Here is a 55,630-nt window from a genome sequence, read left to right on the forward strand (position 1 = left end):
CGGCGGCGACCGACGTGGCCCCGAGCCGTTCGTGTTCGGCGCGGGTGGCGGCGACGTCCGCGCAGGCCAGGTCCAGGTGGGCGGTGAGGGGCCGTTCGGCGCCGAGCCGCTGGAGCAGCACCCGCACGGGCAGTCCGGTCGGCGGCCTGAGCACATGGAACTCGGGGCGGGTGCCGGGCGCGGACTCCCAGCCGGCCAGCAGCCCGGTCCAGAAGCCCACCTCGGCGTCGTACGCCGAGGGCGGCACGTCGACGCACACCTGATCGAGCCGGCTGCCCCGCACGACGGGCGGCCGCACCGACTCCCCGTGCCACGGCACGGCACACAGCAGCTGACCGGCCGGCGAGCGCAGCACGGTCCACCCCTCGTGGCCGGCGGCCACCTCGGCCCCGGCCCGCACCGCCGACGCGGAGAACCCGTCCACGTCGTCGACGGCGAAGTCGAGATGCGCGCCCCCGGGCCCCTCCTGGACGCCCTGGACCTTCACGCACGCGTCCGTCCCCGTGGCCGGCAGGAGGGTGACGAACTCCCCCCGGCGCGTGGAGAGCCGGGTGTCCGTGACGGCGGTCCAGAACGACTCGGCCGACGGGAGCCGCTCGGCGGGGCGGTCGATGAAGGCGTAGGTCCAGTGGATCGTCATGGCGGCGATCGTAGGCCGCGGGGCCGGTCACGAGGGGGGAAGGTCCGGCCCGGAGACCGGAAGTCCAGACGGAGCCTTTGCCTGTCGTTCAACGGCAGTTGGGACGGGGTGGAACATGGAGATGCATGGACCACATCACGTTCCTCGTGGCGGTCGTCATCGTCACCGCGCTCGCCTTCGACTTCACCAACGGATTCCACGACACGGCGAACGCGATGGCCACCTCCATCGCCACCGGCGCGCTGCGCCCCAGAACAGCGGTCCTGATCAGCGGCGTCCTCAATGTCGTGGGCGCCTTCCTGTCCACCGAGGTGGCCAGGACGATCTCGGGCGGCATCGTGGACGACTCCCTGGTCACACCAGGGATGATCTTCGCGGGGCTGGTCGGGGCGATCCTGTGGAACCTCCTGACCTGGCTGCTCGGCCTGCCGTCGAGTTCGTCGCACGCGCTGTTCGGCGGGCTGATCGGGGCGGTGTGGGTCGGCGCGGGCACGCACGGCGTCAACTTCGCCATGGTGGTCGAGAAGGTGATCATCCCGGCGATCGCCTCCCCGTTGGTCGCCGGCGTCGCGGCCCTGGTGGCGACGTACCTCGCCTACCGGATCACCGCCCGTGCCCGCCGCGGCCCGGTCGAGCGGCGGTTCCGGGCCGGGCAGGTGGCCTCGGCCTCGCTGGTCTCGCTCGCGCACGGCACCAACGACGCGCAGAAGACCATGGGCGTGATCACGCTGACCCTCATCACGGCGGGCGCACTCAGCCCCGGCTCCGGGCCGCCTCTGTGGGTGATCGCCTCGGCCGGCCTCGCCATCGGCCTCGGCACCTATCTCGGCGGCTGGCGGATCATCCGGACGATGGGCAAGGGCCTGACGGAGATCCAGTCACCGCAGGGCTTCGCGGCGGAGACCGCCTCCACCGCCGTCATCCTCTCCTCGGCGCACCTCGGGTTCGCGCTGTCCACCACCCAGGTCTGCTCCGGCAGCATCCTGGGCGCCGGCCTCGGGCGCCGGCTCGCGGAGGTGCGCTGGGGGGTGGCCGGCCGGATGCTGGTCGCCTGGACGGTCACCCTGCCCGCCGCCGCGCTGGTCGGCGGCCTCGCGGCGAGCGCGGTCACGCACGGCGGCAACCTGGGCACCGCGCTGGTCGCACTGGTCGGCCTGGCCCTCGCCGGCGGCATCTTCGTCCTGTCGCGCCGCAATCCGGTGGACGCCCGCAACGTCAACGAGTCCCACGAGGTGACCCTTCGGGCCGCCTCGCACGACAAGGTCGGGACGGCCACCTGAAGCAAGGAGTTGAGCATCGATGCAGCTGCACTGGAGCGCGCTCGGCGAGGTCGCCGCGGTGAGCCTCGGCGCCACCGTGGCGGTGGTCGTCGTCTTCGCGCTCGGCGTCCTCGGACTCGACCGGGTGGCCGACGGGCGTGAGAAGGGACGCGGGACCCCGGTACTGGCCCTGACCCAGGCGGGGGTGTGCTTCCTCGCGTGCGCGGCCGTGGTGGCGTACGGGATCTATCTGCTCGTGCCCCACTTCCACTGAGGCACAGGACGGCGACGGGGCCCGGCCGTCGTGCGGCCGGGCCCCGTCGTTCGCTCTGACTGGCGGTGGTGCACCGACCGCCGGTCCGGTGCGAAGGTCAGGCCTTCTTGGTCTCCCAGAAGATCTTGTCGATCTGGGCGATGTAGTCGAGGGCCTTCTGGCCGGTGGCCGGGTCGGTCGACGCCTTGGCGGCCGAGAGGGCCTTCAGGGTGTCGTTGACCAGCTGGTGCAGCTCCGGGTACTTCTCGAAGTGCGGGGGCTTGAAGTAGTCGCTCCAGAGCACCGAGACGTGGTGCTTGGCAAGCTCGGCGCGCTGTTCCTTGATCGTGGTGGCACGAGCCTGGAAGTGCGGGTCGTCGTTGCCGGCCATCTTTTCCTGGACGGCCTTGACCGACTCCGCCTCGATGCGGGCCTGGGCCGGGTCGTACACACCGCAGGGCAGGTCGCAGTGCGCGCTGACCGTGACCTTGGGGGCAAACAGGCGGGAAAGCATGGAGCATTCCTTCCTCGTGATCGTCTTCTCAGGGGGGACATTACTCCCTGAGCGACTTGATTTCGCGGGTGCCCCCATGGGCTTAGGACAAAAGTCCGGGGTGAGACTGAGACTGGTGGAGGATCGAACCGGGGAGGTGCCGGGGATGCCGGAGCTGTCGCAGGAGACCGAGCGCGAAAGGGGCGTCCCGCCCTTCGGACTGGCCGAGGTGACCGGGCCGTCCATGGTGCCGACGCTGTACCACGGGGATCGGCTCCTGCTGCGCTACGCCGCCCGGGTCAGGCCCGGTGACGTCGTCGTGCTGCGCCACCCCTTCCAGCAGGACCTGCTCGTCGTCAAGCGGGCGGCGGAGCGCCGCGAGGGCGGCTGGTGGGTGCGCGGCGACAACGCGTACGCGGGCGGGGACAGCACCGACTACGGGGTCGTGCCCGACGAGCTGGTCCTCGGCCGGGTGCTGTTCCGGTACCGGCCGCGGGGGCCGGGTCAGCGCTCGCCGCTGGCGGCGCTGCGCTGGGCGCTCTCGGCGGCCAGGCCCGTGTTCTGCGACCGGTCGGCCTCCAGGCGTTTGCGCGCCCGGTAGGCGGCCACGTTGGCGCGGGTGGCGCAGCGGTCGGAGCAGTAGCGCCGGGAGCGGTTGGTGGACGTGTCGAGGTAGGCGTTGTGGCACGGCGACGCCTCGCACAGTCCCAGGCGGTCCACGCCGTGCTCGGTGAGATGGAAGGCGAGGCCCATCGCCGCGATCGCCGCATAGCCGGCGGTCGCGTTCGACGGGTGGTCCGCGAGGTGCATGTGCCACAGCGGGCGGCCGTCGTCGTCCCGGAAGTCGTGTCCGGAGATCTGGGGGCTGACCGGGAACTCCAGCAGCAGGGAGTTCAGCAGGTCCACGGCCAGGGTCTCGTCGCCGCCGTCGGCGGCCTCGAAGACCGCGCGCAGCCGGGCCCGGACCGAGCGGAAACGCGTCACGTCGGCGTCGGTGGCGCGACGGGCCGCGGACTGGTTGGCACCGAAGAGCTCCCGGACGGCCTCGACCGACGTCAGCGAGTCCTTGCCCCGGGCCGGCTCCTCGCTGTTGACGAGGCGTACGGCGTAGTCCGAGTAATAGGCCAGTTCCACTTGTAGTCCTTACGGAGGGGCTCTATGGTCAAGTCTGCGGTCGCGTAACAGCTGATCGTGCTTCCAGGGTATTACGTAGGCGGTTCAAGAAGGGGTTCCCATGACGACCGGCATCGGCACCGACTGGAACGCGTGGCAGGAGAGCTGGGACCGGCAGCAGGAGTGGTACATGCCGGACCGCGAGGAGCGCTTCCGGGTCATGCTCGACATGGTCGAGGCGTTCGCCGGCACCGCGCCGCGCGTGCTGGACCTCGCCTGCGGCACCGGAACCATCACCGCCCGCCTGCTGTCCCGCTTCCCCGAGGCGACCAGCACCGGCATCGACCTCGACCCGGCGCTGCTCACCATCGCCCGCGGCACGTTCGAGGGCGACGGGCGGGTCTCGTTCGTCGAGGCCGACCTCAAGGATCCGGACTGGCCCGCGCGGCTGCCGCACACGACGTACGACGCGGTCCTGACCGCCACCGCGCTGCACTGGTTCCACGCCGAGCCCCTTCGGGCGCTCTACGGCCGGATCGCCGGGGTCGTGCGGCACGGCGGGGTCCTCCTGAACGCCGACCACATGATCGACGAGGCGACACCCCGCATCAACGCCGCCGAGCGCGCCCTGCGCCAGGCGCGCAGGAACCGGGCACAGCAGGAGGGCGCCCTCGACTGGGCCGACTGGTGGCAGCTGGCCGCCGAGGACCCGGCCCTCGCCGAGCCCACCGCCCGCCGCTTCGAGATCTACGGCGAGCACGCGGACGGCGACATGCCGTCGGCGGCGTGGCACGCGCGCGTGCTGCGTGAGCAGGGGTTCGCCGAGGCGCGCCCGGTGTGGTGCTCGCCGTCGGACGCGCTGGTGCTCGCGGTGAAGTAGTCCCCGCGCACGCGAAAGGGGCGGTACGGGAAGTCCGTACCGCCCCTTGTCCCGCTGTGCCGGCCCGCCTACAGCACCTTCGAGAGGAAGGCCTGCGTCCGCTCGTGCTGCGGGTCGGTCAGGACGTCGCGCGGGTTGCCGGACTCGACCACCACGCCGCCGTCCATGAAGACCAGGCTGTCGCCGACCTCGCGGGCGAAGCCCATCTCGTGGGTGACCACGATCATCGTCATGCCGGACTCGGCGAGGTCGCGCATGACGTCGAGGACGTCACCGACCAGCTCCGGGTCGAGCGCCGAGGTCGGCTCGTCGAACAGCATCAGCTTCGGGTCCATGGCGAGGGCCCGGGCGATGGCGACACGCTGCTGCTGACCGCCGGAGAGCTGCGAGGGGTAGTTGCCGGCCTTGTCGGCGAGCCCCACGCGGTCCAGGAGCTCCAGGGCGCGCACCCGGGCCTCGGTCCGGCTGGTGCCCTTGACCTGGATCGGCGCCTCGATGATGTTCTCCACCGCCGTCATGTGCGGGAAGAGGTTGAAGCGCTGGAAGACCATGCCGATGTCACGCCGCTTGAGCGCGACCTCGCTGTCCTTCAGCTCGTAGAGCTTGTCGCCCTTCTGGCGGTAGCCGACGAGCTCGCCGTCGACGTACAGCCGGCCGGCGTTGATCTTCTCCAGGTGGTTGATGCACCGCAGGAAGGTCGACTTGCCGGAGCCGGAGGGGCCGATCAGGCAGAAGACCTCGCCGGTCTTCACCTCCAGGTCGATGCCCTTGAGGACCTCGACGTGGCCGAACGACTTGTGCACGCCCTCGGCCTTGACCATGGGGACGGCGCCGCCCTTCACCGGGGCGCCCGTCTCCTTGACCTCGTCGGTCTTCACGGTCGTCCCGTCCTGCGGGGTCTTGTCGGTCTTCTCGCTCATGCCATGCCTCCCTTCGGGCGGCCGAGGGACAACAGGTTGGCCTTGATCTTCTGCATCGGCGTCGGCGGCAGCGAACGGCTGGAGCCGCGGGCGTAGTACCTCTCCAGGTAGTACTGGCCGACGCTGAAGACCGAGGTCAGCAGCAGGTACCAGGCGGCCGCGAGGAAGAGCATCTCGGCCGGGGCACCCGAGGTCTGACCGATGTCCTGGGCGACGCGGAACAACTCGGAGTACTGGACGACCGAGACCAGCGAGGTCGTCTTCAGCATGTTGATGACCTCGTTGCCCGTCGGCGGCACGATCACGCGCATCGCCTGCGGGATGACGATCCGGCGCAGCGTCTTGGCGTGGCTCATGCCCAGCGCGTGCGCCGCCTCGGTCTGGCCCTCGTCGACCGCGAGCAGACCGGCACGGCAGATCTCCGCCATGTACGCGGCCTCGTTCAGACCGAGGCCGAGCAGCACGGTCAGCAGCGGGGTCATGAAGTCCGACCACTCGTCCCGGTAGAACGGGCCGAGGTTGATGTACTCGAAGACCAGGCCCAGGTTGAACCAGACGATCAGCTGCACCAGGACCGGGGTGCCGCGGAAGAACCAGATGTAGAACCAGGCGATCGAGGAGGTCACCGGGTTGTGCGACTGGCGCATCACCGCCAGCACGATGCCGCCGACGATGCCGATCACCATGGACAGCACGGTCAGCAGCAGCGTGTTGCCCACGCCTTCGAGGACACGGTCGTCGAAGAAGTAGTCGGGGATGGCTCCCCAGTTGATGTTGCCCTGGGAGAACGCGTAGACGACGCTGCCCAGCAGTGCGATCGCGACGACGGCGGTGACGTACCGCCCGTAGTGCCGGACCGGGATGGCCTTGATGGCCTCCGGTCCGGCCGGGGGCGTGCCGGCCGGCCCCGTCGCCTTGTTGTCGGTGTCAACAGTCACGGGTGTTGCCTTTCAGTGCCGCTGGTCGATGACCGCGCGGTCACTTGCCGCCGTTGATGGTGGCCTTGTCGACGGCGCCGTCCTCGACGCCCCACTTCTCTATGATCTTGTCGTACTCGCCGTTGGCGATGATCGCATCCAGGGCGGCCTGCAGGGCGTCACGCAGCTGGGCGTTGTTCTTGGCGACCGCGATGCCGTACGGAGCGGCCTCGACCTGCTCGCCGACCAGCTCGAAGTCGTTGCCGCCGCCGGAGGTCTTCACCGCGTACGCCGCGACCGGGAAGTCGGAGGAGCCGGCGTCGGCGCCGCCCGCGCGCAGCCGGGTCTGGGCCTGCTGGTCGTTGTCGAAGGCCTCGATGGAGAGCTTCTTGTTCTTCGGGCACTTCGCGGCCTCGGCCTTGGCGAGGTCCTCGGAGACCGTGCCGCGCTGCAGCACGATCTTCTTGCCGCACAGGTCGGACCAGGTCTTGATGCCCTGGTCGTCGCCCTTCTTGGTGTAGATCGAGACACCGGCGGTGAAGTAGTCCACGAAGTCGACGCCCTCACCGACCTTCTTGCCGGTGTCGGAGTCGACGCCCTCCTGGCGGTCCTTGGTGTCGGTCATCGCGGACATGGCGATGTCGTAGCGCTTGGAGCGCAGACCGGTGATGAGGGTGTCGAAGGTGCCGTTCTCGAACTCGAAGGTCACGCCGAGCTGCTTGCCCATGGCGGCGGCGAGGTCCGGGTCGATGCCGACCGTCTTGCCGGAGTCGTCCTTGAACTCGACCGGGGCGTAGGCGATGTCCGAGCCGACCTTGATGACGCCCTTGTCGCGGATCTGCTGGGGCAGCTTGTCCGCCAGCGGGGCCGCGCTCTTCGAGGCGGTCTCCGTGGCGTCCGAGCCACCGCTCTCCGTCTGGTCACCGCAACCGGTGAGAAGCAGGGCGCCTGCGACCGCGATCGAGCCGACCGCTGCCAGCCTGGTGCGAGCGGCGGTCGTACGACGGGTGGAGCTTGCGGCCATGGTGGGTTCCTCCGGCGGATGGGTGATGTGCCGATGGGCGGCAGTTGCCGATGGGTCGACGAGAACACACAGCTTCGGGTGTCGCGACCTCGTGTGATTACGGCATCTTGCCATTCGGACTGGCCCATTCAGGTGACCCGTCATGTCAAAATCGGATAACGGGTGACCCCCGAACCAGACCACTCCGGTACATCACGACCGGACCTTCTACGGGAATACCTGCTTCCGGCCGCAAGATCTTCGGCGTGTCTCAGGATGTGGATGTACGGAAGCCGGTGTTTGGTGGCCGTTGCGGCTTTGTCAAGGGTTTAGCGGACCCTTGTCCCCCTATTCAGCCATGAGTCATGTCACCAGCATGTGATCTTCCCGGTGTGGACTCGTCGGCGATGCCCTCCGTCCGGTAAGAAGGTTCTTTACACCCCTCATCCGGGGCTCAGGGCGCGTGTGCGGCGCGCCTGTCGCGTAGCTGCCCGTACGCATCACCGACTGGGCCTACGCGGTGCCCGCCCGCTCCTCACCAGGAGTGGAACCCACCCTCAACCATGAACACTTAAGGGGTCAGACAAAGTGGCAGCGGAGATCGTCAATCCTCGCAGCGACAACGGTGCGGAGAAGGAGGGAGGGGCGGAGCCCCTCGATTCCTTCGATCCGGTGTTCGCGCTGCACCGCGGCGGCAAGATGGCCGTGCAGGCCACCGTGCCGGTCCGCGACAAGGACGACCTGTCCCTGGCGTATACGCCCGGCGTCGCGAAGGTGTGCACCGCGATCGCCGAGCAGCCGGAACTCGTCCATGACTACACGTGGAAGTCGTCCGTCGTCGCCGTCGTGACCGACGGTACGGCCGTGCTCGGACTCGGTGACATCGGGCCCGAGGCCTCCCTTCCCGTGATGGAGGGCAAGGCGATCCTGTTCAAGCAGTTCGGCGGGGTGGACGCGGTGCCGATCGCGCTCGCCTGCACGGACGTGGACGAGATCGTCGAGACCGTGGTCCGCCTCGCTCCCTCCTTCGGCGGCGTGAACCTGGAGGACATCTCGGCGCCGCGGTGCTTCGAGATCGAGCGCAAGCTCCAGGAGCGGCTCGACATCCCGGTCTTCCACGACGACCAGCACGGTACGGCGGTCGTCACGCTGGCGGCCCTGCGCAACGCCGCGCGGCTGACCGGCAAGACGCTCGCCGAACTCCGGGCGGTCATCTCGGGCGCCGGCGCGGCCGGTGTCGCGATCGCGAAGATGCTGGTCGAGGCCGGTATCGGGGACGTCGCGGTCGCGGACCGCAAGGGTGTCGTCTCCGTCGACCGGGAGGACCTCACGCCGGTCAAGCGCGAGGTCGCGGGCTTCACCAACAAGGCCGGGATCTCCGGTTCGCTGGAGGTGGCGCTGGAAGGCGCGGACGTCTTCATCGGCGTCTCCGGCGGAACGGTGCCGGAGGAGGCGGTGGCCTCCATGGCCGAGGGCGCCTTCGTCTTCGCGATGGCCAACCCCACTCCCGAGGTGCACCCCGACGTGGCGCACAAGTACGCGGCGGTCGTGGCCACGGGCCGGTCCGACTTCCCGAACCAGATCAACAACGTGCTGGCGTTCCCGGGGATCTTCGCCGGGGCGCTGCAGGTGCGGGCCTCCCGGATCACCGAGGGCATGAAGATCGCGGCGGCCGAGGCGCTGGCGGGCGTGGTCGGGGACGACCTCGCCGCGGACTACGTCATTCCGTCGCCCTTCGACGAGCGGGTGGCACCCGCGGTGACGGCCGCCGTCGCGGCGGCGGCGCGTGCCGAGGGCGTGGCCCGTCGCTGAGGCTCTTCGTCGGTGGCCCCGCCCTCCTGGGCGGGGCCGCTTTCCTTTTGCCGACGCCCACGCGTTCTTTCTTTGCCGACCCGCCCACCCGTTCGGGTGGCGCGCGGGGCGCGGGCGCCGGCGCGGGACCAGGGGTGTCCTGGCAAGTGGGTATGTGTCACAGGGGCGTGTGGTTCCGTCCGGGCGGGGGCGGAGCCTATCGTCGGGCCCATGTTCGCTGTCTACGCCGCCCGAATCGACCGCGACCAGCCGCTCGGCGGCCTGGAGTTGGGGGAGCGCCCCGCCCCCGAGGCCAGGCCCGGCTGGAGTCTCGTCGACGTCAAGGCCGCCTCCCTCAACCACCACGACCTCTGGTCCCTGCGCGGCGTGGGCCTCGCCGAGGACAAGCTGCCCATGATCCTCGGCTGTGACGCCGCGGGCGTCGACGAGGACGGCAACGAGGTCGTCCTGCACTCCGTCGTCGGCCAGACGGGACACGGGGTCGGCCCGAAGGAGCCCCGCTCCATCCTCACCGAGCGCTACCAGGGCACGTTCGCCGAGCGGGTCGCCGTACCGACCTGGAACGTGCTGCCCAAGCCGAAGGAGCTGTCCTTCGAGGAGGCGGCCTGTCTGCCCACCGCCTGGCTGACGGCCTATCGCATGCTGTTCACCAACGCCGGCGTACGCCCCGGTGACTCGGTGCTCGTGCAGGGCGCCGGCGGGGGTGTCGCCACGGCCGCGATCGCGCTCGGCAAGGCCGCGGGACTGCGGGTCTTCGCGACCAGCCGGGACGAGGCCAAGCGCAAGCGGGCCCTGGAGCTCGGCGCGGTGGAGGCGCTGGAGTCCGGCGCGCGGCTGCCGCAGCGGGTGGACGCCGTGATCGAGACGGTCGGTGCCGCCACCTGGTCGCACTCGGTGAAGTCGCTGCGCCCCGGCGGCACCCTCGTCATCTCCGGTGCCACGAGCGGTGACCGCCCCTCCCACGCCGAACTGACCCGGATCTTCTTCCTGGAGCTGAAGGTCGTCGGTTCCACCATGGGCACCAAGGACGAGCTGGAGGACCTGCTGTCCTTCTGCGCCGCCACCGGTGTCCGCCCGGTCATCGACGAGGTGCTGCCGATGGACCGCGCCCGCGAGGGCTTCGAACGGCTGGAGTCCGGCGAGCAGTTCGGGAAGATCGTGCTCACCAACGGCTGAGGGTTGCTGCCCGTCCCTGTGGCGGCCGGTCCGGAAAGGACCGGCCGCTTCGTGCTGTCAACGAAGGTTGACATGTGCGTCTCTGTCAACCTAAGTTGACATCATGACCGATGCCACGGAACTCGCCGAGCGGGCCGGCGATCGCGATCCACGGGTGGGACTGCGTGCCGTCGCCGCCTTGCGCAGGCTGCTGGAGCAGTTGGAGGCCGTCCAGGTGCGCAGTGCGCGCCGGCAGGGCTGGTCCTGGCAGGAGATCGCCGCGGAACTCGGTGTGAGCAGGCAGGCCGTGCACAAGAAGTACGGGAGGCGATGATGTTCGAGCGGTTCACGAAGGACGCCCGCGCCGTGGTGAAGGGCGCTGTCGAGCACAGCGAGGAGGTCGGGGCGCGCACCGTCGAGGCCGAGCACCTGCTGCTCGCCCTGCTCGATCGCGGTGCCGGCCGGGGCTCGTTCGCGCTGTCCGCGCTCGGGCTGGACCGACGCCGGGACTCCGTGAGGCGGGCACTGGAGGCGGCGCGGCGGCGCGCGGGACTCTCGCAGGCCGACGCCGACGCGCTGGCCGGGCTGGGGATCGATGTCACGGAGATCGTCTCCCGGGTGGAGGAGGCGCACGGGGTGGGTGCGATGTCCGGCGACCCGGGGGACCGGCGCGGGGAGCGGGAGAAAGGACGCCGGGGCGGGCACCGCCCGTTCGGCCGGGAAGCCAAGCACGTGCTGGAGAAGTCCCTGCGTATCGCCCTCGCCCGCCGCGAACGCACCATCGGCGACGAGCACATCCTCCTCGCCCTGACCGCCCGTCCCGGCGTCCCCGCCGAGGTGCTCGCCGACCACGGCGTCACCTACGCGTCGGTGACACGGGTGATCGGCGACGGGGGAGCGGCGAAGGCGGGCTGAGCGGCCGGCGCCGTCCGGCCGGTCCGATTCCGGGCCGCGGTGTCAGTGGTGGGTCCTACGGTGGGCGGTGTCGACGTCGATTCCCGGACGTCCCGGTCGTCCCGTTGCCAAGGAGTTCTTCCATGACAGTGTCCGAGCCGGTGCCGATCGCCTTCGTGCGGACGGACGACGTCGTCCGAGAACCGGTGACGAAGGTCGGCGGGCAGCCCGTGTGGCTGGCGGAACCGCAGTGGCCGTTGTCGCGCAGGACCGGCGAACCGATGGAGTTCCTCGGGCAGTTCGCCCTGGACGACGGGCGTCTGGCCTACCTCTTCATGACGGACGACGAGGACGACTTCATCGACGGCACCTACGAGCCGGAGGCGGGGGAGAACGCGCTCGTGATCCAGCCCGAGGGCCGGATCCCTGGATTCGTGAGGATCGACGCACGGGCCGTCGGTCCGAGCGCGGGCACCGACCATCTGCCGCTCCCCTCTCCGGACGACGCGGACGGTTACGCGGGTGCGAGCGACGAGGGCGCCGGGAGCGCCGAGGGCGACGACGCGGAGGGGGACGACGACGGCCGTCCCCTGCAGTTCCTCGGCGGACCCGGCATCGAGCCCCACTGGCTCCAGGGTGAGGAACTGCCCGGCGAGGGCTGGCGGCTCGTCGTCCAGCTGGACTCCTGCGACCTCCCCTTCGACGTCAACTTCGGCGACGCCGGCGTCGGATACGCCTTCCTCTCGCCGGACGGCAGGGAGGGCCGCTTCCTCTGGCAGTGCTGCTGACGGCGGTGCCGCTGACGGCGGTGCTGCTGACGGCCGTGCTGACGGTCACCCCGTTCGGGGGCCCTACGCCTTCGGCGTCCGCAGCAACGCCCCGATGTGTGCCGCCGCCGTCGACAGATGGCGCCGGGCGTCCCGGAGCTGGTCCTGTGTCACCCCGTGGTCGCGGGCCGCGTCACGGATGTCGTCGCGGAAACGGTCGAGGAGGCGGTCCAGGTCGCGGGCAGGGTCGCCGCTCGGGGAGTCGTCGTGGGCCCAGCCCGGTTCGTGGGCGGCGGGGAAGTCCTCCGGCGTCGTCGAGTACTCCGGGGTGGGCCTGGCCGCTCCGCCGCGCCCGAAGCCGAGGTCCTTGCCGAACTCCTTGCCGAAGTCCTTCCCGAACTCGCCGAACTCCTTGGCGAGTTCCGTCAGACCCTCACGCAGCCCCGTGGGCCAGTCGCCCCGCGCGAAGTGGTCCTGCACCTGCTTCTGCACCTTCTGGGCGATGCGCTGCATCTCCTCCTGTGCCTGCTCATGGGCGCGCTCCTGCGCCTCCTTGGCCTGGCGCCGCGCGCGCTGGGCCTCGTCACGGGCCCGGCGACTCTCGTCCTTGGCGCGCCTGGCCTGTTCCTTCCACTCCTGCTTGACCCGCCGCATCTCCTCCTTCGCGGCGCGCCAGGCCTCCTTGTCGGTGTGGTCGGCGAAGTCCCCGGTGTCGCCGTTGACCGTGCCGGTCCTGCGGGCCTCGGTCGCCGCGGCCCGCATCTCGCGCCGCAGGTCGCCCGCCGCGCCCCGCACGTCGGCACGGATCTCGGCGGCGAGTTCCGCCACCGACTCGCGGATCTCCAGCTCCAGGTCGGCCAGTTCACCGCTGCGGTCGGCCAGCTCGGCGCGTCCGGCGTCCGTGATGGCGTACACCTTGCGGCCGCCCTCGGTGGTGTGGGTGACCAGGCCCTCGGCCTCCAGCTTGGCCAGGCGCGGGTAGACGGTGCCCGCCGACGGCGCGTAGAGCCCCTGGAAGCGCTCCTCCAGGAGGCGGATCACCTCGTAGCCGTGCCGCGGGGCCTCGTCCAGCAGCTTCAGCAGGTAGAGACGGAGACGGCCGTGAGCGAAGACGGGGGGCATGTCAGAGCACCTTCTTGTCGGTCGTGCCATCGGCCGGGGCGCTGGACGCGGTGGTGTCCTCGCCCGGACCGGAATCCGAAGTGTCCCCCGAGGTCGTGTGCTGTCCGTCCGCCGGGGCGGGCCACGGTCCGTCGTCCTCCACGGGCGGGCGGCGCAGCAGCGCGATCGAGCCGGAGACGGTCGTGGCCTTCAGCCGGCCGCTGCCCGCGCCGAGACGTCCCGTGATGCGCTTGGCGCCCCACTGGCCGGTGACCCGGAGGTCCTCGAAGGCGTTGGAGACGGCCCCGCTCGCGGTGTTGGCCTCGACCTCCGCGTCCGCCGGATGCGGCAGCCGGATCGCGATCTCGCCCGAGACGCTGGTCAGGGTGATCTCGCTCGGACCACCCGTCGGGTCGAGGTCGACGATCATCGAGCCGCTCACCGAGTCCGCCTTGACGGAGGAGCCCGCGCCCTCGACCACCGTCAGGTCGCCGGAGACCGAGTTGAAGCGCAGATCGCCCCTGAGTGCCTGGGCCTCGACGCTCCCCGAGACGGTGTCCGCGCGGACCGGTCCCGCGAGCCCGACGAGGGTGGTGTCCCCGGAGATGCCCTTGACCTCGGTGCGTCCGTCGATCCCGGAGACCACGGCGGTGGCGCTGACGGCACCCACCTCCACGCGGGTGCCCGCCGGAACGGCCAGGGAGACCTCGGCGCTGCGACGCCAGCCCTTGCGGTCGAGCCATTTGAGGAAGCCCTTCCAGGGCAGGTCCTCGTAGGCCACCGTGAGCGTGGCGCCCTGCTGGGTGACGATCAGGGGCGGCCCCTCGATCCGGCCGATCTCCAGGCGGGCGGAACCCTCGTCGGTGCCCACCACGTTCACCGCTCCCCCCACGATGCGTACGTGGAGCTCGCTCACGGGCTCGTCGAAGGTGAGCTTCCTCGGCTCGGCGACGGACCATTCGGGCATGGTGCTGACCTCCTCGACCTGCCTGACCGCACGCGGGACGGGACGGACAGACTCGACACGCCATATCGCGTCTTACGTGATTCACGATATATCGTGGCTGTCGGAAGTCAAGACACTCTTTCCGGTGGCTCCTTGCCACCCCACACCCCTCGAAGTAGGGCAAATCGCCACAAGCGGTCACTGTCCGCGGGCATGCCGAAGGAAGGCCTCAGGCCGGAACACACCAGCCCGGCGAGCGCACGCTCCGTTCCCGGGCCCTGACCTCAGGCTCTGTCCTCAGGCCCTGGACCACCTCACAGGACCTGACACCGCCCCCGACCGCCCCCGGCAGCCCCGACCGCCTCCGCGTCCTGGACTCCTACTCCTCGTCCTCGTCGTCGTCGTCCAGTCGCGCCAGCCAGGTGGCCAGGCGCTCCACCGGCACCTCGAAGTCCGGGTTCAGGTCGACGAACGTGCGCAGCTGCTCGGCGAGCCACTCGAAGGTGACCTCCTCCTCGCCGCGCCGCTTCTCCAGTTCTTCGATGCCTCGGTCGGTGAAGTACATGCCTTCAGAATATGCGCCACTTGGCGAGTTAACGGCCTCCCCTGTGCGCGGTACGGAAGGCTGGGGCCGGCGCACCCCCAGGGTGCGCCGGACGGCCGGGACGCAAGCTCGACGGGGGAACGCCATGAGTCACATCCAGGACATCGAACTGCCCGACGGCACGGTGGTGGCCGCCCGGATCGGGAGCGCGGACGCCTACGGCGACCAGGAGGACGTCGGATTCACGCAGACCGCGCTGGCCAAGGTCGCACAGCTCCAGGAGCTGATCACCGCGGTGGGCGGCACGGTGCTCGACGCCGCCCGCGCCGCCGGACCCACGGAGGCCGCCATCACCTTCGGCGTGGAGCTCACCGCCAAGGAGGGCCTCGCCGTCGCCGTCCTCGCCCGCGGCGAGGCCAAGGCCTCGCTCCAGGTCACTCTCACCTGGCAGCTCGACCGCGGGACCGACCCGGACCCGGGGCCCGCCGGCGCATGACCCAGCCCACCGAACGCCTGCACGCCCTGGCCCAGGCCGCCACCGTGCACCTCCTGCCGGCCACCGACGACGACCGGCCCCTGTGGGGCAGCGGCTTCTTCGTGGCCCCCGGCTGGGTGCTCACCGCGGCCCACGTGCTGCGCCGGCATCTGAGGCCGGACCCGGAACTGACCTTCCGGGTGCGGGGCGGGGGCGTCGACGCCGAGGCGCGGCTCGCCGAGTGGCTGCTCACCGACCCCGACCGGCCCGTCGTACCCCTGGACGAGGATCTGGCGCTGGTGCGCCTGCTGGGGGACGCCGACGAGCAGCCCCACGAGTGTGTGTGGCTCGCCGACCGGGCCGTACGGCACTCCGGTCCCGTCAAGGTGTACGGCTACCACCCCGAGCCGCCGCACACCCACGCCCGTGCCGTGGACGCCGACGTCAACGGCCACGAGGACGGCTACGGCCTGATCCTCAAGCCTGACATCGACTTCCCGTCCGGCGTCTCGGGCGGCCCGCTGCTCGACCCGGCCACCGGGGCGGTCGTGGGCCTGGTCAAGTCCCGGCGCAGGGAGCAGGACGGCGGCAAGGCGGTCTCCATCGCCGCGCTGCGGAGGTTCGGCGAGACCTACCGCACCGTCATCGCCGCCCACGACCGGTGGCACGGCACGGAGCCCGTCTCCGAGAGCGGCGACAACTGGATCGACCAGCAGTCCGGTCCCGGCGCCGACGGCGGTGCCGGATGGACGCCGGCGGACCGCCGGGAGGCGCTGAACCTGCTCGCCGCGCTGCCCGCGCCGCCCGACGCGCCGACCGTCGAGGCGCTCGCGACGAGGGCCCGCAGCGGCACCAGGTGGCCGGGACCGCCGCCGGACCTGCGCACCTGGCGCGACGGACACGGGCTCCTCTACGAGGGCGCGCACCCGCTCGACCCGCTCGCGTTCCTGCGCTACCTGAGGTTCGTCGACGCCTATGTGCGGGCCCGGGGCGAACCGAGCGCCCCGCTCGGCGCCTGGATCGAGCGGCGGCTGCGCCGGGACCCGCGCCGCGAGATGCACGCCTTCGTGCGCGACGCGCGACTTCCGGACGACCTGTCCGCCGCCCCGGCCGAGCGGTCCGACCGCGTCGTGATCCCCTACCCGGGCCCCGGCGAGGGCCCCACCGTCGCCGTCCTCCTCGACCCGGTGATCGGCTCGGAGCCCACCCGCTTCTTCTGGCAGGTCTGGCTCGACGACGGGGACGGCGAGGGCGAGCCGGAGCTGTACGCGACCGACGACTCCGTGCACGGCCGTCTCCCCGGGGAACTGGTCCAGGCGCTGCGCAGGCCGCTGGGCGACCTGCTGCGGGCCAAGGACCGGCACGACCGCCCGGTGCCCCTCGAAGTGGCCCTGCCCGCCGAGCACTTCGACACCGCGGTGCACCGCTGGCGGTTCGACGACATCGCCCACCTCGACGACGCCGGACACCTCGGCGCACGCCGCCGGGTGGTACTGCGCTCCCTCGCGCGCCGGGGAGATCCGGACAAACTGTGGGCCGACCGCTGGCAGGGCATGACAGCCCAGCGGCACTTCGCCTGCTGGCGCACCCCGCAGCGCGCAGTGGTGACCACGGGCCGCGGCTACCGGGAGGCGGCCTTCGACCGCATCCCCGTGATGTGCCGCCCGGCCGGCCGCGGACCGGGACGGGCCGCGCTCAGGCTCGCGCTGGAGAACGGGCACGGCGTCGCCCTGTGGCACGTCGACGGCCATGCCACCCGCACCTGCGCCGAGGACTGCGACACCTTCCACGCCAAGGCACAGGAACTGCTCGGCTCCCTCGGCTCGCTGGCCGAGCTCCCCGACCGGCTGCGGCACCTGCGGCAGGACATCAGCGAGCGCCGCGCCGACCACCCGTGGGCCGAACCGCTCGCCTTGCTCTACGACGACCCGGGGCGGCCGCTGCCCGCGGAGGAGACCGAAACCCTGGACGCGCCCCTGTGAGCACCCCGCCCGCGCGGCGGCGCCACGGACGGGCCCTCGCGGCGGGGCGGCCGAGGCGGCCGAAAAGATCGGTGCGAGAGGTCGGATCTGGGTACATTCCGATGGGCCCGTCGTGGGTGCGCGACGCCCCCGTCAGCCAGGACGTGGACCACCACCGACCGTCGACGAGGAGCGCAGCATGAGCGAGTGGTTCGTCTACCAGGGCGACGGGCGCCCGGATCCGGCCAGGATCGACCGGCTGCCCGACCCGCCGCCGTGGCGGGCCTTCGACGCGCCGGTCGTCCCGTACGACGTGCCGGACCTCGACTCCGCCACCCGCCGCAGGCTCGGCGCCGACACCGCGCCGCTGCCGATCCAGGACCCCCTCACCCTCGAACTGGTCAACGCCGCCCTCTACCTGAGGCGCCCGCTGCTGGTCACCGGCGAGCCCGGCGTCGGCAAGTCGACGCTCGCGCACGCCGTCGCCCACGAACTCGGGCTGGGCCGGGTCCTGGAGTGGCCCGTCGTGAGCCGCAGCGAGCTGCGGGACGGCCTCTACACCTACGACGCCATCGGACGGCTCCACGACGCCCAGCTCAGGCGGGCCGGCGAGGACCTCGCACCGCGCGTGCGCCGGCGGCGGACGCACGGACCGGAGTCCGAGGACATCGGCCGGTACATCAAGCTCGGCCCGCTCGGCACCGCGCTGCTCGCCGCCCGGCGGCCCCGCGTGCTGCTCGTCGACGAGCTCGACAAGAGCGACATCGACCTGCCGAACGACCTGCTGAACGTGCTGGAGGAAGGCAGGTTCCCGATCCCCGAACTGGAGCGGATCGCCGACCGTACGCCGGTGGTGCGGGTGCTCACCGACGACGGCCGCAAGGTCGAGGTCACCGAGGGCCAGGTGCGGTGCCGGGCGTTCCCCTTCGTGGTCATGACCAGCAACCGCGAGCGCGAGTTCCCGGCCCCGCTGCTGCGCCGCTGCATCCCGTTGGACCTCAAGGCGCCCCGCGACGAACGGCTCGCCGCGCTGGTCCAGGCGCACTTCGGCCAGGACGCCCACGAGGCGCACCACGACATCGTCGACCACTTCACGGAGGTGGAGGCGGACGGGGCGCTGCGCCCCACCGACCAGCTGCTCAACGCCATCTTCCTGGCACAGCACGCCGCCCGGGACGCGGCGCGGCGCGAGGAGATCGCGGAGCTGCTGATGCAGCCCCTGGACCGCGGGCCCCGGTAGCCGATGTCCCCACGGGCCCCGGGAGTCCCCGCCGGCATCGCGAGCGACGCGCTCGCGGCGCTGGTGGCACGCCTGCGCGACGCGGGCCTCACCCCCGACGTCGAGGAGCTCGCGGACGCCCTGTGGCTGGCCCGCCACCTGCCCGGCCCCGACCGGACGCGGGACCCCGCCGCCACCGGCCCCCACGCGCCCGCGCCCGCACCGGCGGACGGCGTGGAACCGGTGTCCGTGCGGGTGCGCCCGGACGGTCCGGTCACCGCCGACGGCCAGGAGCCCGACGGGGCGCGGCTGTTCACGCCCGCTCCCGGAACCGACGCCGGCGGCATCCGCACGGCCCCCGTCAGCGCGCCGGCGGCGCCGGTCCTGCCGGAACCGCTCGCCCTGCAACGCGGGTTACGCCCGCTCCAGCGCTACCGCGCCCCGGTGCGCCCCGTGCCGCGTACGCTCGACGAGCGCGCCACCGCCGAACGGGCCGCCGAGTCCGGGGTCGTGCTGCCCGTGCTGCGCACCGAGCGGAGCCGCGAGGCACGGCTGCTGCTCCTGATGGACGTCTCCACCTCCACGGTGGTCTGGCAGCAGGTGCTAGACGAACTGCGCCAGGTCTGTGAACGGGCCGGCGCCTTCCGCGAGGTCCGGGTGCAGTACCTGCACGAAGCCCCCGGCGGTCTGCCCGGTTACGCCGCAACCCCCGAACGTGTCCGCCCGCTGCACGCCCCCGAGCAGCTCAGCGACCCGACCGGACGGCGCCTGACCCTCGTCCTGAGCGACTGCGCGGGCCCCATGTGGCGCAGCGGCCGGATGCAGCGGCTGCTCCACCGCTGGGCCTCGACCGCGCCCGTGGCCGTGGTCCAGCCGCTGCCGCAGCGGATGTGGATGCGCACCCATCTCCCCGCCCGGCGCGGCCTGCTGCGCCGTCACGAAGGGCCCGCCGGAACGCTGGAGTTCCGGCCGGACAAGGGGCGCGTCGAGCGGGGCGCGCTGCCGGTCCCCGTGCTGGCCCTGCGCCGGGGCTCGGTGGAGGGCTGGGCCCGGCTGGTGTCGGGCACCACGGGACACTCGCTTTCCTCGGCGGCCGGCTGGGTGCACGCCGGGCACGCCGAGTCGCGCGCGCCGGTGCGGGCCGCCGAGGACGCCGGCGGCACCGACCGGGTGCGGAGGTTCTGGCGCGCCGCCTCCCCGGAGGCCCGCCGGCTCGCCGTGTACCTGTCGGCGGTGCCGCTGTACCTGCCCGTCATGCAGCTCGTCCAGCACGCCATGCTCCCGGGCAGCGGCCCCGAGGCGCTGTCCGAGGTGCTGCTCGGCGGGCTGCTCGGACGCCGCGAGGACGCGGACGACCCGCGCGCCGTCCGCTACGACTTCCTGCCGGGGGTGGCGAGCGAGCTGCGGTCCCGGCTGACCCTGGAGGAGGCCCAGCTCCTGTTCAAGCACTGCTCCGAGTACGTGGACCGGAGGTTCGGGCGCAGCGCCCGCAACTTCCCGGCGCTGGCCGGGGCGTTCCTGCGGGGCGCGGTGGACCCGCACGTACCCGGTCCGCCCGTCGGCCCGGTGGAGGACGAACCGGCCGGACTGCGCGCCTTCGCCGAGGTCTCGGCCGACGTGCTGCGGGACCTCGGCGCCCGCATCCCGGCGGCCCCGGGGCGGCCCGAGCTCTCCGCCGGAGAACTCCTCGGCAAGGGCAAGGAGGCCATGGCCCGGTTCGAGGGGGAGGGCCTGACCCGCGCCCTCGACGCCGCCGTGCGGTACCTGCAACAGGCGCTGGCGGTCTCGGCGCCGGACCCGGAGCGGCTGTCCGCCGCCGAGGAGCTGGCCAACGCCCTGCTGGTGCGCTGGCGGGTGCGGCGGGTCGGGGACGATCTGCGCGACGCCTGGGAGGTGATCCGCGACCCCGACCGGTTCGGGGCCCGCGGAAGCCTCACCCGCGGACTGGTCTGCTGGGCACTCGCCCGTGAACTGAGCGGCCGCGCCGTCGACTTCGAGGGCGTGCCCGACGCGCTGCGGATCTGGGCGCGCGGGGCGGCGGACGGCCGGTACCGCGCCGAGGAGTACGCCCGCGCCGTGCTGCTGTACGTGGCCGACCGCGACCTCTCCCTGGCGATGCGGGGCGCGGGCTCCTGCCCCGCGGGACTCAACGGCCCGCGGACCGCCGCGGCGGCGCTGCCCCATGTGCGCCGGGCCGTCGCGGAGGCGGGCGTGGACCACCCCGGGGCCCGCGGGCCCTACCGGGCGCGGGACGCCGAGCAGTGGTACCTGACGCACCTGCACCGTGCCGTCGACGCCGCCGACGTACGGCTGGCGTTCCCGAGCCGGGAGCGCGCACAGATCGTACGGGGGCAGCTGCTGCTCGACCTGGCGCGGCAGTACGCGGGGGACGGGCGGGTGCCCACGACCCGGCCGCTGCCCGAGCGGGCCGCCGAACTGGCCCTGCGCGCCATGGACGACTTCCAGGGCGCGGCACGCGGCAAGCGCGTCCTGTCGGACGAGGAGCGCTGCCGGACCTGGCTGGCGGTGGCGTCGGCCACCGAGGTCGCCCGGCCCGCCGACGAGAGCCGGGAGCGGCAGACGCTGTACGCCGTGGACCAGGCGCTGCGGGCGGCCGGCGAGGACCTGGCGCTGCGGCGCGAGTGCTACGCGCGCTCCGCGCGGCTCTACCGGGCCGCCTACCGGCGGACCCGTGACCCCGTCCGGCTGGACCACGCCGTCGAGGCGTGGGCGCAGGCCGAACGGCTGCTGGACGCCGACGACCCCGACCGGAGCGATCTGCTGTTCGAGTACGGCACGGCGCTGATGGACCGGGGCAGGGCGAGGAAGTCCGCCGAGGACGCCGCCCGGGCCGTCTCCGTACTGCGCACCGCCCTCCAGGACACCCCGCCCGGCCACTCGGGCCTCGCCGGCCGCTGGTCCGGCCTGGGGCAGGCCCACTACCGGCGCTACGACATCAAGCGGGTGCTGTCCGACCTGTACGAGGCCGAGTGGACGATCGGCGAGGCCGTGCGCAGCTCCGAGGAGCCCGCGTTCCTCGCGGACCACTGGCGGCTGCGCGCCTCGATACTGGCGCTCCTGCACCACCGCACGGACACCCTCACGCATCTGCACCGGGCCATCGAGGCGTACGGACGCGCCGCCGAGCACGCCGAGGAGGCGGGCCTGGACGACGTACTGGCCGAGGCCCGACGGCAGCGCTCCCGGCTCGCCCAGCGGCTCGGAGGCAGCCTTCGTGCCGCGGGACCCGAGGCGTCCCGGTGACCGCAAGGGCCCGGCCCCGAGTTCTGGGAACTCGGGGCCGGGCCCTTGTGCCGATCGGTGCTCAGCGGCTCACGCCTCGAACACCTCGCGCACCAGCTGCTCCTGCTCCGCCTGGTGCCGCTTCGCGGAACCGACCGCGGGGGACGAGCCGTGCGGCCGCGAGATGCGGCGCAGGCGCTCGCCGTGCGGGACGTCCGCGCCGACCGCCAGGTCCAGGTGGTCGATCAGGTTGAGCGCGATGAACGGCCAGGCACCCTGGTTCGCCGGCTCCTCCTGGGCCCACAGGTACTTCTCGGCGTTCGGGTACTTCTTGATCTCCGCCTGGAGCTCGGCACCCGGCAGCGGGTACAGCCGTTCGATGCGGATGATCGCCGTGTCCGTGACGCCGCGCTTGACCCGCTCGGCCTCCAGGTCGTAGTAGACCTTGCCCGCGCAGAAGACCACCTTCTTCACCGCGGCCGGGTCCACCGACTCGTCGCCGATGACCGGACGGAAGCCGCCCGTGGTGAACTCCTCCGCCTTCGCCGCGGCCGCCTTCAGGCGCAGCATCGACTTCGGCGTGAAGACGACCAGCGGCTTGTGGTGCGGGTTGTGCACCTGCCACCGCAGGAGGTGGAAGTAGTTCGACGGGGACGTGGGCATCGCCACGGTCATGTTGTTCTGGGCGCAGAGCTGGAGGAAGCGCTCCGGGCGGGCGGACGAGTGGTCCGGGCCCTGGCCCTCGTAGCCGTGGGGGAGGAGCAGCGTCACCCCGCTGGTCTGGCCCCACTTCTGCTCCGCCGACGAGATGAACTCGTCCACGACCGTCTGCGCACCGTTGACGAAGTCACCGAACTGAGCCTCCCACAGCACGAGTGCGTCGGGGCGGGCCAGCGAGTAGCCGTACTCGAAGCCCATCGCCGCGTACTCGGACAGCAGGGAGTTGTAGACGTTCAGGCGTGCCTGGTCCTCCGACAGGTACTGCAGCGGCGTGTACTCCTCGCCGGTGCTGCGGTCGATGATGACCGCGTGCCGCTGGCCGAAGGTGCCGCGCTGGGAGTCCTGGCCCGCGAGGCGGACCGGGACGCCCTCCAGGAGCAGCGAACCGAAGGCGAGGGTCTCGCCCATGCCCCAGTCGATCGTGCCGTCCTCGACCATCGACGCCCGGCGCTGCAGCTGCGGCAGCAGACGCGGGTGGACGGTGATGTGGTCGGGGATGTTGACCTGGGACTCGGCGATCCGCTTGACGATCTCCGAGGAGACGGCGGTGTTCACGGCGACCGGGAACTCCGGCTGCGCGTCCGGGGTCTGGACCGTCGCCGGCTGCGAGGTGGCCTCGCGGACCTCGGTGAAGACCTTCTCCAGCTGGCCCTGGTAGTCCTGGAGGGCCTGCTCGGCCTCTTCCAGGGTGATGTCGCCGCGACCGATCAGGGACTCGGTGTAGAGCTTGCGCACCGAGCGCTTCTTGTCGATCAGGTCGTACATCAGCGGCTGGGTGAAGGCCGGGTTGTCCGACTCGTTGTGACCGCGGCGGCGGTAGCAGATGAGGTCGATCACCACGTCCTTGTTGAACGCCTGGCGGAACTCGAAGGCGAGCCGCGCGACGCGGACCACGGCCTCCGGATCGTCGCCGTTCACGTGGAAGATCGGGGCCTCGATCATGCGGGCCACGTCGGTGGCGTACATCGAGGAGCGCGAGGACTCGGGCGCCGCGGTGAAGCCGACCTGGTTGTTGATGACCACGTGGACCGTGCCGCCGGTGCGGTAGCCGCGCAGTTGCGACATGTTCAGGGTCTCGGCCACCACGCCCTGGCCCGCGAAGGCCGCGTCGCCGTGGATCGCGACCGGCAGGACCGTGAAGTCCGTGCCGCCCTTGTTGATGATGTCCTGCTTGGCGCGGGCGATGCCCTCCAGGACCGGGTCGACCGCCTCCAGGTGCGAGGGGTTCGCGGCCAGCGAGACCGTGATCTGCTCGCCGTCCAGGCCCGTGAAGGTGCCCTGGGCGCCCAGGTGGTACTTCACGTCGCCGGAGCCGTGCATGGACTTCGGGTCGAGGTTGCCCTCGAACTCACGGAAGATCTGCGCGTACGACTTGCCGACGATGTTGGCCAGCACGTTCAGCCGGCCGCGGTGGGCCATGCCGATGACGACCTCGTCCAGGCGGGACTCGGCCGCGCTGTCGATGACCGCGTCCAGCAGCGGGATGACCGACTCGCCGCCCTCCAGCGAGAAGCGCTTCTGGCCGACGTACTTCGTCTGCAGGAACGTCTCGAAGGCCTCGGCCGCGTTCAGGCGGCGCAGGATGCGCAGCTGCTCCTCGCGCTCCGGCTTGGTGTGCGGGCGCTCGATGCGGTCCTGGATCCACTTGCGCTGCTTGGGGTCCTGGATGTGCATGAACTCGATGCCGGTGGTGCGGCAGTACGAGTCGCGCAGCACGCCGAGGATGTCGCGCAGCTTCATCAGGGACTTGCCCGAGAAGCCGCCGACCGCGAACTCGCGCTCCAGGTCCCACAGGGTGAGGCCGTGCTCGGTGATGTCCAGGTCGGGGTGCTTGCGCTGGCGGTACTCCAGCGGGTCGGTGTCGGCCATCACGTGGCCGCGGACCCGGTAGGAGTGGATCAGCTCGAAGACACGCGCGGCCTTGGTGACGTCGTCGTCGTGGCTGGCGTCGATGTCCTTGAGCCAGCGGACCGGCTCGTAGGGGATGCGCAGCGCCTCGAAGATGTCGTCGTAGAAGCCGTTCTCGCCGAGCAGCAGGTTGGCGACCTGGCGCAGGAACTCGCCGGAGGCGGCGCCCTGGATCACCCGGTGGTCGTAGGTCGACGTGAGCGTCATGACCTTCGAGATGCCGAGCTTGTTCAGGGTGTCCTGGGAGGTGCCCTGGAACTCCGCCGGGTAGTCCATGGAGCCGACGCCCATGATCACCGACTGGCCGGGCATCAGGCGCGGGACCGAGTGGACGGTGCCGAGGCCACCGGGGTTGGTCAGGGAGACCGTCACGCCGGTGAAGTCGTCCATCGTCAGCTTGCCGTCGCGGGCGCGGCGGACGATGTCCTCGTAGGCCTGCCAGAACTCGAAGAAGTTCAGCGTCTCGGCCTTCTTGATCGCCGCGACGACCAGCTGGCGGTCGCCGTTCGGCTTGACCAGGTCGATGGCGAGGCCGAGGTTGACGTGCGCCGGCTTGACGAGGGTCGGCTTGCCGTCCTTCTCGCCGAACGAGTGGTTCATCGCCGGCATGGCCTTGATGGCCTGCACCATCGCGTAGCCGATCAGGTGCGTGAAGGAGATCTTCCCGCCCCGGGCGCGCTTGAGGTGGTTGTTGATGACGATGCGGTTGTCGAAGAGCAGCTTCACCGGGACCGCGCGGACCGAGGTGGCCGTCGGCAGCTCCAGCGAGGCGTTCATGTTCTTCACGACGGCGGCGGCCGGGCCGCGCAGCGTGACCAGCTCGGGGCCCTCCGGGGCCGCGGCGGCCGGCTCGGCGGCCTTGGCCTTCGGCTGCTGCGGCTTGGCGGCGGCCGGGGCGGGAGCCGGGGCCGGGGCGGGAGCCGGGGCCTTGGGCTGCGCGGGAGCCTGGGCCGGCGCGGGAGCGGCGGCGGCGGGCCGCGGTGCCGCGGGGGCCGCGGGCGCGGCCGGGGCCGCCGCGGCGGGCGCCTGAGCCGTCTGAGCCGTGGTGGTCTCCGCGGCCGCGGGGGCCGCCTGCGCCGGGGTGGTGGCAGCCGCCCCCGGCTTGTAGTCGGCGAAGAAGTCCCACCAGGCACGGTCTACCGAATTCGGGTCCTGGAGGTACTGCTGATAGATCTCGTCGACGAGCCACTCGTTCGGACCGAACGCGGCAGCGGGGTTCTTGCCCGCTTGGTCTGCGTCGGTCGAGATGCTCGATGCGTTACTGGGGGACTGTGGCGACACGGCGGCAACCGCCCTCTTCCGCTTCACAAGGTGATGGACAGCGGGAATCAAGGCTACGCCTCCATGACCGGGAAGGTCAGGCCAGGTCGGTTCAACGTCGCGCAAGTCACATCGAAGGGCGTGTTTCGGGGGTGGGAATGGCGGGAAACAAGCGTGGTTCCGTTGCGAAAGGGGTGCGACGACCTGGGCCCGGCACCCCTGGGGCGCGGGCCTCTGCCTGATCACACGTGTCTCCCTGAGCGGGCGCCCGTGGATCTTGTGGCTCCGCTTCGAACTTTACGTCAACTTGGCAGAGAAGGCGCGCCCGGAAGGGTGATCAGAATCCGGCAACCCCGCTCGGATTCGGCCACTCCGATCCTGCCGCCGTGCAGATCCACCGCCCAGCGGGCGATGGCGAGGCCCAGCCCGGTGCCGCCGTCGCTGCCGGGGCCGTGCGGCCGGCTGACCGTTCCCCGGTTGAAGCGCTCGAAGACCCGGTGCCACTCGGAGCGCGGGATGCCCGGACCCTCGTCGAGCACCTCCAGCTCCAGCGACTCCGGCAGCGCGCCGCGCCGCGCCCGCACCGTCACCCGGCCGTGCGGCGGGCTGTGCTTGACCGCGTTGTCGATCAGGTTGACGACGACCTGGTGGATCCGCTCCGGGTCGGCGTGCGCGGTCAGCTCCGGCGGGGACACGTCGAGGTGCAGATGGACGTCCGTACGGGTGTGGCTGCCCGAGCCGGAGGCCATGCCCGCGCGCGCGGAGGCGACCATGTTGGCCTCCTTCAGCACCCCGGACAGATACGGCCACACCTCGAAGCGCCGCTGCTTGAGCGGTACGACGCCGTTGTCCAGCCGGGACAGGTCGAGCAGCGTCTCGACGAGCCGCCCGAGCCGCTCGGTCTGCTTCAGGGCGGTGCGCATGGTCTCGGGGTCGGCCCGGGTGACGCCGTCCACGATGTTCTCCAGCACGGCGCGCAGCCCCGCGATCGGGGTCCGCAGCTCGTGGGAGACGTTGGCCACCAGCTCCTTGCGCTGGCGGTCCTCGGCCTCCAGGTCGTCGGCCATGCGGTTGATGGTGACGGCCAGGTCGCCCAGCTCGTCCCAGCGGTTCTCGCGCACCCGGCGGGTGTAGTCGCCGTGCGAGATCGAGCGGGCGACGGCGTTCATCTCGTCCAGCGGCGAGGTCAGCGAGTGCGCCACGAACTGCGTTATCAGCAGGGTGGCGATCATCGAGAACACCGTGATGAAGCGCAGCTCCGTCTCGGTGCGCAGGGCGATCATCATCAGACCGGTGGTGATCAGCACCGAGATGACGACCAGGGCGCCCAGTTTTGTCTTGATCGAGAACGGGCGTACGCCGCCCCAGGGCTCCCCGGGGCTCCTCCGTGCGGCCGGCCGCCCCTCGCTCATGGCGTCGGTGTCTCCAGCGCGTAGCCCACGCCGTGCACCGTGCGGATCCGCTCGGCGCCGATCTTCCGGCGCAGCGCCTTGATGTGGCTGTCGACGGTCCGGGTGCCGGAGGCGTCCGCCCAGTCCCACACCTCGGCCAGCAACTGCTCACGGGAGAGCACCGCGCGGGGGGTGTTCGCCAGGCAGACGAGCAGGTCGAACTCGGTGGGCGTGAGGTGGACGTCCTCGCTGCGCACCCGCACCCGGCGCTGTGCGTGGTCGATCTCCAGCTCGCCGAGGCGCAGGATGCCGCTGCGCGGCGTGGCGGCCGCGACCGCGGCACGCTCCACCCGGCGCAGCAGCACGTGCACGCGCGCGGCCAGCTCGCGCATGGAGAAGGGCTTCGTCATGTAGTCGTCGGCGCCGACGCCGAGACCCACCAGCATGTCGGTCTCGTCGTCGCGCGCGGTGAGCATCAGCACCGGCACCGGCCGCTGGGCCTGCACGCGACGGCAGACCTCCAGACCGTCGAAGCCCGGCAGCATGATGTCGAGGATCAGCAGATCGGGCTGCCAGGCCTCGGCCGTGTCGACGGCGGCCGGGCCGTCACCGGCGGTCTGCACGAGGAATCCCTCGGCGCGCAGGCGGGCCGCGATGGCGTCGACGATCGTCGGGTCGTCCTCGACCACCAGCACCCGGCGCTGTGCGCCCGGCGTGGCCGCCGCCGTGCCGTTCTGGGAGGTGTGTGTCTGCTCCATCGCCCGCCCCTGAAGTGTGCTTTCCGGAATCCGTGGGGTGATCCCATGACTGCGATTGACGCTTGAATGATCGGCGTCAGGCAAGCAGAGTACGGGGAGTCACCGCAGCTCGGCTATTCCGGTCGGACGCCGAGGTGCACGACGTCGGGAACGCCCCGGGCAACCGGGATCTCTTCGGTACGCACATGCCGGAAACCGGCATTCCGCAAGGTTCCTTCAAATTCCGGGGAGGGTTTCGCCGACCATACGGCGAGTACCCCACCGGGTCCCAACACCCGTGCGCAGCCTGCGAGTCCGGCCGTCGAGTAGAGCCCCGAGTTGGCTTCCGTGACGGTCCAGTCGGGTCCGTTGTCGATGTCCAGGCACAGTGCGTCGAACGTGTCGGAAGTCTCATTGACGTAGGCGATCAGATCCGCTTCGACGATCCGGGTGCGGGGATCGTCCAGCGCTTTGCCCGAAACGGTGGAAAGAGGTCCCGTGCGGTGCCAGTCGATGACCGCGCGCTCCCGCTCGACCACCGTGATCCGACCCCAGCGCGGGTTGCCCGCGGCATGTGCGAGCGAGAATCCGACGCCGAGGCCGCCGATCAGCACCCGCGGGCCGGGGCGGTGGTCGAGGGCGTCGAGCGCCGCGTCGACCAGCAGCCGTTCCGAGCGGCCGTCGGACGTGTCCATCAGGAAGCAGCCGTTGGCGATGATCTGGAGCAGCGCCCCGTGGCGCCGCAGTACGACCTCGCCGTACGGGCCCTCACGACGGTCCAGGACTTCGGGGATGTCGTAGCTGGTGGGCATCGGCCCATCCTGGCACTTCTCTGACGGGTTGTTGACGAAACGGCGGAGGCCTCGTGAACGGGGGGGGGGGGGGCCGCGAGGAGCCCCGACCTCGATCGCTCACAGCGAACGCGTCCGGGGGAACAATGCGCCCCGGCCAAGCATTGAGTCGGCATAGCTCAACTTGACTGCCGAAGGGGAGATCATGGCATCGACGTCCACACCGCTCACTCTGCCCGTGCTGCCGCTCGACGGCGAGGTCGTCCTGCCCGGCATGGTGGTCCCGCTGGACCTGAGCGACGCAGATGTCCGGGCGGCGGTGGAGGCCGCTCAGGCGGCTGCCCGTGCCACGCCCGGCAAGCCCAAGGTACTGCTGGTGCCGCGCAACGACGGCAGCTACGCGAGCACGGGCGTGCTCGGCACGGTCGAGCAGGTCGGCCGGCTCGCCGACGGTGACCCGGGTGCCCTGATCAGGGGCCGCAGCCGGGTGCGGATCGGGGCCGGGACGACCGGGCCGGGAGCGGCCCTGTGGGTCGAGGGGACCGCCCTCGACGAGAACGTGCCGGACCCGTTGCCCGGACATGTGACGGAACTGGTCAAGGAGTACAAGGCCCTGGCTTCCGCCTGGCTGAAGAAGCGGGGTGCCTGGCAGGTCGTCGACCGGGTGCAGGCCATCGACGACGTGTCCGCCCTGGCCGACAACTCCGGCTACTCGCCCTTCCTGAGCCTCGACCAGAAGATCGAGCTGCTGGAGACCGCCGACCCGGTCGCGCGCCTCAAGCTCGCCACCCAGCAGCTGCGCGACCACATCGCGGAGCAGGACGTCGCCGAGACGATCGCCAAGGACGTCCAGGAGGGCGTCGACAAGCAGCAGCGGGAGTTCCTGCTGCGGCGTCAGCTGGAGGCCGTGCGCAAGGAGCTGCGCGAGCTGAACGGCGAGCAGGAGGGCGAGGAGTCCGACGACTACCGGGCCCGGGTCGAGGCCGCCGAGCTGCCCGAGAAGGTGCGCGAGGCCGCGCTCAAGGAGGTCGACAAGCTGGAGCGGTCCTCCGACCAGTCGCCCGAGGGCTCCTGGATCCGCACCTGGCTCGACACCGTGCTCGAACTTCCGTGGAACGAGCGGACCGAGGACGCGTACGACATCCAGGGCGCGAAGGCCGTGCTCGACGCCGAGCACGCGGGCCTGGAGGACGTGAAGGAGCGGATCACCGAGTACCTGGCGGTGCGCAAGCGGCGTGCCGAGCGCGGACTCGGGGTCGTCGGCGGGCGGCGCGGCGGCGCCGTGCTGGCGCTGGTCGGGCCGCCCGGCGTCGGCAAGACCAGCCTCGGCGAGTCCGTGGCCCACGCCATGGGGCGGAAGTTCGTGCGGGTCGCCCTCGGCGGTGTGCGCGACGAGGCCGAGATCCGCGGTCACCGGCGTACCTACGTCGGCGCGCTGCCCGGCCGGATCGTCCGCGCAATCAAGGAGGCCGGGTCGATGAACCCGGTCGTGCTGCTCGACGAGATCGACAAGGTGGGCTCCGACTTCCGGGGCGACCCGGCCGCGGCGCTGCTGGAGGTCCTGGACCCCGCGCAGAACCACACCTTCCGCGACCACTACCTGGAGGTCGAGCTCGACCTGTCCGACGTCGTCTTCCTGGCCACCGCGAACGTGCTGGAGGCCATCCCGGAGGCCCTGCTCGACCGGATGGAGCTGGTCCGTCTCGACGGCTACACCGAGGACGAGAAGGTCGTCATCGCCCGCGACCACCTGGTGCCACGCCAGCTGGAGCGCGCCGGGCTGGAGAAGGACGAGGTGACCCTCGACGAGAGCGCGCTGCGCAAGCTGGCCGGCGAGTACACCCGCGAGGCGGGCGTGCGCAACCTGGAGCGGTCCGTCGCGAGGCTGCTGCGCAAGGTGGCGGCCCAGCACGAACTGGGCGAGCGGAAGCTGCCGTTCACCGTCACCGACGCGCACCTGCGCGACCTGATCGGCAGGCCGCACCACGTCCCCGAGTCCGCTCAGGACCCGGCGGAGCGGCGCACGGCGGTGCCGGGTGTCGCGACCGGTCTCGCGGTCACGGGCGCCGGTGGTGACGTGCTGTTCGTCGAGGCGTCGCTGGCCGACCCCGAGACGGGCGCCGCGGGTCTGACGCTGACCGGTCAACTGGGTGACGTGATGAAGGAGAGCGCGCAGATCGCCCTGTCCTTCCTGCGCAGCCACGGCGCCGAGCTGGAGCTGCCGGTCGCCGACCTCAAGGACCGGGGCGTGCACATCCACTTCCCGGCGGGCGCGGTGCCGAAGGACGGCCCGAGCGCGGGCATCACCATGACGACCGCGCTGGCCTCGCTGCTCTCCGGGCGTCTGGTCCGTACGGACGTGGCGATGACCGGCGAGGTCTCGCTGACCGGGCGGGTGCTGCCGATCGGCGGCGTGAAGCAGAAGCTGCTCGCCGCGCACCGGGCGGGGGTCACCACGGTGATCATCCCCAAGCGCAACGAGCCGGACCTGGACGACGTCCCGGCGGAGGTGCTGGACAAGCTCGACGTCCACGCCGTCACCGATGTCCGCCAGGTCCTGGAGCTGGCGCTGTCGCCGGCCACGAGCGAGGCGGCGCCGGAGGTTCCGGTCGCGGCGTGACGGACGCGACCGGTCGGGCGAGGCCCGGGTCCCGAAAGGGGCCCGGGCCTTCGTCGTACGAGGGGGACGGCGGGTGTACGCCCGGTGACCGTCGGGGGACCCGGGGGCTGCCGTCCGGCTGCGCCTGCGAAATACTGACGGAGCTGCGGTGATGACCGTCGGCGGCGGCAGGTTTCGCGACCAGGAAAACGGATCAGGGTGCTGACGTGCACGAGGGTGGAAACGACGGCAGACGGCACGGCGAGGCGCAAGCCGTGCGAAGTGGTGTGGACCACGAGTTCCTGGAGCTGGAGCGCGAACTGACGGTGTTCCTGCGGCGGGCCCGCGCGAACCAGGGCGAGATGGCCCGCGAGGTCCATCCCGACCTGGAGTCGGCGGCGTACGGGCTGCTGGTGCGGCTGGACGAGTGCGGCCGCCAGCGGGCCACCGACCTCGCCGCCTACATCGGGGTCGGCAAGGCCACCATGTCGCGTCAGCTGCGCGCCCTGGAGAACCTGGGCCTGGTGGCCCGCGAACCCGACCCGGCGGACGGCCGCGCCTGGCTGGTGCACCTCACCGAGGAGGGGCGCACCCGGGTACAACGTGTCCGCGAGGCCCGCCGCGCCCGCTACGTCAGCAAACTCGACCACTGGGACCGCCGGGAGGTCGCCGAACTCGCCCGCCTCCTCCACCAGCTGAACTCCGGCATGGAGAAGTAGGGCCCGCAGCGCCCCGCCGGGGGCATACGCGGGTGGAGCGAAGCCAAGTCGGTGCCCCTGACCGGGAGAAGCGGCGGAGCTGGATTGCCGACCGCGGCGGAGAGCAGCGGCGGAGCCCGGTCGCGACCGCGGCGGGGGAAGCGGCGAAGCCGGGTGGGCGACCGTGACCGGGAGAAGCGCGCGCCGGGTTGGCCGCGGAGCTGAGGACGTGAGGCGGCTGGGTCGGCGTGGGAGCCGGTAGGAGCCGCGGGGCGTCGGCTGCGCGGGCCGGGAAGCGCGGAGCGGGGGGCGGTGCCGTCGGCCGGGAGAAGTGGCGCGGCTGCGGTGGTCGCCGATCTGGGGAGAGCCACGAGGTCAGAAGCCGCAGTTGGGTGACGGCGCAGCCGGGAGGGGTGGCGCGGCCGGGTAGCGGCGACGTCGGCGGAAACCGTGGAGTCTGAGTAGCCCCGCCGAGTCGGGGTGCGGTGCGGCCGCCGAGGCGGCGGGCTCGGAGAAGCCGCGGGTTCGGGAGTAGCTGCGGAGCCGGAGTAGTCGTCGCGCAACCGGGGCAAGCGGCGTGGCCGGGAAGCGGAGCCGCTGAGTCGGAGGGGCGCGGAGGTGGGCTGGGACGTCGTAGAGCTCGGGGGCGGGGGAGGGCGTCAGAGTTCTGCGTAGAGCACGGTTGCGTCGTCGTGGGTCTTGCTGCGGCCCAGGTGCGTGCGCTCCTCGCGGTCTGCGGTCTCCAGTGCACGTACCCGGTCGACCAGGGCCTGGGCGCCCTGCTTGCGGACGAAGGTGAACAGGTCCGTCCAGTCGCCCTCCCGGAAGGTCTCCGTCCATCGGCTCGCGCCGTCCGTGAGCGCGGCCAGCGCCCGGACCCGGTCGCGCGGCAGCACCCCGGTGACCGCCCGCGCCGCGACCGAAGGGTCCGCGGCGGCGGTGAAGAAGCCGCCCTCCTTGTTGCGGACGGTCGCGTCGATCAGCGCGTCGGTGGCCAGGGTCGCCCGCGGCAGCCGGGCCAGGCGGTCGTCCAGGTACGCGGTGACCAGGCCGTCGGGGGACTCCACGAGGAGAGCGGAGTCGGAGAGGACCAGGTACTCGACGGTCCCCCGCGACCAGCGGGCGAGGACCACGGTTGCCTGCGGGGTGCGCGGGTGAGAAAGGTCACAGGTCCCTCGGTGCGCCTCGGCGGTACGCGCGATGGCGCGGGCCAGGGCCTCGGACAGCGGAACATCCGGGAGTGAAACGGTCAGTTCGGTCAGGGCCCCGCCCAGGCGCGCGGTGAACCAGTGAACGGAATGAAGACAGCCGGTACCGTCCCGCGGCGGAGTCACTCCGTCCAGCACCACGAGCGAACCGCCCTGTCCGCAGGCGGGTAGGCCGACACTGGCGAAGTCCTCGTTGGGGCGGGCCGGGTCACCCGGCAGGGAGAGAAGTTCCGTGCGCATCCGGCCAGTCTGCACGAGCCCTTCACAGCGTCCACCGAAGGGTGGCAAGGATCGCCGAATCCCCGCACCGCCGCAGGTCAGCCGCCGGATTTGGGTCGGAATGGCGGACTCGGGGAACGCGTGGCGGCGAATACTGCCAAAGCCCGCCGTCGACGTCCAACCGGCCCACCGCGCGGCCCCCTCGCAAGCGCCGGAGGAACTTGCCCGCCAACTCCCCTCCGATGTTCACTCCTTCGGGTGGCCGGTCAGGTGATGTGCGATGACCGACCACCGGCACTGGGAGGGTCGGGGACCGTACGTACCGGGTGGTGTGCACACCAGTTGACGGGGCGTCACCCGGACCCATGGGTACACGAGTCAGGAATGCGAGCACCGGTGCAGAAGACGCGGCCTCGGCGCACAGGCAAGCAGACGGCCTCCGAGGGGGGCGCGGAGCGCACCTCGGTCGGCAAGGGCCGTCGGACCCACGTGCGCAACCGGCTCATCGTGGCCGTGGCGGTCGTGGCCGCCGCCATCGCCGGCGCGGGCACCCCCTCGGTGATCGCCGCCTCGGGCCAGCTGAGCGACAGCCAGGACCTGGTGACCCTGGGCGGGCAGACACAGGACGCCCTCGCCCTCGCCCACTCCCTCGCGGACGAGCGGGACGAGGTCACCTCCTACATCGCGGCCGGCCGGCCCAAGGCCAAGGCGCCCTCGGAAGAGCGCAGCGCCCGGGTGGACCGCCAGGTCGAGGAGCTGCGCGCCAACACGGACACCCCGGCCGAGCTGCGCTCGGACCTGGACGGCATCGCCGGCGTGCGCAGGGCGGCGCTCACCGGCCGCAGCGGGCCTCTCGAAGCCCACGAGGCCTACTCCGCGGCCATCGCCGAACTCCACCGGCTCGCCGAGGACCTGGCCGAACAGCTGCCGCCCCGCGCGGGCTCCGGGGCCTACGCCCTCGCCGAGCTCGACACCGCCGTCCAGCAGGCCGCCGCCGCCCGGGGCCTGCTCCTGGCCGCCCTCAGCGTGCCCAGCAGCACCGAGTCGGTCTACGACCCCGTCACCGGCCTCACCACCGAGACCAGCGTCTCCTCCGAAGCCGACGGCAAGCAGCGCGCCGCCCTGACCGCCGCGGCCCAGCAGGCCCGGGTGCGTTCCGAGTCCGCGCTCGCCGACTTCCACGACACCGCCACCAAGGCCGCCCGCGGCACCTACGACTCCACGGTGACCGGCCCCGAGGTCAACTCCGCGGACAAGTACCTGGCCGACCTCACCGACCAGCCCACGCTCTCCGACGAGGACCTCGGCATCGGCGCCGACAAGCTGAACGCCGCTCTCACCGCCCGGATCGACCTGATGCGCGGCGTCGAGTCCTCTCTCTACGAGCGCCGCACCACCGCCCTGGAGCAACTGCGCGACGACGACGTCACCGCGCTGGAGATCCGCATCGCGATCCTCGGCGCCCTGATGCTGCTCGCCGTCGGTGTCGCCACCGGCATGGCCCGGGGCCTGACCCGCCCGCTCGCCGTGCTGCGCCTCGGCTCCGCCCGGCTGGCCGCCGCCGAGAACCCGGCCGCCGAGGAACCGGTCAAGTTCACCGGGCGCAACGACGAGTTCGCACAGGTCATCCGGTCCGTCAACGCCCTGCACGCGCACGCCGCCGGTCTGCACGAGCGGATCACCACCCTGGAGTCCGACCGCAAGCACCTGGTCGGCCAGCGGCAGAAGATGGCCGACGCCCGCGAGGGACTGCGCACCGAACTCGCCGACGCCGCGGCCCAGCTGGACCGGCTGCGCGACAGCATCGGCGGCACCTTCGTCAACCTCGCGCTGCGCACCCTGGGCCTGGTCGAGCGCCAGCTCGGCGTCATCGAGGGCCTGGAGGAGCGCGAGCAGGACCCCGAGCGGCTCGCCACCCTTTTCAAGCTCGACCACTTCGCCACCGTCATGCGCCGGCACAGCGAGAACCTCCTCGTGCTGGCCGGTACCGAGCACGTCCAGCAGCACGCCGGCCCGGTCCCGATGGTCGATGTCGTACGGGCCGCGGTGAGCGAGATCGAGCGGTACGAGCGGGTCCGGATCACCGCGCTGCCGCCGCACGCGCACATCGCCGGGTTCGCCGCGGACGACCTGTCCCACCTGCTGGCCGAACTCATGGAGAACGCCACCTCGTTCTCGCCGCCCGACGTGCCCGTCGAGGTCTCCGGCTGGCTGCTGGAGAACGGCGAGGTGATGCTCTCCGTGCAGGACGAGGGCATCGGCATGACCGAGGAGCGGATGACCCGGCTCAACGCCCGGCTCGCCGACTTCGACCCCGAGTCGCCGTACGACCAGGAGGGCTCGGACGGGCTCGGGCTCGGCCTCTACGTGGTCGCCCGGCTCGCCCACCGGCACGGGGTGCGCGTCCAGCTGCGCGAGCAGAAGCAGGGCGGTGTCGCCGCCGTCGTGGTCCTGCCGCAGTCGCTGTTCGCCGAGGCACCGGCCGTCGCCGTGCCGTCGCCCACGCCGGCCTCGCTCGCCGAGAGCGCCCAGGGCTTCTCGCTGCCGGGCGCCGACGCCGAGGCCAACTCCAACGTCCTGCACGGCCGCTCGGAGCACGGCGACCCGCTGGTGGCGCTGGCCGAGCGCACCGTACGGGCCAAGGAGCGGGCCGTCGACCGGGGGATTCCCGAGTCCCCTGCCGAGACCACGATGGAGCTTCTGCTCCCGGAACAGCCGAGCGAGTCCGCCGAGGACCGGGCCGCCGGTGAGGACCGGGGGACGACGTGGTCCGGGCCGGGCGCGCAGACCGAGCAGACCCCGCAGGCGCGGTCCGCACCGGCCCGCGAGTCCGGACAGGACCGGGAGGCGCCGACGGACCCGGCGGCCCGACCCCATCCCGCGACGGACCGGTCCGAGGAGTGGGCCTCGGGGGCCGGGTCCCGCCCGGAGCCCGTCCCCGGCGTGGACCGCCCGGCCGCTCCCGGCCCGGAGTCCGCCGGGCAGGAGCCCGACGCGCGTCCGCGACGGGGGGAGGCGCCGGACCAGGCCGCCGCCCCCCACGACCCCTACGCCATCGGCCCCGACAGCCACGAGCGCACCCCCGACGAGGGGGACGAGCCCGAGCGCGTCACCGACAAGGGGCTGCCCAAGCGCACGCCGAAGATCAACGCGCCCGCGGCGGCGCCCCGGCCCCGCAGCGGCTCCGTCGACGCCGACGCCCTGCGCCGCCGACTGGGCGGCTTCCGCCAGGGCGCCGCGGCCGGCCTGCGCGACGTCGAGGCCGAGATCGCCGGGCGGACGCGCGGAACGGAGACGTCCGGCCCGGCGCCGGAAGGGGCGCACGAGACCACGACCCGCGACGAGGCGGCGCCCGGCGCGCCCGCCCGCGACGCCACGCAGGCCGCGGAGTCCGCCCCAGCACACGTACATGCCGAAGGATCCACGGGGGGCACCGTCGAGGAGGCAAGCAGTTGACCGCGCCCAGTACGTTCGGACTGAGCAGTGAGGCCCGCAATCTGCACTGGCTGCTGACGAACCTGGTCGAGGAGGTGCCCGGCATCCAGTCCGTCGCGGTGGTCTCCTCGGACGGGCTGCTGCTGCTCTCCTCCGACGCCGTGAGGAACGCGGCCGCGCGTGAGGCGCGCGAGACCCGGCCCACCGGCCCCCGCGGTTCCGCCGCCGACCTCGCCACCGTCGTCTCCGGCATCGGCAGCCTCACCATCGGCGCGGCCAAGGTGCTGGAGTTCGGCTCGGTGAAGCACACCATGGTCGCGATGGAGGAGGGCAGCCTGTTCGTGATGTCGATCAGCGACGGTTCGCTGCTCGGCGTGCACGGTTCCGCGGACTGCGACATGAGCGTGGTGGCGTACCACATGGCCCTGTTCGTGGGCCGTGCCGGCCATGTCCTGACGCCCGAACTCCGCAGCGAACTGCGCAAGTCCCTGGAGTCCGAACCGACGGGGAGTGCCCGATGAGCAGTACGCCCGGTACGCCGAAGAAGCTCCCGGTGCGCGGCGGCGACCGCAAGTCCGCCCGCGTCCGCCCCTACTCCCTGACCGGTGGCCGTACCCGCTTCGGGCACGTGCTGCTGGTCGAGACCTTCGTGACGAGCACGGCCGCGCTGGAGGCGCCCGAGGAGCGCAGGGAACTGACGAACGGTTCCCTGCGGTCCACGGTCATGCCGGAAGTGCGGGCCATCGTCGAACTCTGCCGCCGGATGCGCACGGTGGCGGAGATCGCCGCGCTGCTGAAGATGCCGCTCGGCGTGGTCCGCGTGCTGCTCAGCGATCTCGCGGACCAGGGAAAGATCCGTGTGTACGGAACGGGTACCGGTCACGGCACGGGCCGCCCGGACCGCGCTCTGCTGGAAAGGGTGCTGAGTGGACTCCGTCGTCTCTGACGCCGCCCCGGGCGTCTCCCCCCTCGTCGAGCCCGACGAGAATCTCAAGTCCTGGCAGACGGACCGCACCCGCGCCCCCATCGCCACCAAGATCGTGGTGGCGGGCGGCTTCGGCGTCGGCAAGACCACGCTGGTCACCTCCGTCTCGGAGATCGAGCCGCTGCAGACCGAGGCGCTGATGACCGAGGCGAGTGAGGAGACCGACGACCTCACCGCCACGCCGGGCAAGGCGACCACCACGGTGGCCATGGACTTCGGCCGCATCACGCTCGACGACGACCTGGTGCTCTACCTGTTCGGCACGCCGGGCCAGCAGCGGTTCTGGTTCATGTGGGACGACCTGGTGCGCGGCGCGATCGGCGCGGTGGTGCTGGCCGACACCCGCAGGCTGAAGGACTGCTTCCCGGCGCTCGACTACTTCGAGAGCTGCGGACTGCCCTACGTCGTGGCGGTCAACCACTTCGACGGCAGTGAGCGGTTCGACGCGCAGGACGTGCGGGAGGCGTTGACGATCCCGGAGCACATACCTGTAATGATCATGGATGCGCGCCGCCGGATCTCCGCGATCGAGACCCTCCTGGCTCTCGTCGGCCACGCGCTCGACGAAACACCTGAGTAGACCGACCTAGGAGTCACCACCCGCATGCGGAAGATACTCGTCGTCGGAGCCGGTCAGTCCGGACTCCAGCTCGCCCTCGGACTCCAGTCGAACGGGTACGAGGTCACCCTGATGTCGAACCGGACGGCGGACGAGATCCGCACCGGCCGGGTCATGTCGACGCAGTGCATGTTCCACACGGCCCTGCAGCACGAGCGCGACCTGAAGCTGAACTTCTGGGAGTCCCAGGCCCCGAAGATCGAGGGACTCGGCGTCTCGGTGGCGGCCCCCGGCTCGTTCGACCCGGGACCCTCGCAGCGGGCGATCGACTGGGTGGGCAAGCTGGACGGGTACGCCCAGTCGGTGGACCAGCGGGTGAAGATGGCCGGCTGGATGGAGACGTTCGCACAGCGCGGCGGCCAGTTGGTCATCCACGGCGCGGCGGTCGGCGACCTCGACTACTTCTCCCGTACCTACGACCTCGTGCTGGTCTCGGCGGGCAAGGGCGAGCTGGTGCAGATGTTCGCCCGCGACCCGGAGCGCTCCCCGTACGCCGAGCCGCAGCGCGCCCTCGCGGTCGCCTACGTGCACGGCCTCGGCCCGCGCCCGGAGCACCCGGAGTTCGACGCGGTCCGCTGCAACCTGGTGCCGGGCGTCGGCGAGCTGTTCGTGATGCCGACGTTCACCACCTCCGGCCGCGCCGACATCCTCTTCTGGGAGGGCATACCCGGCGGCCCGCTGGACGCCTTCCACGGCGTCAAGGACCCCGCGGAGCACCTCTCCCTGACCCTGGAACTCATGGAGAAGTTCCTCCCCTGGGAGTACGCGCGGGCCACCAAGGTCGAACTGACCGACGCGAACGGCACCCTCGCGGGCCGTTACGCCCCCACCGTGCGCAACCCCGTCGGCAGGCTGCCCGGCGGCGGCCTGGTGCTCGGCGTCGCCGACGTCGTCGTCGCCAACGACCCGATCACCGGCCAGGGTTCCAACTCGGCGTCCAAGTGCGCCGCCTCGTACCTCGCCTCGATCACGGAGCACGGGGACAAGCCGTTCGACGAGGACTGGATGCGACAGGCCTTCGACCGCTACTGGGACACCGCCCAGCACGTCACCAAGTGGACCAACGCGATGCTGGCCCCGCCGCCGGAGCACATCCTCAACCTGATCGGCGCCGCCGGCCAGCTCCAGCCGGTCGCCGACCGCTTCGCCAACGGCTTCAACGACCCGGCCGACTTCGAGAACTTCTTCTACGAGCCGGACAAGACGGCGGCCTACCTGGCCGAGGTCGCCGGCGCCTGACCGGGCCCCGCGCCACAGGTCAAGTGACCGGCTGCGAGGTCCCGTCGGGCATCGCGCAGACGTAACCGGCGTAGGGGCGAGAGACGACCTGTCCGCCGGCGGCCGTGCATTCGTCCCGGGAGATGTCCGGAGACGAGGCGGCCCCGGCGCCGACAGCGCCGAAAGCGCTCACACCGACAAAAGTCGCCGCGGCCAGGGCGAGGCCGAGGATTCTTCGCGTGCGCATGACGTCCTCCTCTGAGGTGCGAGGCGAGGTCCGGCGCGGCGCCCGGCCGCCGCGCGGGGTCCTCTAGGGCCTGTCTGACAATTCGCGTCGTCGCCCGGAGGGCGGCCGGACGGCGTCAGGTGCGTGCTCTCGGAGTGCCGGGCCCTGACCCGCGTACTGGGCGTACTCGGGTCAGAGCCCGGTGCGCCGAGAGTGCGTGCATGGCGCCGTCCGGCAGACGGGAATTGTCAGACAGGCCCTAACGCGGTTCGTGGGCCGCGGCCCGGCAGGCACCGGTCGCGGCGCCGCCCGCCACTCCGGCCCCGGTCAGCCCGGTCACACAACCCTGCAGGTCTCCGACCACGCCACGGCCGCAGGCCGCGGTGACGGAGTCGGACGCGGTGGCACCGGCCAGTTCGGCCATGCGTGTGCAGGCGGGGATGTCCGCCTGGACCGCGGGAGCGGCGAGCACCGCACCGCCGAGCGTCAGCGTCAGGCCGGCGAGGGCACCGGCGATCCGGGTCGACGTGCGCATGGGACACACCTGCCTTCCGGGCTGGTCGCGCGCCCCTGACTCCAGCGTCGCATCCTTTCCCCCGCCCGTCCTGGGCACCCGGGGGCGGGACGTTCCGGACGGGTCCAACGCCGCCGCACCGCACAGGACTTCGTCCCGGAGCGCGGGTCACGTCACCGCCCTCGCACCCGACACCACCGTCACCCGAATGGCGCAGGGTGAGGTGCCGCCCGCATAATGAAAATCAGGGTGATTTGTGCCCCGACCGAGGCAATCCGCGAAAGGGGAAGCACATGCGCATTCGACGAATCCTCGCCGCCGTCATCGCCACGGCAGGCCTCGCCGGATTCGGCCTCACAGGCGCCGCCACCGCCCTCGCACAGGATGTTCCCTCCGTAGTCAGCCCTTCCGAGTGCAGGCAGGGCGGCGGAACTCCCGCGATCAACGAGGAGGGCAACTACTGCAGGGGCGGTACGGCGGACGGAGAGCAGATCGACTGAACCCGCCACGGCGCCCCGCGGCCAACGGCCGCGGGGCGCTTGCGCGCGAACGCGGTCGGGTTCTCTCCCTGCCGTGGCAGGTCACCGGCGCGGGGGCGTGGCCGGGGCGGGGGTGGGGCGCGGCGGGGGTGTCGCCGACGCGTAGCCGTCGTCCTTTCCGTCCAGTGCGCCCGCCGGAAGCCTCGGCGGTGTGTAGTGCCGCAGGGGCCTGCCGCGCGGGTCGGGGCGTACGGCGCCGAGGACCGGGTTGGCGGCGAGGGGGGAGACCTTGACCTTGGCGCCGGGGCGCGGCGCCTGGACGACCATGCCGTCGCCCAGATACATCGCCACGTGCGTGGCCTCGGGGAAGTACACGACCAGGTCGCCGGGCCGCAGTTGCTTCAGGGGAACGCGGTTCAGCTGTGCCCACTGCTCCTGGCTGGTGCGCGGGATCGGCGTCCCGGCGTCGGCCCAGGCCTGTGAGGTCAGCCCGGAGCAGTCGTAGGACCGGGGGCCCTCCGCGCCCCACTCGTACGGCTTGCCGAGCTGGCGCACCGCGTAGCGCACCGCGCGGTCGCCCTCCCTCGTCGGCACGTGGCGGTTGCGGGGGGCGCCTGCCGCCATGAACTTCTTCTGCGCCTCGGCGATCCCGTCCTTCTCCAGCTTCGCCACCGCGGTCAGCTGCTCGACGGTGAGCGAGGCCAGCAGCTTCTCCACCTCGCCGAGCCGCGCGCGCACCTCGTCGCGTTCCTTCTTCCGGCGCTCGGTGAGGGCGAGTTGCCGGTCCAGCGCCGCGCGCGCCCGGCGGGCCAGGCCGTTCGCCTTCCGCTCGCTGCCGGACAGCTCCTCGACCGTCTTGGCCCGCTCCCGCGCGAGCTGCCCGATCACGTGCCCCTGTTCGAGCGCGTGCTGCGGATCGCGGGCGAGCAGCAGACGGACGTACGGCGAGATGTCGCTGCGGCCCTGGTACTGCTGCCGGGCCAGGCGGCCCGCCGCGCCCTTGCTGGAGTGCAGGGCGAGCCGGGCGCGGGCCAGCTCCCCGTCCAGCCGCCGGGCCACGGCGCGCTGCTTCTTCAGCTGCTCCTCGGTGGCGTTGTAGGTCTCGGTCGCCTTCTCGGCCTCGCGGTACAGCCGCTGAAGGTCCGTCAGCAAAGTGGCGATCGTGCGCCCTTCGGGCGCGACCGGCCGGGGTGCGGCCGCCGCCGGTACGGCTGCGAGAACGGCGTGGGCCGCCACGGTCGCCGTACACACCAGGCGCAGTAGCCTTCCTGACACGTCATCACCTCCGATGCGGGGCAGCGGGTCCGCTCCGCTCCGTGAGCATGTGACGTGGGCGCGCGGTCCGCGCGCCGAAGGTCTGCGGGATGGCCTAAGGAGGTCACCCGTTCGCGTCGTCCGGCTTGCCTTCCGGCGTGGCGTCTGGCTTGTGCCACGGCCACCTGGCCCGGCCCCTGCCCTGGTCGCCTGCGGGGTCGTGGACGTACTTCCAGCGCCGGGTGAACCGGCCCTGGCCGCGGGGCTCGCGCCGGTACACGAGGACGGTGGCCGGACCGCCGCCCGGGTCCGGGACCGGGATGCGGTACGTCTTCGGCGGGTGCCCGGTGATGCCGAGCAGCACGGGCAGCGTCCGGCCGTCCATGGGCCCGCCCTCGAAGGGGGTCTCTTCGCTCTTCACGACACCAGTCTCAGTCATCCGCCGAGGCCAGCGCGGCCACGACCGCCGCCGTCCGCGGATCGCGGGTGGCGGTGACGGACAGGACGGCGACGAACTGGTCCACCAGCCAGTCCCGCAGTTCGTCGAGGGGCGGCTGCTTGTCCTCGTCGAGCCAGATGAGGGAGGCCGCCTCGACCGCGGTGATCCACATCCGGACGGTCATCCGCAGCCGGGGTCCTGGGTCCGTGACACCGAGGTGGCGCAGGATGTGCACGGCGGCGGCCCGCCGCACACCGTCCACGATGGCGGTGGTCCGCGAGGTCTCGACCACGCTGCCGCCCTGGAGCAGGGCGCTGAAGCCGGCGTCGTGCTGGTCGACGAAGGCGAGATAGCGGTCCAGGGCGCGGGACAGCCGGGGCAGCAGGGGCCCTTCGCGTGGCTCGTCGAAGCACAGCTGAAGTTCCTCGGCGGCGGAGCGCAGGGCGGCCTCGTACAACTGCTGCTTGCCGCCCGGGAAGTACCGGTACACCAGGGGGCGGGAGACCCCGGCCGCCTCCGCCACGTCGTCGAGGGAGACGTCCTCGGGGGCCCGGTGGGCGAAGAGGGTGAGTGCGGCGTCCAGCAGTTGGCTGCGGCGTTCCTCGACGCTGAGGCGGCGGTAGGCGGGGGTGGGCGCGGCGGGGGTCATACCGGGCAGGGTAGTCGGCCGGGTGCGGTCGCATCGCCGGGCGAGCACGCCGGCGCCGAGGGGCACGGGGAACCCCGCGACCGGCCCCGTACCGCCCGCACCCCTACGCCGGACCGTTCCTACGCCAGCAGGCCCGACGACTTCCACAGCCGCCGCCCCACTCCCCGCAGCACGCCGATGTCGTCCAGGAAGTCCGTCAGGCGCTTCGCGCCGGTCTGCATGACCTCCCGCCGGTGGCCGCTCTCCTTCACCTGGGCGAGCGCCTCGCGCCGGTCCAGGCCGACGTTGGTGTAGACCTCGGGATTGACGAAGGCCACCGAGAAGACCCGGGCGAACTCTCCGGAGGTGATCCGCGTGAACTCCTGGGACCACTTCGGCGCGGTGACCATCTGGCGCCGCAGTTCCTCCCGGGCGTACCGGACGTGCCGGGCCTCCTCCACGACGTGGATGCGCGTGACCCCACGGACCAGCGTCTGCACGCGCTCGTCGGGGAAGGTCAGCCGCTGCATCCAGTCGAGCACCTCCTCGCCGAGCAGGGTGGCGGTGAAGGAGCCGGGCGTGGTCGAGATGGTCTTGAACAGACGCCCGAGGTGCTGGTGTGCCCGGCTCACGGGGTACCAGGGCGTCTCGCCGCGGGCTATCAGCCGGGCGAACATCTTCGAGTGCCGGCACTCGTCCTCGATCTCGGTCAGCGCGTAGCGCACGTGCGCGCTCGTCGCCGCCTTGTCGTAGATGTGCCGGACCAGCAGCTGCATCAGGATGAGCTCGAACCAGATGCCCAGCGACGCCAGCGCCGCCGCCTCGTGCTGGGAGAGCAGGATCCGCTGCTCCTCGCTCATCCGCCGCCACATCGGTGTGTCGTACAGCGACACCAGCTCCGGCGGCCAGAACCACTTGCCCTCCTCGAAGGGGGCGTCCCAGTCCAGTTCCTTGTCCGGGTCGAAGGAGTGCTTGGCGGAGGAGTCGAGCAGTCGCTCGGCCACCTGCTCGCGATCCTTGAGCAGGCCCAGCGCGTCGCGCAGCCCGTCCAGGGCTTCGGCTTCGGTGAGGGTCGTCATGCCCTTATGAGACTGCGCGTCAGCAAGCCCGTCAATCCCTTGCGCGCCACTTGTTGACCGCGGGTCTACTACGTGTGAGCCTGCGAACATGTCGACCTTCGACCTGTACGCCATGGACCCCGGCGAGCCGAACTGGCCGGTCCCCGCGACCGGGAAGGCCCGGTTCAACTGGGAGTACGACGACGGACGCGACCGCCTGCTGGCCCTCTACCAGAAGGGCAAGGACAAGCAGTGGGACGGGCAGAGACGGATCGACTGGGACCTGGAGGTCGACCCGTACGACCCCCTCGGCACCCCCGACGAGGCGCTCTCCCTGTACGGCACCAGACACTGGGCGAAGCTCTCCGAACGGGACAAGGGCGAGCTGCGCCGGCACTACTCCTCCTGGCAGTTCAGCCAGTTCCTGCACGGCGAGCAGGGCGCGATGATCTGCGCGGCCCGCATCGTCGAGTCCGTGCCCGACCTGGACGCCAAGTTCTACTCGGCGACCCAGACCATGGACGAGGCCCGGCACGCGGAGATCTACGCGCGCTTCCTCCAGGAGAAGATCGGGATGCTGTACCCGATCAACGACAACCTCCAGTCCCTGCTCGGCGACACCCTGCGCGACAGCCGCTGGGACATGCCCTACCTGGGGATGCAGGTGCTCATCGAGGGCCTCGCCCTCGCCGCCTTCGGGATGATCCGCGACACCACCGACAAGCCGCTGCCCCAGCAGATCCTCGCCTACGTCATGCAGGACGAGGCCCGGCACGTGGCCTTCGGGCGGATGGCCCTGCGGGACTACTACAAGCAGCTCTCCGACGCCGAACTGCGCGAGCGCGAGGAGTTCGTGATCGAGGGCTGTCATCTGATGCGGGACCGGCTGCGCGGCGTGGAGGTGCTGGAGAACTTCGGCATCGCGCGGGCCGAGGCGGAGGAGTACAGCGAACGCTCCGAGTTCCTCGCCCTGTTCCGCAAGCTGCTGTTCAGCCGGATCGTGCCGTGCGTGAAGGACATCGGCCTGTGGGGCGAACGCCTCCAGCAGGCCTATGTCGACATGGGCGTCTTCGAGATGGGTGACTCCAACCTCGATCTGCTGATGGCCCAGGACGAGGAGATCGCCGAGGAGCTCGACGCACGGCGGTTCGCGGCCGAGGAACGGGAACGGGTGGCCGAGGTGACGGAGGCGATCGATTCAGGAGCCGAACAGGACTCCTAGGGCCGGTCGGGCCGGTCGGGCCGGTCGAGCCGGGCGCGGTCGGTCGGTGCCGGTCGGGGGCCGAGCACCGCCTGCATCACCGCCCGGGCGATCGGGGCCGCCATGCCGCCCCCGGTGATGTCACGGCGGTGCGCGGCCGCGTCCTCCACCACGACCGCGACCGCGACCTTCGGCTCCAGGTCCTGATCGCCCTGCGCCCACGAGACGAACCAGGCATAGGGGGTACCGGAGTTGTCGACGCCGTGCTGCGCGGTGCCGGTCTTGCCGCCTACCGTCGCGCCCGGGATCGCCGCGTTCTTGCCGGTGCCGCGCTCCACCACGTCGCGCATCAGCTCCCGCATCCGCGCCGCGGTCGAGGGGTACATGGCCTGACGCAGCGGGCGGGTGCCGACCGAGGAGATGATGGCGCCGCGGCCGGTGGTGGTCCGCTCGACCAGGTACGGCTCGCGCACCTGGCCGCCATTGGCGACCGCCGCCGAGACCATCGCCATCTGCAGGGGCGTGGCCCGCGTGTTGAACTGCCCGATCGACGACAGGGCCAGCTGCGCCCTGTCCACCGTGGTGTCGAAGGTGCTCGGCGCCACCGAGTAGGGAATGCGCAGATCGGTGTCGTTGAAGCCGAACGCCTGGGCCGTCGCGGCCATGCGCGTCACGCCGACGTCCACGCCCAGCTTGGCGAAGACCGTGTTGCAGGACCATTCGAAGGCCTTGCGCAGCGAGGCGTCTGCGCAGCGTCCGCCCTCGTTGCGCAGGGTCGTCAGGGTGCCGGGCAGGGTGTACGGGTCGGGCGAGCGGGTCCGCTTGTCGAGATCCTTGATCACCCCGGCGTCCAGTGCCGCCGCCGCGGTGACCACCTTGAACGTCGAACCCGGCGGATAGGTCTGCCGTACCGCACGGTTCAGCATCGGCTTGTCCGGGTCCTCGTTCAGCCCCAGCCAGGACCGGGCGACCGCGGGCCCGTTCCCCGACAGCGCCGCCGGATCGTACGAGGGGGTGGACACCAGCGCCAGGATCCGGCCCGTGGCCGGCTCGATCGCCGCGACCGCGCCCTTGCGGTCGCCCAGCCCCTCGAACGCCGCCCGCTGGGCCGCCGCGTCGAGGGTGGTCACGACGTCGCCGCCGACGCCCCGCGCGCGGGTGAAGTCGTTCCACAGGGGGAACGGCGAGAGCACCGGGTCGCTCCCGGAGAGGGTGCCGTCCTCCGCGTGCTCCAGGAAGGTGGTGCCGTACACCTGCGAGGCGAAGCCGGTGACGGGGGCGTACAACGGGCCCTGCCGGTAGGTGCGTTCGTAGCGGAGCGGCTCGCCGGTGTCCTTGGAGCCGGTGACCGGCCGGCCGCCGACCAGGATGTCGCCGCGCGGCTGGCCGTAACGGCTGATCTCGTGGCGGCGGTTGGCCGTGTTGGCGTCGTACTGGCCCGCCTGGAAGACCTGGATGCGAGCCGCGTTGACCAGGAGGGCGACGAGCAGCAGGGCGCAGAAGGCGGCGGCGAGGCGGATGTGCCGGGTCACGGGGCGACCTGCCCGCCATCACTGCGGCGGGCCGAATGGCTCACCCGGATCAGCAGGGCCACGATCGCCCAGTTGGTGACCACCGAGGAGCCGCCCTGAGCCAGGAACGGCATCGCCATGCCGGTCAACGGGATCAGTCCGGTCACCCCGCCCGCGATGACGAACACCTGGAGCGCCACGATCGAGGCGAGGCCCACCGCGAGCAGCCGGCCGAACGGGTCGCGCTGGGCGAGGCCCGCCCGGTAGCCGCGCTCGACCAGCAGGCCGTACAGCAGGAAGATCGCGGAGAGGCCGGCCAGGCCCAGTTCCTCGCCCGCCGTCGCCAGGATGAAGTCCGACTTGGTGGCGAAGCCGATCAGGAAGGAGTGGCCGAGGCCCAGGCCGGTGCCGAGGATGCCGCCCGCCGCGAAGGCGAACAGCGACTGGGCGAGCTGGTTGGGGCCCTGGCCCGCCTCGATGGAGGCGAACGGGTGCAGCCAGTCCTGGATCCGTGCGGCCACGTGCGGTTCGGTGCGGCCGACGGCGACCGCGCCGAGCGTCGCCAGCAGCAGGCCGACGGCGATCCAGCCGGTGCGGCCGGTGGCGACGTAGAGCATGACGACGAACAGGCCGAAGAAGAGCAGCGAGGTGCCGAGGTCGCGTTCCAGGACCAGTACGCCGACGCTGACCAGCCAGATGGCGACGATCGGGCCGAGGACGCGGCCTGTGGGGATCTGGAGGCCCCACAGGCGCCGGCCGGAGTAGGCGAGGGCGTTGCGGTTCGCGGCCAGGTACGCGGCGAAGAACACGGCCAGCAGCACCTTCGCGAACTCGCCGGGCTGGATCGAGAACCCGGCGATCCGGATCCAGATGCGGGCGCCGTTCACCGCCGGGAAGAAGATCGGCAGGGTGAGCAGCACCAGCGCGGCGGCGACGCACACGTACGCGTAGCGCTGGAGCACCCGATGATCGCGCAGGGCGGCCACGACATACGCGAACAGGGTGACGCCGAGCGCCGACCAGACCAGCTGGGCCGGGGCCGCGCGGTCACCCGGTGTCTCCAGGTCCAGCCGGTAGATCAGCACCAGGCCCAGGCCGTTGAGCAGCACGCCGATGGGCAGCAGCAGCGGATCGGCGTAGGGGGCGCGCACCCGGACCGCGAGGTGCGCGAGCAGGGCGAGGACGCCGAGGCCCGCGCCGTAGCCCGCGGCACCGGGCGGGACGGCACCGGTCCGGGCGAGGCCGGTGACGCAGTACCCGTACACCGAGAGGAGGACGGCCACGACGATGAGGGTGAGTTCGATGCCGCGGCGCCGGGGGGGACGGACGTCGGGGGCGGGCGCGTCCGCTGCCACGGCGGTTCCGGTTGCGGCCTTCGTCATGTCCGGAACCTACCCAAATGGTGTGGCTCGCGTGCCGTCGGCGTCAGCACCAGCGTGGCGCGGGCCCCTGGTTGTTGATGTAGCGGGCGGGTCCCCAGGCCCAGGTGCGGCCCTTCAGGAGGTACCAGAGCGGGTTGCTCCGCACCCGGTCGCCCGCCGCCTTGCAGTAGATGCGCACCACGTCGCCGCGGTCGACCCGGCCGATGACCCGGCTCGTCAGGGTCGGGCGGGAACGCACCGCCAGGTTGTCGGCGGTGACGACACCGCGATAGGTCGCCTGGTTGGCGCCGTCGTCGCCACCGATGCCGTCGTCGCCGCCGATGCCGTCGTCGAAGTCGCCGTCGTCGAAGTCGTCGTCGTCGCCGAGGTCCCAGTCCTCCGCGTCGTCGTCGAAGTCGTCATCGAAGTCGTCGTCGAAGTCGTCGTCGAAGTCGTTGTCGGAGTTGTTGTTGTGCTTGCCGTTGCCGTTGCCGTTGCCGTTTCCGCCGAAGCCGTCCCGGCCGTCGTTGCCCCGGCCGCCGCCGGCGAACACGTCGACGTTGCCGTTGCCCGCGTAGACGTCGACGTTGCCGTTGCCGCCGTTGCGGAACCAGTCGTTGCCGTTGAACCCGCCGACCCCGTTGCCGTTCCCGTTGAATCCTCCGACTCCGTTGCCGTTGCCGTTGAACCCGCCGTTGCCGTTGAACCCGCCCCGGTTGCCGGCGAACACGTCGACGCCGCCGTTCCCGGTGAAGACGTTGACACGGCCGTGGCCGCCGTAGTCGTGATAACCGAAGCCCGGACCGAATCCCGGCCCGAATCCCGGACCGAAGCCCGGCCCGAAACCTCCGACACCGAAGCCGGGGACGGGCACGGGGACCGGGGCGGGGACCGGGACGGGGGCGGGGACGGCGGCACCGGTGCCCGCCTCACCACCAGGGGCGGGGACGGCGCCGGTCCCCGGCTCGCCACCGGGGGCGGGTGCGGGCGCCGGGCCGGTACCCCTGCCGGGGCCGGGAGCGGAGTCGTCGCCCCAGATACCACCGGCGACGGCCGGGGAGACCGCCAGCGCGGTGGCCAGGGCACCTCCGGCTGCCGTCATGGCGAGACGGGTGCGGGAAGAGCGCAGGGACATGGGGAGAACCTCCCGTGACAGGGCGGGGCGAAGCTGACTAATCGCCACATTAGGAGCGTGCTTCGCGAGGCGCCCGTCACAGTGCGCCATCGGGGAGGGGGGCCTCCTCGTCCGCCGTACTCGGGTGCGGCGGAGCCTGAGGCAGTGTCAGCCGTGCCACCGCACCGCCGCCCGGCGCGTGGCGGAACTCCAGCCGGGCGCCCAGCACCTCCGCCTGGCCCAGCGCGATGGTCAGTCCGAGGCCGTGCCCCTTCGCCCCGCCCTCCGTGCGAAACCGCTGCGGCCCGTGCGCCACCAGGTACTCCGGATAGCCCGCACCGCGATCCCGCACGGTCACCACCGGTCCGTCCACCGTCAGCACGACCGGTGGCCGGCCGTGCTTGTGCGCGTTGGCGACGAGGTTGCCCAGCACCCGCTCCAGTCGCCGCCGGTCGGTCTCCACCCGCGTGTCCCGCACGACCCGCACCGCCGTGTCGGTGCCGGACGCGCGCACCACCCGCCGTGCCAGCGCGCCCAACTCCTCGGTGTCCAGATCCAGCCGCTCGCGCCCGGTGTCCAGCCGGGAGATCTCCAGCAGGTCCTCGGTGAGCGTGCGCAGCGCGGCCACCCGGTCGCGGACCAGCTCCGTCGGGCGGCCCGGCGGCAGCAGCTCGGCCGCCGCGTGCAGACCGGTCAGCGGGGTGCGCAGCTCGTGCGCCACGTCCGCGGTGAACCGCTGCTCGGCGAGCAGCTTGCCCTGGAGCGACGCGGCCATGGAGTCCAGCGCGGCGGCGACCGCGGCCACCTCGTCCTGCGGGCGGGTGCTGTCCCGGGTGCGCGGGTCGTGCACGCGCGCGTCCAGGTCGCCCGCGCTGATCCGCCGTGCCACCCGGGCCGTGGCGTGCAGGCGCCGGGTCACCCGGGACACCGCGAAGGCGCCCACCAGCACGGTCGCCCCGATCGCCAGCGCCGACGACCAGCCGATCGCCCGGTCCAGGCCCTCGATGGTGCGGGCCTGCTGGGAGTGGTCGACGGCCACCGCGAGGGCCCGGCCGCCGTCGACGGGACCCGCCGCCCACATCGTGGGCCGGCCGTCCTCGGCGACCATCGTGCCGCGCTCCCCGGCCGTCGCGAGCGAGCGCAGCGCAGCGGGCAGGCCGCGGGGATCCACCGCCGCGCCCGGCGGGAGCTGATCCCCTGCCTCGTAGGCCTCCGTCGCGTCCGCGAGCCGGGCCAGCGCGAGGGTGCGGGCCTGGCCGACGGTCTGGTTGGTCACCGAGACATGGACCAGGACGCCGAGCAGCGCGGCCAGGGCGCAGCACATCACCGTGATGAAGACGGCGGCCTTCACGGCGAGGGTGCCGGCCCACCGCGGCACCACGGGCCTCATCGAGCGCTCGCGGAGGGCGAGCCCGAGGGGCGGTGCGGGGCCGGCCGCTTGCCCGTGCGCAGCATCTCGTCGTGGGTGAGCAGCATCGCGCCCTGCTCGGTGTCCCAGCTCCACTGGAGCCGGTACTCGTACCCGGGGACCTCGGACGGGGCCCGCAGGATCACCGACCGACCGGCGATCTCGATCCCGGTCAGGGCGTCGTCGTACGCCATGACCTGCACCAGCCGGTGCTTCTCGACGGTGTAGACGCGCACGGCGGTGAGCTCGCCCGGCAGCAGCCGAAAGCCCAGCGTCATCTCGGGCCGTCCGTCGCCGGTCAGGTCCCGGTAGTACGGCTTCAGGACCGGGCAGCCCGTGCCGGTCCCGTCCGCCGGCGCGCCGCACCGCGCCATCCGGCTGTCCGTGCCCCGGTACGGCGCCTTGGCGCCCTCGTAGTCGGCGGGACTCCGGGCGATCTCCGCCCGCACCACCGCCACCGGGTCCACCTTGCGGATGTCGTCGTCGGGCACCGGGACGCCCTCGACCGTCTGGATGTCCACCTCGCCGATGTCGAAGGCCGGACTGGACGCCGGCGGCAGCCCGGGCCACAGCCGGGCCGGGCCGTCCGCGGTCGCCGTGGGCCCCGCGTCGCGCAGCTCGCCCGCGTCACCGCAGGCCGTCACGGTGACCGCGAGCAGCGCGAGGGCGGTGACGGCGGTGACGGCGGTGACGGCGCGGACGCGGCCGCGGGCGACGGGCGGGGTGGTGCGGCGGGGCACGGGGCTCCTGTGGTCCGGGGCGGTCGGGCCCGTACACCTTATGCGGGCGCGCACATTATTCGTGCGTACGGCTTATTTCTGTGAATGTTCTTTTTGTGCGGAAATCCGCATGTGGGTAGGGCCCCGTCCTGGTCCGGGACGGTTTCGCTTTCGGGGCTACTCCGCGAGTTCCTCCAGGAACCGCGCCGTCGGCAGCCCCGCGCGCAGGTACTCCACGAACAGCTCGTTGTGCAGCGCCCACGGGGAGCGGTGGGCGCGGATCAGCCGGATCGCCGACTCGGCGGAGCGGCCCCGCGCCATCAGGGCGTGCGCGACGACCAGGCCGGAGCGGTTGTAGCCGTGGTAGCAGCGGACCAGCACCTGCCGGCCCCGGTCCAGCGCGTCGCAGGCCGCCTCGGCCAGCCGGATCACCCCGGCCAGCTGGGTCCCGTCGAGAGGGCCGTCCGGAATCGGCCAGATCTGGTGGTGGACGTCCGGGTCGGGGCCGTGGCCGGGCAGCCGCAACAGAGTCTGGACGAGATCGAACTCGTCCCGGACGACGGCGACCTCCACCTGCCCCGAACGGCCCGTGAACTCGTGCCCGCCCATCCACAGACCGGGCACGATCTCGTTCCACGGCTTGTCCGGAGCCGGTACGTCGGGGTGCTTCCCGCGGGTACGCAACGCGCCTCCCCAGCCCTGCACGGGCGGGCCGGTGCCAACTGCTGTCAAAGGTAGCCGGGTTCTTGCCCCTGGAGCACCCCGCCTGTTCCCATGGTCGTGGGGTGATGTGCATGAGCGGACTGCGCGTCGTACCGATCTGGCGGCACGGTCGCGAACGACTGTACGTCTGCCTCACGGACGGCAGGAACATCGCCTGGTACGACCGTGAGGCGGCCCGGGTCGTGCTGCTCGGCGAGGACCGCGCAGACGACGTCCTCGAGGCTCTGGGCCCCTTCCTCACCGGCTCCGTCACGGTCGGCCCGCCACCGGTCCCGACCCCCGCTGAGCTGGCCCGGCTCAGCCTGCACCCGGACGACGACCTCGCTCCCAACCGGCCCGGCGAGGCCCTCCTGATCGCCCTGGACCGGGATCCGGGCGCGCCGGGACCCCGGCTGCGCGCCGACCCCCGGCGCCGGGCGCTGGAGGCCGAGCAGGCGGTGGGGGAGGCGCTGGACCGCATGGACGGCGCGGGCTGGCACGCCCTGCACTCCGTGCCGCTGCCCGGCGGCGACCGGGTCCACCACCTGGTGATCGGCCCCGGCGGGCTCTTCGCCGTGCACGCCCTGTACGCGCGCAGGCAGCGTGTCCTCGTCGCCGACCCGATGGTCGCGCTCGGCAGGCGGGAGGGGCGGCCGCTGCTGCGCCGGGTCCGCGCCGGGGCGGACCGCGCCTCCTACGCCCTGACCGCCGAGGTCCGTCCGGTCCTCGCCCTGGTCGGCCCGTCCCGTGTCTCGGTCCCCGGCCCGGTCCGCGAGGTCCGCGTCCTCACGGACACGGACCTCGACGGACTCTCCCGCCTCGGCGGCGTGCTCAAGCCGGCCGACGTCGAGGCCCTGCACGCGATGGCCAGGGACAGGAACACCTGGGCGAGGGTGTGACCCCGCTCAGCGCACGGGGCGGAAGTGGTGGTCCAGCGCGTAGTTCCCGATCGCCTGGCCCACCCGGGTGCCCGCCTCGCCGCTGGTCCGGTACTGGATGCCGCCCCACATGCCGGCGCCGGTCACGTCACGGTGGAAGTCGGCCGCCTTCGTGTACGTGCGGGTGGTGCCGGTCACCGCGGACGAGATCCGGAAGTCGATGTTCCCGCCGGTCAGCCGGTGGAGGACGGCCATCGCGGCGCCGTCGGCCGCGGTGTGGCCGCTGATGTGGTCGGGGTGGGCGGGCGTGCGCAGCAGCGGCTCCCACGCCGGGTCGGAGGCGGTGGCCAGGTTGCCGTCCGTGCCGGCCTGGCGGATCGCCGTGACCGGCCGCCACTGGGCGTGTGTGAGCTTGGCGTTCCACGCGGTGATCGTCGCGTCGGCGGCCGCCGTGTTGGCCGCCGCGAACAGCCGCGCCGCGTCCACCAGGTCCAGCCCGTGCCGCTTGACGTGGTCGCGGTATCCGGCCTGGAGCTGCACCGGCAGCACATCGCTGAAGAACTTCGCGGTCTCCGTCTGGCGGGCCGTGCGCACCTTGCTGTTCTTCGCGCCCAGCACCCGTACCTCGGCCAGCTCGCGGGCGTAGCGGCGGGTGTCCGTCGCGGGCGGAGCGCCCGGCCGGAACCGCTCGGCGGAGTCCAGCACCATCGGCTTCACCTTCGCCAGCCACGGCACGCGGAAGGGCGTGTTGTCCGGCGCGGTCGGCCGCCACACGCCGGGCGCGGGCGACTTGGTGAAGGCCACCGCCGCTCCCCGTCCGTCCTGCACGCGCAGCTGGACGAGACGGTCGGCGGCCCGCCGGCCGAAGGCGGCGCCCTGCTGCTCGGCCTGCCCGTCGGGGACGTTCTTCAGCGACTTCGTGTAGGCGGCGTCGAGCCGGGCCCTGGACTTCGGGAAGTAGGTCAGCAGTACCCGGTGCGCGGCGGCGGCGGCCGCCGCCTCGGCCGAGGCGCCGGCGGGAGCCCGTCCGTCCCACCGGTACGGCGCGTACCGGCCCTCGATGCCCACGACCGCGTTGTAGACGGCGGCCGAGACGAAGCCGAGCCAGACGTTCTGCTCGGGCGCGTACCGCTTGGCGTCGCCGCCCACCGTGGCGACGGCGACCGCGTTCCAGTCGAGGAGCACCTGGGCCTTCGCGGCGGCCGGGGCGCGGTCCGTGGCGGCGACGGTGGTGGCCGTCGTGGCGCCCAGCGCGAGCGCGGTCAGGCCGACGACGAGCGTGCGGCGACGGTGGGTGCGGCGGCGGAGGGCGGTGGGGCGGGTCGGGCGGGTCGTTTCCATGCTGGTCCCTTGCTGTGAGGTGCCCGTCGAGGGGCGCTGTGGCTCACGGCAGTGGACTGGCCCGCCCCTCGTCGAGCAGCGGGGCCAGCACATCGCCGTAGTCCTGCACGCGCGGGGCGATGTCGGTGGCGAGGAAGGTGAGTTGGCCGACGTCTCGGCACGCCTCGACTTCCTCCCAGGTCACCGGTGCCGAAACGGTCGGCGTCGCCCGCGCTCGCAGGGTGTAAGGAGTCGCCGTGGTCTTGCGCGCGGCGTTCTGACTCCAGTCGACGAAAACCTTTCCGGGCCGCAGACTCCGCGTCATCCGGTGTACGACCAGTCGGGGCATCGCCCGCTCCGCCTCGACGGCGAGCTCCTTGGCGTACTCCGTCACCCGGTCGGAGGGGGTGGGCAGGACCGCCGCGAGCAGATGCAGCCCCTTGGAGCCGGACGTCTTCGGGTACGCCTCGATCCCGTCCGCCGCCAGCCGTTCCCGCAGCCACAGGGCGACCTCGCAGGCCTGCACGACGGTGGCGGGCGGACCCGGGTCGAGGTCGAGGACGAGCCGGTCGGCGACGCCCGGTGCGGAGATCACCCATTGGTGGGTGTGGAACTCGGCGACCAGGTTCGCCGCCCACATCAGGCTCGGGAGGTCCTGCACCAGCACCATCCGTGCCGGCCCCTCCGACCGGGGCACCTCGGCGGTGGTGACCCACTCGGGGGTACCCGGCGGCACGTTCTTGGCGAAGAACACCTGCCCGTCGGGTCCGTCCGGATAGCGCAGGAAGGACACCGGCCGGTCCCGCAGATGGGGCAGCAGCACGTCGGCGTTCGTCGCGTAGTAGTGCAGCAACTCGCCCTTGGTGAAGCCGGTCGCCGGATGCAGCACCTTCTCCAGATTGCTGAGCGCGACCCGTCGCCCCTCCACCTCAGTGATCGGCGTCATACGATGAAGAATCACATGAAAAGCATGAGAATCATACGAACTCCACCGATACGTCATGACAGCCGCGGGAGCCTTGGGGGCCGCCAAGGCCGCCAAGGCCGCGCAGGTCAAGAAAGGTGCTGGACGTGCGATCCATTTGGAACGGCGCCATCTCGTTCGGCCTGGTCAGCATCCCGATCAAGCTGGTGAACGCCACCGAGAGCCACACGATCTCGTTCCGCCAGATCCACACCGAGGACGGCGGCAGGATCCGCTACCGCAAGTTCTGCGAGCTGGAGGACCGCGAGGTCAGTGGCGCCGAGATCGGCAAGGGGTACGAGGACGCCGACGGCTCGATCATCCCGATCACCGACGAGGACCTGGCACAGTTGCCGCTCCCCACCGCCAAGACGATCGAGATCGTGGCCTTCGTGCCGGGCGACCGGATCGACCCGCTCCAGATGGACGCGGCCTACTACCTCGCGGCGAGCGGCGCTCCGGCCGCCAAGC

General features: G+C 72.1%; 52 protein-coding genes (2 of these 52 cut by a window edge). 24 read left to right on the forward strand and 28 right to left on the reverse strand.

Annotated elements, in window-relative coordinates; translation table 11 throughout:
- Positions 1-640: the 5' portion of a VOC family protein gene (locus tag ACZ7LV_RS24570; protein ID WP_471942189.1), read on the reverse strand. Its footprint begins 95 nt before the window's first position; 640 of the gene's 735 nt are visible here — the first part of the coding sequence; its start codon is at positions 638-640; the stop codon falls past the left edge of the window.
- Between the two features lie 125 nt (positions 641-765).
- Here ACZ7LV_RS24570 and ACZ7LV_RS24575 point away from each other — a divergent pair, with 125 nt between their 5' ends.
- Positions 766-1,920 (forward strand): inorganic phosphate transporter, encoded by a 1,155-nt coding sequence (locus ACZ7LV_RS24575; RefSeq protein ID WP_471942191.1) that lies wholly within the window; start codon positions 766-768, stop codon positions 1,918-1,920.
- Between the two features lie 19 nt (positions 1,921-1,939).
- Complete coding sequence (locus tag ACZ7LV_RS24580) at positions 1,940-2,173, forward strand: hypothetical protein (RefSeq protein ID WP_401673188.1); 234 nt, start codon at positions 1,940-1,942, stop codon at positions 2,171-2,173.
- Positions 2,174-2,270: 97 nt separating this feature from the next.
- Here the strand turns inward: ACZ7LV_RS24580 and sodN are convergent, their stop codons facing one another.
- The gene (sodN, locus tag ACZ7LV_RS24585; RefSeq protein WP_401673191.1) at positions 2,271-2,666 is read right to left on the reverse strand and encodes a superoxide dismutase, Ni; all 396 of its coding nucleotides are present in this window, start codon (positions 2,664-2,666) and stop codon (positions 2,271-2,273) included.
- 145 nt (positions 2,667-2,811) lie between these two features.
- On the opposite strand from sodN, the gene sodX reads away from it, so the two are divergent.
- Positions 2,812-3,246, forward strand: a complete 435-nt coding sequence (sodX, locus tag ACZ7LV_RS24590) for a nickel-type superoxide dismutase maturation protease (protein WP_471942452.1) — start codon at positions 2,812-2,814, stop codon at positions 3,244-3,246.
- Here sodX and ACZ7LV_RS24595 read toward each other — a convergent pair.
- Positions 3,150-3,779 carry a CGNR zinc finger domain-containing protein gene (locus ACZ7LV_RS24595; protein ID WP_471942193.1) on the reverse strand — a complete coding sequence of 210 codons (630 nt, stop codon included), beginning with the start codon at positions 3,777-3,779 and terminating at the stop codon, positions 3,150-3,152. The two genes, sodX and ACZ7LV_RS24595, sit on opposite strands and share 97 nt — an antisense overlap.
- A gap of 100 nt (positions 3,780-3,879) precedes the next feature.
- Here ACZ7LV_RS24595 and ACZ7LV_RS24600 point away from each other — a divergent pair, with 100 nt between their 5' ends.
- Positions 3,880-4,638, forward strand: coding sequence for a class I SAM-dependent methyltransferase (locus tag ACZ7LV_RS24600; RefSeq protein WP_471942195.1), 759 nt, complete (start codon positions 3,880-3,882; stop codon positions 4,636-4,638).
- A 68-nt stretch (positions 4,639-4,706) separates the two neighbouring features.
- On the opposite strand, the gene ACZ7LV_RS24605 is transcribed toward ACZ7LV_RS24600, so the two are convergent.
- The 3 genes from ACZ7LV_RS24605 to ACZ7LV_RS24615 form a co-directional block, all read right to left on the reverse strand.
- On the reverse strand, positions 4,707-5,459 hold the full coding sequence (locus ACZ7LV_RS24605) for an amino acid ABC transporter ATP-binding protein (protein ID WP_471942453.1): 753 nt from the start codon (positions 5,457-5,459) through the stop codon (positions 4,707-4,709).
- A 95-nt stretch (positions 5,460-5,554) separates the two neighbouring features.
- Positions 5,555-6,496: an amino acid ABC transporter permease gene (locus ACZ7LV_RS24610; protein ID WP_471942197.1), complete on the reverse strand. Its 942-nt coding sequence runs from the start codon at positions 6,494-6,496 to the stop codon at positions 5,555-5,557.
- A 40-nt stretch (positions 6,497-6,536) separates the two neighbouring features.
- On the reverse strand, positions 6,537-7,499 hold the full coding sequence (locus ACZ7LV_RS24615; protein WP_401673202.1) for an ABC transporter substrate-binding protein: 963 nt from the start codon (positions 7,497-7,499) through the stop codon (positions 6,537-6,539).
- Between the two features lie 567 nt (positions 7,500-8,066).
- Here ACZ7LV_RS24615 and ACZ7LV_RS24620 point away from each other — a divergent pair.
- The 5 genes from ACZ7LV_RS24620 to ACZ7LV_RS24640 all read left to right on the forward strand — a co-directional run bounded on the left by ACZ7LV_RS24620 (position 8,067) and on the right by ACZ7LV_RS24640 (position 12,127).
- Entirely contained in the window at positions 8,067-9,290 is a 1,224-nt protein-coding gene (locus ACZ7LV_RS24620; RefSeq protein ID WP_471942199.1) for an NAD(P)-dependent malic enzyme, read from the forward strand.
- Between the two features lie 210 nt (positions 9,291-9,500).
- Positions 9,501-10,466 carry a zinc-binding dehydrogenase gene (locus ACZ7LV_RS24625; protein WP_471942201.1) on the forward strand — a complete coding sequence of 322 codons (966 nt, stop codon included), beginning with the start codon at positions 9,501-9,503 and terminating at the stop codon, positions 10,464-10,466.
- A gap of 103 nt (positions 10,467-10,569) precedes the next feature.
- On the forward strand, positions 10,570-10,779 hold the full coding sequence (locus ACZ7LV_RS24630) for a helix-turn-helix domain-containing protein (RefSeq protein WP_471942203.1): 210 nt from the start codon (positions 10,570-10,572) through the stop codon (positions 10,777-10,779).
- Complete coding sequence (locus tag ACZ7LV_RS24635) at positions 10,779-11,360, forward strand: Clp protease N-terminal domain-containing protein (RefSeq protein WP_471942454.1); 582 nt, start codon at positions 10,779-10,781, stop codon at positions 11,358-11,360. The genes ACZ7LV_RS24630 and ACZ7LV_RS24635 overlap by 1 nt, the downstream gene beginning before the upstream one ends.
- Before the next feature lie 122 nt (positions 11,361-11,482).
- Positions 11,483-12,127 carry a YwqG family protein gene (locus tag ACZ7LV_RS24640; protein WP_471942205.1) on the forward strand — a complete coding sequence of 215 codons (645 nt, stop codon included), beginning with the start codon at positions 11,483-11,485 and terminating at the stop codon, positions 12,125-12,127.
- A 63-nt stretch (positions 12,128-12,190) separates the two neighbouring features.
- Here the strand turns inward: ACZ7LV_RS24640 and ACZ7LV_RS24645 are convergent, their stop codons facing one another.
- From ACZ7LV_RS24645 to ACZ7LV_RS24655, 3 genes are all read right to left on the reverse strand, one after another.
- Complete coding sequence (locus ACZ7LV_RS24645) at positions 12,191-13,228, reverse strand: PadR family transcriptional regulator (protein WP_471942207.1); 1,038 nt, start codon at positions 13,226-13,228, stop codon at positions 12,191-12,193.
- Between the two features lies 1 nt (position 13,229).
- Complete coding sequence (locus tag ACZ7LV_RS24650) at positions 13,230-14,174, reverse strand: DUF4097 family beta strand repeat-containing protein (RefSeq protein ID WP_471942209.1); 945 nt, start codon at positions 14,172-14,174, stop codon at positions 13,230-13,232.
- Between the two features lie 358 nt (positions 14,175-14,532).
- Positions 14,533-14,718 (reverse strand): DUF6104 family protein, encoded by a 186-nt coding sequence (locus tag ACZ7LV_RS24655; protein ID WP_388889175.1) that lies wholly within the window; start codon positions 14,716-14,718, stop codon positions 14,533-14,535.
- 124 nt (positions 14,719-14,842) lie between these two features.
- On the opposite strand from ACZ7LV_RS24655, the gene ACZ7LV_RS24660 reads away from it, so the two are divergent.
- From ACZ7LV_RS24660 to ACZ7LV_RS24675, 4 genes are all read left to right on the forward strand, one after another.
- Positions 14,843-15,193 (forward strand): CU044_2847 family protein, encoded by a 351-nt coding sequence (locus tag ACZ7LV_RS24660; protein ID WP_471942211.1) that lies wholly within the window; start codon positions 14,843-14,845, stop codon positions 15,191-15,193.
- On the forward strand, positions 15,190-17,154 hold the full coding sequence (locus ACZ7LV_RS24665; protein WP_471942212.1) for a VMAP-C domain-containing protein: 1,965 nt from the start codon (positions 15,190-15,192) through the stop codon (positions 17,152-17,154). The genes ACZ7LV_RS24660 and ACZ7LV_RS24665 overlap by 4 nt, the downstream gene beginning before the upstream one ends.
- A gap of 178 nt (positions 17,155-17,332) precedes the next feature.
- Complete coding sequence (locus tag ACZ7LV_RS24670; protein ID WP_471942214.1) at positions 17,333-18,373, forward strand: AAA family ATPase; 1,041 nt, start codon at positions 17,333-17,335, stop codon at positions 18,371-18,373.
- Positions 18,374-18,376: 3 nt separating this feature from the next.
- Complete coding sequence (locus ACZ7LV_RS24675) at positions 18,377-21,616, forward strand: SAV_2336 N-terminal domain-related protein (protein ID WP_471942216.1); 3,240 nt, start codon at positions 18,377-18,379, stop codon at positions 21,614-21,616.
- A 69-nt stretch (positions 21,617-21,685) separates the two neighbouring features.
- Here ACZ7LV_RS24675 and ACZ7LV_RS24680 read toward each other — a convergent pair whose 3' ends face one another.
- From ACZ7LV_RS24680 to ACZ7LV_RS24695, 4 genes are all read right to left on the reverse strand, one after another.
- A complete protein-coding gene (locus ACZ7LV_RS24680; protein WP_471942218.1) occupies positions 21,686-25,504 on the reverse strand; it encodes a multifunctional oxoglutarate decarboxylase/oxoglutarate dehydrogenase thiamine pyrophosphate-binding subunit/dihydrolipoyllysine-residue succinyltransferase subunit in 3,819 nt (1,272 codons plus the stop codon).
- A gap of 281 nt (positions 25,505-25,785) precedes the next feature.
- Positions 25,786-26,895 carry a HAMP domain-containing sensor histidine kinase gene (locus tag ACZ7LV_RS24685; RefSeq protein WP_471942220.1) on the reverse strand — a complete coding sequence of 370 codons (1,110 nt, stop codon included), beginning with the start codon at positions 26,893-26,895 and terminating at the stop codon, positions 25,786-25,788.
- Complete coding sequence (locus ACZ7LV_RS24690; protein ID WP_401673233.1) at positions 26,892-27,632, reverse strand: response regulator transcription factor; 741 nt, start codon at positions 27,630-27,632, stop codon at positions 26,892-26,894. Before ACZ7LV_RS24690 ends, ACZ7LV_RS24685 begins: the two co-directional genes overlap by 4 nt.
- A gap of 113 nt (positions 27,633-27,745) precedes the next feature.
- Positions 27,746-28,423: a spermine/spermidine synthase domain-containing protein gene (locus ACZ7LV_RS24695; protein WP_471942223.1), complete on the reverse strand. Its 678-nt coding sequence runs from the start codon at positions 28,421-28,423 to the stop codon at positions 27,746-27,748.
- Positions 28,424-28,607: 184 nt separating this feature from the next.
- Between ACZ7LV_RS24695 and lon the strand changes: the two genes are divergently transcribed.
- Both lon and ACZ7LV_RS24705 read left to right on the forward strand, forming a co-directional pair.
- The gene (gene lon / locus ACZ7LV_RS24700) at positions 28,608-31,022 is read left to right on the forward strand and encodes an endopeptidase La (protein WP_471942227.1); all 2,415 of its coding nucleotides are present in this window, start codon (positions 28,608-28,610) and stop codon (positions 31,020-31,022) included.
- Positions 31,023-31,228: 206 nt separating this feature from the next.
- The gene (locus ACZ7LV_RS24705; RefSeq protein ID WP_471942229.1) at positions 31,229-31,720 is read left to right on the forward strand and encodes a MarR family winged helix-turn-helix transcriptional regulator; all 492 of its coding nucleotides are present in this window, start codon (positions 31,229-31,231) and stop codon (positions 31,718-31,720) included.
- A 638-nt stretch (positions 31,721-32,358) separates the two neighbouring features.
- Here ACZ7LV_RS24705 and ACZ7LV_RS24710 read toward each other — a convergent pair.
- Entirely contained in the window at positions 32,359-33,147 is a 789-nt protein-coding gene (locus ACZ7LV_RS24710; protein ID WP_471942231.1) for a protein phosphatase 2C domain-containing protein, read from the reverse strand.
- A gap of 363 nt (positions 33,148-33,510) precedes the next feature.
- On the opposite strand from ACZ7LV_RS24710, the gene ACZ7LV_RS24715 reads away from it, so the two are divergent.
- The 5 genes from ACZ7LV_RS24715 to ACZ7LV_RS24735 are packed head-to-tail and all read left to right on the forward strand — an operon-like array spanning position 33,511 to position 39,404.
- Positions 33,511-36,582, forward strand: a complete 3,072-nt coding sequence (locus tag ACZ7LV_RS24715) for a sensor histidine kinase (RefSeq protein WP_471942233.1) — start codon at positions 33,511-33,513, stop codon at positions 36,580-36,582.
- On the forward strand, positions 36,579-37,082 hold the full coding sequence (locus tag ACZ7LV_RS24720) for a roadblock/LC7 domain-containing protein (RefSeq protein WP_471942234.1): 504 nt from the start codon (positions 36,579-36,581) through the stop codon (positions 37,080-37,082). The genes ACZ7LV_RS24715 and ACZ7LV_RS24720 overlap by 4 nt, the downstream gene beginning before the upstream one ends.
- Positions 37,079-37,507: a DUF742 domain-containing protein gene (locus tag ACZ7LV_RS24725; protein WP_471942236.1), complete on the forward strand. Its 429-nt coding sequence runs from the start codon at positions 37,079-37,081 to the stop codon at positions 37,505-37,507. Before ACZ7LV_RS24720 ends, ACZ7LV_RS24725 begins: the two co-directional genes overlap by 4 nt.
- Positions 37,488-38,126, forward strand: a complete 639-nt coding sequence (locus tag ACZ7LV_RS24730) for a GTP-binding protein (protein WP_471942238.1) — start codon at positions 37,488-37,490, stop codon at positions 38,124-38,126. Before ACZ7LV_RS24725 ends, ACZ7LV_RS24730 begins: the two co-directional genes overlap by 20 nt.
- A gap of 24 nt (positions 38,127-38,150) precedes the next feature.
- On the forward strand, positions 38,151-39,404 hold the full coding sequence (locus ACZ7LV_RS24735) for a styrene monooxygenase/indole monooxygenase family protein (RefSeq protein ID WP_471942241.1): 1,254 nt from the start codon (positions 38,151-38,153) through the stop codon (positions 39,402-39,404).
- A 19-nt stretch (positions 39,405-39,423) separates the two neighbouring features.
- Here the strand turns inward: ACZ7LV_RS24735 and ACZ7LV_RS24740 are convergent, their stop codons facing one another.
- Both ACZ7LV_RS24740 and ACZ7LV_RS24745 read right to left on the reverse strand, forming a co-directional pair.
- Positions 39,424-39,630, reverse strand: coding sequence for a hypothetical protein (locus ACZ7LV_RS24740; RefSeq protein ID WP_471942244.1), 207 nt, complete (start codon positions 39,628-39,630; stop codon positions 39,424-39,426).
- A 238-nt stretch (positions 39,631-39,868) separates the two neighbouring features.
- The gene (locus ACZ7LV_RS24745; protein WP_471942246.1) at positions 39,869-40,144 is read right to left on the reverse strand and encodes a hypothetical protein; all 276 of its coding nucleotides are present in this window, start codon (positions 40,142-40,144) and stop codon (positions 39,869-39,871) included.
- Positions 40,145-40,416: 272 nt separating this feature from the next.
- Here ACZ7LV_RS24745 and ACZ7LV_RS24750 point away from each other — a divergent pair, with 272 nt between their 5' ends.
- Positions 40,417-40,623, forward strand: a complete 207-nt coding sequence (locus ACZ7LV_RS24750; RefSeq protein ID WP_471942247.1) for a hypothetical protein — start codon at positions 40,417-40,419, stop codon at positions 40,621-40,623.
- Positions 40,624-40,704: 81 nt separating this feature from the next.
- On the opposite strand, the gene ACZ7LV_RS24755 is transcribed toward ACZ7LV_RS24750, so the two are convergent.
- From ACZ7LV_RS24755 to ACZ7LV_RS24770, 4 genes are all read right to left on the reverse strand, one after another.
- Entirely contained in the window at positions 40,705-41,877 is a 1,173-nt protein-coding gene (locus ACZ7LV_RS24755) for a C40 family peptidase (RefSeq protein ID WP_471942249.1), read from the reverse strand.
- Between the two features lie 103 nt (positions 41,878-41,980).
- Entirely contained in the window at positions 41,981-42,277 is a 297-nt protein-coding gene (locus tag ACZ7LV_RS24760; protein ID WP_471942251.1) for a hypothetical protein, read from the reverse strand.
- A 10-nt stretch (positions 42,278-42,287) separates the two neighbouring features.
- Entirely contained in the window at positions 42,288-42,944 is a 657-nt protein-coding gene (locus ACZ7LV_RS24765; RefSeq protein WP_471942252.1) for a TetR/AcrR family transcriptional regulator, read from the reverse strand.
- 119 nt (positions 42,945-43,063) lie between these two features.
- The gene (locus ACZ7LV_RS24770) at positions 43,064-44,002 is read right to left on the reverse strand and encodes an AurF N-oxygenase family protein (protein WP_471942253.1); all 939 of its coding nucleotides are present in this window, start codon (positions 44,000-44,002) and stop codon (positions 43,064-43,066) included.
- Between the two features lie 88 nt (positions 44,003-44,090).
- Between ACZ7LV_RS24770 and ACZ7LV_RS24775 the strand changes: the two genes are divergently transcribed.
- Positions 44,091-45,203: a ferritin-like domain-containing protein gene (locus ACZ7LV_RS24775; RefSeq protein WP_471942255.1), complete on the forward strand. Its 1,113-nt coding sequence runs from the start codon at positions 44,091-44,093 to the stop codon at positions 45,201-45,203.
- On the opposite strand, the gene ACZ7LV_RS24780 is transcribed toward ACZ7LV_RS24775, so the two are convergent.
- The 6 genes from ACZ7LV_RS24780 to ACZ7LV_RS24805 form a co-directional block, all read right to left on the reverse strand.
- Positions 45,200-46,714 carry a penicillin-binding transpeptidase domain-containing protein gene (locus tag ACZ7LV_RS24780; RefSeq protein WP_471942256.1) on the reverse strand — a complete coding sequence of 505 codons (1,515 nt, stop codon included), beginning with the start codon at positions 46,712-46,714 and terminating at the stop codon, positions 45,200-45,202. The genes ACZ7LV_RS24775 and ACZ7LV_RS24780 overlap by 4 nt on opposite strands.
- The gene (locus ACZ7LV_RS24785) at positions 46,711-48,075 is read right to left on the reverse strand and encodes an FtsW/RodA/SpoVE family cell cycle protein (protein ID WP_471942258.1); all 1,365 of its coding nucleotides are present in this window, start codon (positions 48,073-48,075) and stop codon (positions 46,711-46,713) included. The genes ACZ7LV_RS24780 and ACZ7LV_RS24785 overlap by 4 nt, the downstream gene beginning before the upstream one ends.
- A gap of 43 nt (positions 48,076-48,118) precedes the next feature.
- Positions 48,119-49,189, reverse strand: a complete 1,071-nt coding sequence (locus tag ACZ7LV_RS24790) for an SH3 domain-containing protein (RefSeq protein ID WP_471942260.1) — start codon at positions 49,187-49,189, stop codon at positions 48,119-48,121.
- 76 nt (positions 49,190-49,265) lie between these two features.
- Positions 49,266-50,558 (reverse strand): ATP-binding protein, encoded by a 1,293-nt coding sequence (locus ACZ7LV_RS24795; RefSeq protein ID WP_471942262.1) that lies wholly within the window; start codon positions 50,556-50,558, stop codon positions 49,266-49,268.
- Entirely contained in the window at positions 50,555-51,316 is a 762-nt protein-coding gene (locus tag ACZ7LV_RS24800; RefSeq protein WP_471942264.1) for a hypothetical protein, read from the reverse strand. Before ACZ7LV_RS24800 ends, ACZ7LV_RS24795 begins: the two co-directional genes overlap by 4 nt.
- 156 nt (positions 51,317-51,472) lie before the next feature.
- The gene (locus ACZ7LV_RS24805) at positions 51,473-51,979 is read right to left on the reverse strand and encodes a protein-tyrosine phosphatase family protein (protein ID WP_471942266.1); all 507 of its coding nucleotides are present in this window, start codon (positions 51,977-51,979) and stop codon (positions 51,473-51,475) included.
- 110 nt (positions 51,980-52,089) lie between these two features.
- Between ACZ7LV_RS24805 and ACZ7LV_RS24810 the strand changes: the two genes are divergently transcribed.
- Positions 52,090-52,896: a nuclease-related domain-containing protein gene (locus ACZ7LV_RS24810; RefSeq protein WP_471942267.1), complete on the forward strand. Its 807-nt coding sequence runs from the start codon at positions 52,090-52,092 to the stop codon at positions 52,894-52,896.
- 6 nt (positions 52,897-52,902) lie between these two features.
- Here ACZ7LV_RS24810 and ACZ7LV_RS24815 read toward each other — a convergent pair whose 3' ends face one another.
- Together ACZ7LV_RS24815 and ligD are read right to left on the reverse strand one after the other, a co-directional pair.
- Positions 52,903-54,216: a vanadium-dependent haloperoxidase gene (locus ACZ7LV_RS24815; protein WP_471942269.1), complete on the reverse strand. Its 1,314-nt coding sequence runs from the start codon at positions 54,214-54,216 to the stop codon at positions 52,903-52,905.
- 43 nt (positions 54,217-54,259) lie between these two features.
- Entirely contained in the window at positions 54,260-55,141 is an 882-nt protein-coding gene (gene ligD, locus ACZ7LV_RS24820) for a non-homologous end-joining DNA ligase (RefSeq protein WP_401673298.1), read from the reverse strand.
- Positions 55,142-55,266: 125 nt separating this feature from the next.
- Here ligD and ku point away from each other — a divergent pair, with 125 nt between their 5' ends.
- Positions 55,267-55,630: the 5' end (the start) of a non-homologous end joining protein Ku gene (gene ku, locus ACZ7LV_RS24825; RefSeq protein WP_471942271.1), read on the forward strand. The gene runs 671 nt beyond the window's last position; 364 of the gene's 1,035 nt are visible here — the first part of the coding sequence; the start codon lies at positions 55,267-55,269; its stop codon lies beyond the right edge, outside the window.

The sequence above is a fragment of the Streptomyces sp. NPDC107562 genome, from assembly GCF_055657325.1.

Excerpts from the sequence above, each read along its gene's own strand:
- ACZ7LV_RS24785 (WP_471942258.1), bottom strand. The coding sequence starts at position 48,075 with ATGACGAAGGCCGCAACCGGAACCGCCGTGGCAGCGGACGCGCCCGCC.
- ACZ7LV_RS24605 (WP_471942453.1), bottom strand. The coding sequence starts at position 5,459 with ATGGTCAAGGCCGAGGGCGTGCACAAGTCGTTCGGCCACGTCGAGGTC.
- ACZ7LV_RS24745 (WP_471942246.1), bottom strand. The coding sequence starts at position 40,144 with ATGCGCACGTCGACCCGGATCGCCGGTGCCCTCGCCGGCCTGACGCTG.
- ACZ7LV_RS24655 (WP_388889175.1), bottom strand. The coding sequence starts at position 14,718 with ATGTACTTCACCGACCGAGGCATCGAAGAACTGGAGAAGCGGCGCGGC.
- ACZ7LV_RS24660 (WP_471942211.1), top strand. The coding sequence starts at position 14,843 with ATGAGTCACATCCAGGACATCGAACTGCCCGACGGCACGGTGGTGGCC.
- ACZ7LV_RS24790 (WP_471942260.1), bottom strand. The coding sequence starts at position 49,189 with ATGTCCCTGCGCTCTTCCCGCACCCGTCTCGCCATGACGGCAGCCGGA.
- ACZ7LV_RS24795 (WP_471942262.1), bottom strand. The coding sequence starts at position 50,558 with ATGAGGCCCGTGGTGCCGCGGTGGGCCGGCACCCTCGCCGTGAAGGCC.
- ACZ7LV_RS24580 (WP_401673188.1), top strand. The coding sequence starts at position 1,940 with ATGCAGCTGCACTGGAGCGCGCTCGGCGAGGTCGCCGCGGTGAGCCTC.
- ACZ7LV_RS24710 (WP_471942231.1), bottom strand. The coding sequence starts at position 33,147 with ATGCGCACGGAACTTCTCTCCCTGCCGGGTGACCCGGCCCGCCCCAAC.
- ACZ7LV_RS24625 (WP_471942201.1), top strand. The coding sequence starts at position 9,501 with ATGTTCGCTGTCTACGCCGCCCGAATCGACCGCGACCAGCCGCTCGGC.
- ACZ7LV_RS24575 (WP_471942191.1), top strand. The coding sequence starts at position 766 with ATGGACCACATCACGTTCCTCGTGGCGGTCGTCATCGTCACCGCGCTC.
- ACZ7LV_RS24740 (WP_471942244.1), bottom strand. The coding sequence starts at position 39,630 with ATGCGCACGCGAAGAATCCTCGGCCTCGCCCTGGCCGCGGCGACTTTT.
- ACZ7LV_RS24665 (WP_471942212.1), top strand. The coding sequence starts at position 15,190 with ATGACCCAGCCCACCGAACGCCTGCACGCCCTGGCCCAGGCCGCCACC.
- sodX (WP_471942452.1), top strand. The coding sequence starts at position 2,812 with ATGCCGGAGCTGTCGCAGGAGACCGAGCGCGAAAGGGGCGTCCCGCCC.
- ACZ7LV_RS24635 (WP_471942454.1), top strand. The coding sequence starts at position 10,779 with ATGTTCGAGCGGTTCACGAAGGACGCCCGCGCCGTGGTGAAGGGCGCT.
- ACZ7LV_RS24645 (WP_471942207.1), bottom strand. The coding sequence starts at position 13,228 with ATGCCCCCCGTCTTCGCTCACGGCCGTCTCCGTCTCTACCTGCTGAAG.
- ACZ7LV_RS24735 (WP_471942241.1), top strand. The coding sequence starts at position 38,151 with ATGCGGAAGATACTCGTCGTCGGAGCCGGTCAGTCCGGACTCCAGCTC.
- ACZ7LV_RS24600 (WP_471942195.1), top strand. The coding sequence starts at position 3,880 with ATGACGACCGGCATCGGCACCGACTGGAACGCGTGGCAGGAGAGCTGG.
- ACZ7LV_RS24810 (WP_471942267.1), top strand. The coding sequence starts at position 52,090 with ATGAGCGGACTGCGCGTCGTACCGATCTGGCGGCACGGTCGCGAACGA.
- ligD (WP_401673298.1), bottom strand. The coding sequence starts at position 55,141 with ATGACGCCGATCACTGAGGTGGAGGGGCGACGGGTCGCGCTCAGCAAT.
- sodN (WP_401673191.1), bottom strand. The coding sequence starts at position 2,666 with ATGCTTTCCCGCCTGTTTGCCCCCAAGGTCACGGTCAGCGCGCACTGC.
- ACZ7LV_RS24695 (WP_471942223.1), bottom strand. The coding sequence starts at position 28,423 with ATGCCCACCAGCTACGACATCCCCGAAGTCCTGGACCGTCGTGAGGGC.
- ACZ7LV_RS24765 (WP_471942252.1), bottom strand. The coding sequence starts at position 42,944 with ATGACCCCCGCCGCGCCCACCCCCGCCTACCGCCGCCTCAGCGTCGAG.
- lon (WP_471942227.1), top strand. The coding sequence starts at position 28,608 with ATGGCATCGACGTCCACACCGCTCACTCTGCCCGTGCTGCCGCTCGAC.
- ACZ7LV_RS24685 (WP_471942220.1), bottom strand. The coding sequence starts at position 26,895 with ATGAGCGAGGGGCGGCCGGCCGCACGGAGGAGCCCCGGGGAGCCCTGG.
- ACZ7LV_RS24770 (WP_471942253.1), bottom strand. The coding sequence starts at position 44,002 with ATGACGACCCTCACCGAAGCCGAAGCCCTGGACGGGCTGCGCGACGCG.
- ACZ7LV_RS24630 (WP_471942203.1), top strand. The coding sequence starts at position 10,570 with ATGACCGATGCCACGGAACTCGCCGAGCGGGCCGGCGATCGCGATCCA.
- ACZ7LV_RS24775 (WP_471942255.1), top strand. The coding sequence starts at position 44,091 with ATGTCGACCTTCGACCTGTACGCCATGGACCCCGGCGAGCCGAACTGG.
- ACZ7LV_RS24640 (WP_471942205.1), top strand. The coding sequence starts at position 11,483 with ATGACAGTGTCCGAGCCGGTGCCGATCGCCTTCGTGCGGACGGACGAC.
- ACZ7LV_RS24690 (WP_401673233.1), bottom strand. The coding sequence starts at position 27,632 with ATGGAGCAGACACACACCTCCCAGAACGGCACGGCGGCGGCCACGCCG.
- ACZ7LV_RS24725 (WP_471942236.1), top strand. The coding sequence starts at position 37,079 with ATGAGCAGTACGCCCGGTACGCCGAAGAAGCTCCCGGTGCGCGGCGGC.
- ACZ7LV_RS24615 (WP_401673202.1), bottom strand. The coding sequence starts at position 7,499 with ATGGCCGCAAGCTCCACCCGTCGTACGACCGCCGCTCGCACCAGGCTG.
- ACZ7LV_RS24650 (WP_471942209.1), bottom strand. The coding sequence starts at position 14,174 with ATGCCCGAATGGTCCGTCGCCGAGCCGAGGAAGCTCACCTTCGACGAG.
- ACZ7LV_RS24715 (WP_471942233.1), top strand. The coding sequence starts at position 33,511 with ATGCGAGCACCGGTGCAGAAGACGCGGCCTCGGCGCACAGGCAAGCAG.
- ACZ7LV_RS24670 (WP_471942214.1), top strand. The coding sequence starts at position 17,333 with ATGAGCGAGTGGTTCGTCTACCAGGGCGACGGGCGCCCGGATCCGGCC.
- ACZ7LV_RS24675 (WP_471942216.1), top strand. The coding sequence starts at position 18,377 with ATGTCCCCACGGGCCCCGGGAGTCCCCGCCGGCATCGCGAGCGACGCG.
- ACZ7LV_RS24750 (WP_471942247.1), top strand. The coding sequence starts at position 40,417 with ATGCGCATTCGACGAATCCTCGCCGCCGTCATCGCCACGGCAGGCCTC.
- ACZ7LV_RS24815 (WP_471942269.1), bottom strand. The coding sequence starts at position 54,216 with ATGGAAACGACCCGCCCGACCCGCCCCACCGCCCTCCGCCGCCGCACC.